Origin of the sequence: Mycobacterium kiyosense (assembly GCA_021654635.1) — a bacterium.
Taxonomy (GTDB): Bacteria; Actinomycetota; Actinomycetes; order Mycobacteriales; family Mycobacteriaceae; genus Mycobacterium; species Mycobacterium kiyosense.
In genome coordinates, this window is sequence record AP025179.1 from 115,344 (window position 1) to 173,014 (window position 57,671).

Consider the following 57,671-nt stretch of genomic DNA (forward strand, 5'->3'; position numbering starts at 1 on the left):
AATCGCCCCCGCCGGCACGAGTCGGAGGTCGGTGATGCGCAACCGGTGCAGGCGGGACACCGCAGCGCGGACGTCGTCGGCGACAGCGTCGGTCTGTCGCGCCCGTATTGCCCGCTCTGCGACGACGATCAATTGCTCACCGGATTCGGGTGCGGGCACGGTGAAGGCGGCGACATATCCGGACCGGATCGCCGACGAAGCTTGGGCCGCAGTGGTTTCGATGTCGTGCGGGTAGTGGTTGACTCCGTCGACGATGACGAGATCCTTGATCCGGCCAGTGATGTAGAGCCGGCCGTCGACGTAGACGCCGAGATCGCCGGTCGCCAGCCATTGCCCGTTGTCGGGGACGCCTTCGGCGTGGCTGCCTGTCTCGAGCCGGATCTGCAGCTTGTTGCCGAAGGTGCGGTCGGACTCTTCTTCCCGGCCCCAGTAGCCACGGCCGATGTTGTTGCCGTGCAACCAGATTTCACCGACCATCCGGTCGGGTTGTTCGGCACCTCGTTCGGAGTCGACAATCGTTACCCACTGGTCGGGTACTGGGGTTCCGCAGGACACGTAGGCGACGGCATTCGGATGGTCCGCCGGTACGGTCACCGCGTGTCCGGCAGCGAGTTGGGTGCGGTCGAAATGCAGCGCGATGGCACGTTCGCCGGGAGCGATGCTGGCCACCGACAAGGTCGCCTCCGCCATCCCGTACGACGGCTTGATGGTGGTCTCCTGCAGCCCGTAGGGCGCGAAGGCCGCATTGAATTGCTCGATTGCCGCCAGCGACACCGGTTCGGAGCCGTTGAGCAGACCGACGACATTGCTCAGGTCGATCTGCTCGCCGGCGGGCGGCAGCCCGCGCTCGGCGGCCAGGCTGAACGCGAAATTCGGTGCGGCCGCGAATGTCCGGCCGTGCCGGGCCTCGCTCGCGAGCTGTTTGATCCACCGGTAGGGGCGGCGCACGAACGCCATCGGGTCCATCAGGGTGATGTGACCACCGCACAGCATGGGAAACATGATCATCACCAGTCCCATGTCGTGGTACAGCGGCAGCCAACTGACGCTGCGAATGCCGGGGTCCAGCCCGCCGGCCAGGATCATCTGCACGACGTTGGTGCATACCGCGCGATGGGTGATCTCGACACCCGCGGGGATACGGGTGGAGCCGGAGGTGTACTGCAGGTAGGCGATGTCGGCAGCGTTACGCCGTGGTTCCCTGAAATACGTTGCAAGCGAGGCCGGTACCGCATCGACAGCGATCAGGCGGGGTCGGTGCGCACGGGGCAGGGTTTGTGTAAAGCGCCGCACTGACTCAGCGGCAGCCGAGGTCGTGAGGATCACGGCGGGTCGGGCATCGGCCAAGACCGCCCCGAGGCGTTCGGCGTGCCCGGCGAGGGTCGGCGCGAACAGTGGCACGGATATGGTTCCCGCGTGGACCGCGGCGAAGAAAGCGGTGACGTAGTCCAGTCCCTGCGGAGCAAGGATGGCGACCCGGTCACCGGGTTCGGCAATTTGTTGCAGCCGGGCTGCGATCGCGCGCACCGCGGTCGCGAACCCCATCCAGCTCAGCTCTACCGCGACACCGTCCGTATCGCGGCGGTAGTCGATGAACCGATAAGCCGGCCGACCCTGGCAGGCGGCGGCGTTGCGGTCGAGGAACGAGGTCAGCGTGACATCGTCGGGAACGGTGATCCCGTCCGGACCAAGATACGGCGCCAGCGGTGACAAGTCATCGGAGATGTTGCTGCACAATAGGTCCCGACCCATCTGGGCAACATTAGTAGTTGTACTAAGTAGATGTCGTGTCGTGAGGCTATGGCAATGCTCACGACTGAAAGTCAGATGTTGTCCCCGTCACACCCGGCACTCGCCCTGTCGGGTCTAGTCGCCGTTTCCGCGCGGTCTAGGTTGCGGCGACGTCTTTTGCCGCGGAGGTCGCCCTATCGTTGGTCTGCACGGGCCGGCGGCCGCGCAGTTCTCCGGCAGCGAGCATTCTACGGAGCACCTTCTTATCGAACTTGCCAACGCTGGTTTTGGGGATCTCAGCGATGTAGGCGTATTCGTCGGGCAGCTGCCAATTGGCGAACGACATCTGGATGTGGGCGTTGAGTGCTTCGGGGCTGGGTAAATCGCCGGCGGCCACGACCACACAGGGCAGGGGCCGTTCGGTCCAGCGTTCGTCGGGTTTGGCGATCACCGCGGCTTCGAGCACCGCGGGATGGGACATCAGCGAATTCTCCATCTCGATCGAGGAGATCCATTCCCCACCGGATTTGATGATGTCTTTGACACGGTCGGTGATCTGAATGTAGCCCAGCGAATCGATCGTCGCCACGTCGCCGGTGCGCAGCCAACCGTCGCGGAACTTGTCCTCGGTGGCCGAATCGTCACGGTAATAACCAGACGCTATCCAAGGCCCTGCAAGTTCCAGCTCGCCGGATTGTTCTCCATCCCAGGGCAATTCAGACCCTTCGGCGTCCACGATGCGCGCCTCCACCAGCGGGCTGATGCGACCGGTCTTGGCCCGATAGCGCCACTTCTCCTCGCCGGTGACGCCGGCGGGGGCTTCGGCCATCGCGACCAGCGGGCTGGTTTCGGTCATCCCGAACCCCTGGACCAGTGGTGTGCCGAACGTCTCCTCGAAGCGCTGCATCAACGACAGTGGCACGGCCGCACCGCCGCACACGACGCGGCGGAGACTGGCCAGGACCGCGGGTTGCGATGTCGCTTTGCGCAGCAGGTCATTCCAGATAGTGGGAACTGCGGCGGCGAACGTGACCTGCTCATCGGCGATGAGCCGCATCAACGGTTCCGCCTGCAGAAACCGTCCCGGCAGGATGAGCGAGGCGCCAAGCATTGCGCACGTATAGGGTAAGCCCCACGCGTTGGCGTGAAACATCGGCACGACTGGCAATACCCGATCGGTGGACCGCACGTCGAGGGTGTCGGTCAGACCTTCGGCCAACGCGTGCAGCACGGTCGAACGGTGACCGTAGAGAACACCTTTCGGGTTGCCGGTGGTCCCGCTCGTGTAGCACAGACTCGCCGCCGCGTTACCATCGATAGCCGGGTAGTCGAAGCCCTCGGACTCCTGCGCAAGCAGATCTTCGTAAAGCACCGCATTGGGCAGCCTTTCGGTGCCTGTGCTACCGATGATGACGAAACGCTTCACCCCGCCGATGGCGGGAAGGATCCTTTCGAGTTGTGCGATGAGCGACTCGTCAACGAGAACTACCCGGTCCTCGGCGTGGTTGATGATGTAGACCAGCTGGTCATCGGAGAGCCGAATGTTCAACGTATGCAGAATCGATCCCATGCACGGGACCGCAAGGTAGGCCTCCAGGTGCTGTTGGTTGTTCCAGGCGAAGGTGGCGACGCGATCTCCGGCACGCACGCCGAGTCGGTGCAGCGCGGCGGCCAGTTTGTCGGCGCGGCGTGCCACCTCGCCGTAGCTGACGTGCTCAGTGCTGCCTTCGACGTCGAGGAGGGTCACCACCTCGACCCGTGAGTGCATCGTACGCATCCGCCGCAGGGCGTGTTGCAGTGTCAGCTTGAATTCGTTTTGGACTAGCGATTGCACCACGGGGTTCCTCGTTCCACGCGAAAGCCGATGTTGTGCCTGGGATCACCGCAGGACAGTCTGGCTGCCGGCATGACAAGGCAAGCGTCCATGTCCGTCCACGCTAGAAACTGCCGCGCGCCGCGGCGATCTCCCATTCGCCGTAATCACCTACGCCGACTGGGTTGTCGGTATCGAAGCGGCGCCGTCCCGCCGGTAGCGTCCGCGTTGATCGGCCCCAAGGTTTGAGGGGGAATCGCCGCAACCCGTCTGGAGGAAGACGATTGAATACTGCCGACCAGATCGATATCCCACCCGAGACACGGTTCATCGACGTAGACGGCCACCACGTGCGGGTGTCGGTGCGCCCGGGATCGTCGCAGCGTCCACCGCTGCTGTTGCTCAACGGTCTGGGAGTCAGCATGGAAGGGTTGCAGCCCTTCGTCGATGCGCTGAGAGCGGAGACAACGGTGATCCGCATCGACGTTCCCGGCATTGGGGAATCACCCGCCCCGACACTGCCCTACCGTTTGTGCCAGGTAGCCCGATTGACCAGTCACGCGCTGGACGCGCTCGACGTCGATGACGTCGACGTACTCGGGGTGTCCTGGGGCGGGGCGCTGGCCCAGCAGTTCGCCTTCCAGCACCCGCGCCGCTGCCGGCGACTGATCCTGGTCAGTACCGCGGCGGGCGCACTGATCCCGGGCCGCCTCCAGGTGGTCCGCGAGATGCTGACCCGGCGCCGCTTCGACGACCCCGAGCACGCCCGCAGTGTCGCTCCAATCATCTACGGCGGCAAAGCCCGTGAGGGAACACAAACACCCTCGCTGTTCAACCACATGCGAAGCGGCCGCCGCGGGTTGTTCTACCAACAGCTCGCCGTGCTGGGCTGGACCAGCATCCCGTTCTCGCGGCTGATCCGCCAGCCTTCGCTGATTCTGACCGGCGACGACGACCCGGTCATCCCTCCGCTGAACGGCAAGCTGTTGAAGGCGCTCATCCCGCACGCCCGACTGCACATCTTCCACGACGGCCACCTCGGATTGCTCACCAGCGCCGAGGAATTGGCGCCGATAGTGGAGGACTTCCTGGATCAGCCGTAGCTACAGGAAACCCCCGTTCGGGGTATGGAACTCCTTCCTGCGATGTCTTGTCAGGTCAGCCGGCCCAGCGCAGGCTCAGAGCGTGCCGTGAAACAACCAGTGGGGAGGAGTTGACTTGAGCCAAGTTCCGCAAATGCAGGAACATACCGTCGAGCTGGTCGTCACCGCGCGCCAGGAGCTTGCCGACGACGTGATCGGCCTAATTCTCGAGAACCCCTCCGGCGATGAACTCCCGGACTGGAACCCCGGCGCCCACATCGACCTGTTACTGACCGACGAGTTGGTGCGGCAGTACTCGCTGTGCTCGAGCCCCACCGAGCGGTACCGGTGGAAAGTCGGTGTGCTACTGGACCCGAACGGCCGCGGTGGTTCCAAACACGTGCACCACGAACTGTTGGTGGGCAGTAAGATTCGGGTTCGCGGGCCGCGCAACAACTTTGCGCTGGTGCGTGCAACCCGGTATCAGTTCATCGCGGGTGGAATCGGGATCACACCGATCATTCCGATGATCGAAGCAGCAGAAGCCGAGGGTGCTGACTGGCACCTGTTATACGGCGGGCGGAGCCGATCATCGATTGCGTTTTCTGCCGAGCTGTCCGAATACGCTGACCGGGTGACGATCTGGCCGCAAGATGAGCGCGGCCTGCTCGACCTCGACAGTGTATTGGGCAGCCCACGCGACGACACCCAGGTGTACTGCTGCGGGCCTGAAGGGTTGCTCAATGCTGTCGAACAGGTCTGTGCGGCTTGGCCGAAAGGGGCACTGCATGTCGAGCGCTTCGCGGCCAAGTCGCCCGTTGTAGGTTCCTCGGCGACCGCGCTGGACGACTTCGAGGTTGTCTGCCAGCGCTCGGGTGTCACCATCGAGGTCGGGCCCGACGATTCCATCCTGGATTCGTTGCGGGACAACGGGATCAGCATGCTCGCCTCATGCATGGAGGGTATCTGCGGGACATGCGAGACCGCGGTCTTGGAGGGCGAGCCCGATCACCGCGACTCGGTACTCAGCGATGACGAGAAGGCGGAAAACGATTGCATGATGGTATGTGTTTCACGGTCGCGGTCCCCACGTCTGGTGCTCGACCTGTGATCCCCAACTACCCGCGCGACTGCTGGTACGTAGCCGCCACCGGTGACGAGATCACCCGCGAGCCATTCGGACGGCGCCTGCTGAACATTCCAATTGTGTTGTATCGCTTGAAATCAGGTCAGGTCGTAGCCCTAGACGATGCGTGTGGACACAGGTCGTAGCCCTAGACGATGCGTGTGGACACCGCGGCTACCCGCTGTCGCGGGGACGGGTCGACGGCGATCACATCGCCTGCGGCTATCACGGCATCCGCTACGACGCAGCGGGTGTGTGTGTCCAGGTTCCCTCGCAGCCCCGAGCCCCCTACGGGGCCGTGCGTGCGGCACTACCCGGTGCGTGAAATCGGCCCGTTCGTCTGGATCTGGCTGGGAGAACCCAGACGCGCGCAGAACCGCGCCGTGCCGGCGCTACCGTGGCTGACCGAACCCGGCTGGGATACCTCGGGGACGTCGTTGCGAGTCAACGCCAACTACATGCTGGTCCACGAGCACTACCTCGACCTCACACACATCCTGTGGGTGCATCCCCGGGAAACCCCGCCTGACCTCGCTGCGGTACCCGCGCTCGATGAGATCCGGGTGTCGGAAACCTCGGTCACCTTCGCCCGCGCGATGCCGGTGGCCCCGTTGGCCGACTGGGAAGCCACCGCCACGTCGCTGCCACGTGACACCGTCTACCGGCGCCGCCATCACGGCACCTTTGTCTCTCCGGCCGTGCTGGCCGAGGGATGGGACATCTACGGCCCCGGCGACCAAATGTTCCGGCACAGCCGCATTCAGGCTGTCACGCCAGAGACGCCGACCAGCACCCATCTGTTCTGGCGCTTCGCCCGTGATTACCGCCTCGGCGACGCCGGGGTACGCCAGTATCTGCACACGGTGTTCGAACGCGTCCTGCGGGTCGACGTCGGCGTCCTGGAGACAATCGAAGCCAACGTCGGATATCTTGGCTCCACCAATGGATTCCGGGTGTCGGCCGATGCCGGAGTTCTCAAGGTGCGGCGCATTGTCGCATCGCTGATCGACCAGGAGAACCCGGCTCTGTCGGCGGCCAACGCGGTGACGGGGCAACCGTGCGCGCCCTGACCGAGCTACTGTCACCGCGGCTGCTGGCCGGTACCGCCGCGTTCGTCACCGGCGGCGGTAGTGGCATCAACCTATCGATCGCACGATCCTTTGCCCAGGTCGGCGCCGACGTTGCGATCTGCGGTCGCACCGAGCAACGACTGCATGACGCCGCCGAGGAACTGCGGTCATGGGGCGGGCGGGTCTGCACAGCGGTCGCGGATGTGCGCGACCCCGACGCTGTGGCCGCAGCGGTCACCCATGCCGCCAACGAGATCGGGCCGCTCACCACGGTGGTGGCCGGCGCCGCCGGCAACTTCCTGGCGCCCGCAGAGAGTGTGTCAAGCAATGGATTTCGAGCTGTTGTCGATATCGATCTGCTCGGCTCCTTTCACACCGCGCATGCCGCGTTCGACCAACTCAAACAGACCCGCGGCAGCGTGCTGTTCATCTCGGCCGGCCAATCCGACTGCGCGTACCTCTATCAGGCGCATGTGGGGGCTGCCAAGGCCGGCATCGACAGCCTGATGCGCCACCTGGCCGTCGAATGGGGTCCGCACGGTATCCGCAGCAACTCGATCGTGCCCGGCCCGATCGAGGGAACCGAGGGGATGAAGCGGCTGGCCGCGCAGGTGGGTCGCCAGGCCTGGACCGACGGAATCGCGTTAGGCCGCTTCGGAAGCCCCGAAGAAGTGGCCGCGATGGCCGTCGTGCTGGCATCACCGCTGGCGTCGTTCGTGACCGGGGCGCGCATCGTCGTCGACGGCGGACTTGCGCTGGCGGGCTCAGGAATCGTCAACCGCGCCACAGCCGCTGCCCTGAGCAAGAACGCCGAGCAGGACCAGCTGTGATCGCGCCCGTCGACTCCGACCGATCTGTCCCGGGACACCCCCAACGAGAGATGTGCTTGCCCCAACCGCTGGATCGTCAAGCCTTTTGCCCGGTGGAAACCTAGCAGCCATGAGCAGCATCGCCGAGCACCCGTCGATCGTCAGCGACCCCGACCTCGACCTGTCTTCTCGATCATTCTGGGCACAGGACTTCGAAGAACGCGACAAGGCGTTTTCACGGTTGCGCAGCCAGCCGTCGTTGTCCTATCACCGGCCGTACGAGTCCACCCTGCTACCCCCCGATGAAGACACACCTGGGTTCTGGTCGGTAACCCGGCACGCCGATTGCCGCTATGTCTCACGCAATCCCAAACTCTTCTGCTCGGGCAAGGGCGTGCTGATGGAAGACATGCCCGAAATCGTCATCACCGCCACCGCCTCCTTCCTGGTGATGGACGGTGAACAACACCGCAAGATGCGCGGCATCGTCGAGCAGGCCTTCACCCCCCGCAACGTCCGCAAACTCAGCGAGTGGGTGACCCAACACGCCCGCGACCGCCTCGACGAAATCATCGACCGCGGCGAAGGCGACTTCTCCGAGGATTACGCCAAATACGTGCCCGGCCGCATCTTTGCGCATTTCTTCGGGCTCGACCGCGACAGCGAAGAGCAACACGTCGTCATGGAAGCGGCCGAGCGGATGCTGGCCTGGGACGACCCCCGCATGGCATTGGGCCGCGACGCCTTGACGACCCACGCCGAGGAATCGGAACGCATTCAAGAGATCGCGCTCAAGCAGGCCGAAAAGCGACTCAAGGATCCCCAGGATGACCTGATCAGCTGGGTGGTGAACGCGGAGTTCGAAGGTCAACGACTCGACGAGTGGGAGATCGGGGCATTCTTTTCGCTGCTGGGTTCGGCCGCGAATGACACCACCCGGCACTCGATTGCCCATGCGGTGCGGCTGTTTTCGCAGTTCCCGGAGCAACGCGCCCTGCTGTTGGAAGACGTGGCCGGCCGGGCAGGCACCGCCACCGAGGAGATCATCCGCTACGCCAGCCCGGTAATGCACTTCCGGCGCACCGCCACCGAGGACACCCGCATCGGTGACACCGAGGTCAAAGCCGGCGAGCACCTGGTGATGTGGTACTGCTCGGCCAACCGTGACGCCGCCCACTTCGACGAGCCCGCCAGGTTCGACATCCTGCGCAGTCCGAACGACCACATGGGGTTCGGTGCCGGTGGGCCGCACTTCTGCCTGGGCAACGCCCTGGGCCGGCAGATGCTGCGCTCGGTGCTCACCGAAATCTACACGCGCATACCGGATATCGAGCTGACCGGCGAGCCGGACTACCAGGTCAACAACTTCATCCACGGTGTGCACTCGTTGCCGGTGCGCTGGACTCCGCCCACCCGCTGACGCTCGTCCCCAGAATTCGAAAACCATTGCAGCACTGATCCTTCGAGGAGGAAATTATGTCCTACTACGCCAGCGCCGAGGAGATCTACAAGTATCTAGGGGGCGTCTTTCGTGCCGCCAATGACACCGAAGTCGGCCCGAAGCTCAAAGCCGCCGATATCGACCTGCAGGTCTACTACACTGATCCCGACGCTGCGATGACGGTGCGCCTGCGTGAACCGACGATCGAAGTCACCGACGGTGGAGACAATCCCGAAGCCGACGTGAAGCTGTACATGCCCGCTGACATCGGCAACAAGTTCTGGCGCGGCGAATACAACCTCGGAGTGGGTCTGGCCAAGGGCCAAGTGAAGGCCAAGGGGCCGGTCAACAAGATTCTGAAGTTGGTCCCGTTGACCAAGCCGCTGTTCCCGGTGTACCGCGAGCTAGTAGCCGAGAAGGACGCCGTCTAGCGACGCGGCCGTGACGCGAAGGGAAACCCGTTGACTCACACCGCATCGCAGATCCCGACAGTCGACCGGCCCATTGCACCCCACGCCGCGCGCGCAGCTGTGCTACGGGCCGAAGGTGAACCACTCTCGGTCGAAGACGTGCAGCTGGCCGAATTGGCCGAAGACGAAATCCTGGTCCGCGTCGCCGGCGTCGGGGTGTGCCACACCGACATTTCCGCCGCCGAAGGGATGGTGCCGCTGCCGCTGCCGGCGGTCCTGGGTCACGAGGGAGCCGGCGTCGTCGTCGACGTCGGGTCCGCGGTCACCACCGTGACTGTCGGCGACCACGTCGTGCTGAGCTTCGCCTACTGCGACGAGTGCGATACGTGTCGGAACAAGACACCGGCCTACTGCGACCTGTTCGCACCGCTGAACTATTTCGGCGAGCGTCTCGACGGCACCGTCACCCTGCATGCCGTCGACGAGGACATCCACGGCAATTGGTTCGGTCAGTCATCGTTCGCCAGCCTGGCCATCGCCAGTGCCCGCAACGCGGTCAAGGTTCCCGCCGATTTACCGCTGCAGCTACTCGGCCCGCTGGGTTGCGGTCTGCAGACCGGCGCAGGAGCCGTGCTGAACGTGTTGCGGCCGGCAGCCGGGGAGAGCCTGGCGGTGTTCGGGCTCGGCGCGGTCGGCCTGTCGGCGATCATGGCCGGCAAGGCGGTGGGCTGCGATCCGCTGATTGCCATCGACATCAACGACTCTCGGCTACAGACCGCGCGCGAGCTGGGCGCCACACACACCTTCAACCCGACCGCCAGCCAGGATTTGGTCTGGGACGTGATGAACATCGTCTCCACCGGGGTGGACTGCTCGCTTGATGCGGTCGGCTCCAACACCGTCATCCGCCAAGCACTGGAAATCCTGCGCTCCCCGGGTCACTGCGCAACTGTCGGATTCCACGGCCTGCAGCACGACATCACCATCGACCAGGGCCACCTGCTGCTCGGAAGACGGCTCTCGGGCGTCATCGAAGGCGACGCGGACCCGCAGAAATTCCTCCCCGAGCTGATCGAACTCTATCGAGACGGGAAGTTCCCGTTCGACCGGCTGATCACCACGTTCTCTCTCGACCGGATCAACGAAGCCATCGAGGCGTCCAAGCGTGGCGAGGCGATCAAACCGGTCGTGATCTTCGACTGAGCAAGTGGCACCGGAATACTCGATCGCGGTGTGCGGTCGATCGCTCCCCAATCTGCGCCCCGACGGCCCGGCCGGCGCCAGCCTGAGCGCTCCGCATGGGCTGTGACCATCTTCCAGTACCGGCCCCAGAATTTAGAATCCGCTTACATGTTCAAGTGATGGCCGTCTCTTTAACGTCGATGGTGTGACTACCGCGACTGTTCAAACCGACCGGCGGTCCACGGGACCAGCCACGGTCCGCCACCGTCCGACCCGCCTTCCCGATGCCGGCGAGTGGTCGGTGGTCGGCGATCCGCTCCGCGACTCCGTACTGCGGGAAAGGGTGATGGCGGTGTTGAGCCGGGTGGCCGAGCTGCCGGGCGCCGGCGCCCTTTCTTCTGTCGGCGACGGCCGCGACTTCGTGCGGGTCCGTTGCGCACTGGACACCGCTTACGACCTGCTGACAAAGCGCAGCACCGTGGGCACCGCGCCGGCGCCCCGCCCGCAGGACACCCGCTTCGTCGGTCTGCTGGGCGAGATCGGCCAGTTGCGCGTCGACGTGGCCCTGGCCCACGCGGCCCAGCGCAACGCTCGCTACGCCGCGGTGCGCAACGCGCTGTCGCGGCTTCGCGGCGTGGACTCCGTCGAGCAGATGCTCGACCGGGCACCGGCCGAGTTGTGTCGGTGTGGATTCGACCGCGCCATCGTCTCCCGGGTCGAGGAGTCGACGTGGTGGGTAGAGGCCGTACACGTCAAGGCCGACCCAGAATGGGCCAGCGATATCGTCCGGGCGGCGCGCGAGCACCCGATGCAGATCGATCACCCGCTCATCGAGAGCGAGATCATGCGCCGGCGCGCGCCGGTGCTGGTGTCCGACGCTCAGCAGGACCGGCGGACCAATCCGGCGATCGGGCAAGCCTCGCTGTCGCGGTCCTACGTCGCGGCGCCGATCATGCCGGATGGGCGGATCATCGGCCTACTGCACGCGGACTGCTATAACAGCCGCCGCCACGTCGACGAAGAAGACATGGCAGTGCTGTGGCTGTTCGCCGAGGGTTTCGGTTACGCCTTCCAGCGCACGGCACTCAGTGAGCGGCTACGCGCGGCGCGTAATGAGATTCAACGCATGGCGCGTGACATTGCGAACTCTGCCGACGAATTGTGCACCTCGCAAACAGTGCTCGGGCGACGGCAAGTGCACGATGAGAAGGCGGCGGCTGCGCCGGTGGCGGCGTCTTTGGCCGCCGATTCCGGCATCGAGACACTGCTGTCGCGGCGCGAGATCGAAGTGGTGTCCTTGATGGCCCAAGGCAAGAGCAACGGTTCGATCGCCACCCATCTGGTGATCTCGGAGGGCACGGTCAAGACGCACGTGAAGCACATCCTGCGCAAGCTCAAAGCGTCCAATCGCGCCGAGGCGGTGTTTCGCTACATGCGGATGGCCGCGGTGCACGGGGCGCCTCCGGCGATGCATCGCCGGCCGACAAGCATTGTGCCCTAGCGGATCCCGATAACCGCGTTCGACAACACCGCGGTGCCTCGCTGTTGGCACACCGCGTCGATCAACACCGCGTCGTCGAGTCGCCACATCCGCACCACAATCGTCTCGCCGGGATACACCACCCCGGCGAAGCGGGCGCGGTAACTGGCGACGCGGCTGACATCGCCGCCCAGGACCTCGTCGACGACCGCCTTGCACACGATCCCGTAGCTGCACAAGCCGTGCAGAATAGGTCGATCGAAACCGCCCCGGCCGGCAAATTCGGGATCGGCGTGAATCGGGTTCAGATCCCCGGAAAGCCGGTACAGCAGAGCCTGCTGAGGTAATGTCGCACAAGCTATTTCGGCATCCGGAGCGCCGGCTGGGGTGGCAGCCGGCGGCGGCGCCGGACGCGACGATGCCCGCCCGAACCCGCCTTCGCCGCGCATGAACGCACTGAACCGGTTGGTGACCAAGGGCTGACCGCTGGCCGCATCGGCGGTGACGGCCTCGAGCACCACCAGTGCGCCGCTGCCCTTATCAGAGATGTCGCAGATGGTGGCCGAGGTGCACACGTCCGCTTCGGCCGGCAGCGTTTGGTGGATCTCCAAATCCTGTTCACCGTGCAGCAATTCAGCCAAGTCGACCTGTATGCCGGGCACAGCGAGCAGGTCGGGCAGCATCGGCACCGCCGGGATCACCCCGTAGGAGGGCAGGCACGCGGAGCCGTCCCTCGTAGGTGTAGGCCAACTCGGCGGGATCGGTGGGTACCGACCCGGCTCCCAGCCCCAGGTGATAGAGGATGACATCGGTGGCACTCCACGAGCTGCGCCGCTGCGGCAGCACGGCCCCGAGCGCTTTGTCGACGTCGATCGGCATCGGGGTCAGCCTGGTGACTGCGTGAGCACGTACTTGCCCGGGGCCGGTATTAAGGATCGAAAGTCTCTGTTGCCCAGTTGTTTTGGAGCCTTTACTGTCCGGCCGGCACGCTCCGCAAGCCATGGTGCCCAGTCTTGCCACCAGGTGCCCTGGTGCATCTCAGCGGAGCGCAGCCATTCCTCCGGCGTGGCACAGGATTCGTCGCCGATGCGGTAGGAGGATTTGGGATTGCCCGGTGGGTGGATGACCGCGGCGATATGGCCGCTGGTCGACAACGCGAACCGGGTGTCACCGCCCAACATCGCCACGCTGCGATAGCAACTCGGCCACGGCGTCAGGTGGTCGGTTTCGCCGCCGGCGACGTAGCTGTCGCAGGTTATCTGGGCGAGGTCGATGGGTGTGCCCAACACGTTCAGAGCGCCCGGGGTGACCAGGGGGTTGGACATGCCGATGTCCATCAGATCGGCGTGCAGCGCCGCAGGCATGTTCATCGAATCCTGGTTCCAGAAAAGAAGATCGAACGCCGGTGGCTTATTGCCCAGGTAGTAATTGTTGACGAAGTTGTTCCAGATCATCTCGTTGGGCCGCAACCAGGCGAACGTGCGCGCCAACTCGGTGCCCGCGAGATAACCCTTGCGCCGCACCTTGGCCTTGGCGGCCTCGGCCACGTCGGGGGATGCCACCGACAGGACCGGCCCGCCGCGGCGCACGTCGAGTACGGTCACCATCAGGCTCAGCGTTGCGACGTGATCGATCTTGCCGAGCGCGGCCAGATGCGCCACAGCGGTGGTGGTGGCGACCCCGCCGGCGCAGAAGCCCACTACGTGCACGGCGTCGGCGCCAGTGATCGCGCGAGTGGTCTCTATGGCTTCGACGATGGATTCCAGATAGTCCTCCAAGCTCCAATTCGCGTCCTCGCGAGTCGGATTCGCCCAAGACAGCGCGAACGGCTGCAGTCGGTGATCGCCGAGAAATTCGACCATGCTCTTGCCCGGTGACAGGTCGACGACGTAGAACTTGCTGATCATCGGTGGGATCAGCAACACCGGGGTGGCATACACTTCGTCGACGCGGGACCGGTATTGAATCAGCTCGAAGCGTTCTTCGCGGCGCACCACCGCTCCCGGTGAGCAGGCCAGCGTGTCACCCACCCGAAATGGGGACTTGTCGACGTTGGCCGGCAACTTGAGCGGAGATCGCGCGTCGCGCACCGCCGCGCGCGCACCTTGCACAAAATTCTCGCCACCGCGGTCGATGGTCGTCTTCCAGACCGTCGGGTTGGTCAGCGGAAAGTTGGTCGGCGCCAGCGCGTCGAGCACATTGTCGACGACCAGCCGCAGGCGTTCCCGGTCCGCCCAGTCCAGCTCGGGCTCGTCGGCGAGGGTCCGGGCAAAGTCGCTGATGCTGAGATAACTCTGACAGAGTCGGCGGAACAACCAACTCTGCGTCCAGGCGGGGTCCCGGAACCGCGAGTCGCCTTTGGCGGGCGTCCGCCCGGATTGGCCGGTGAGGATTCTGGCCAGATCGCCGACCATCGTCGCGGTGTGCCCAGCGAGGCGACCCGGTCGTGTCGCGAGGCCACCCAGCGCCTTGACGAACTCCGATCCGGGGATGAAGCGGTTGTCCGCGCTGGCCGCTTCGGCCATCAACTGGTCGAGGCCGACGTTTTGGACCTGACCGGCCTTGTCCGTGATCTGCGGCCGCTGCGCGCGCGATTGCTTGACGCGGTCTGCCGGTGGCGATGGGGCCGCCGGCTGTGTCGGGGCCGGCTTGCGCTTCACGGCACCGTTGCCGTTGCGTGACGTGGTCTTCGACGCGGCGGACGTGACGGTAGAGGTGTCGGCGTTCATGACATCACGCTATGAGGGCCGCGTGACACCGGGAACCTCCCATTCGCGGTAACTGTGTCTCCCGACCGGGTATCGGCGTCGCCGCGTGGTCCGCTCCAGTGAAACGGTGGCGAGGTGACGCGCCAGTGACATCGAAATACGTTGCTGTTCTGGCTATTCCGACATACGCAGCTCAGCCGGCGGTTATCGTAGCCGCGAACTGCTGCTCGCCGCGGGCTCCCTTGCGGACATGCCCGCGACAGACATCGAAAGGATCCCAGCCGGGGCCGTGCTCCGGCAGCGACGCCCGATCGCTGATAACTTCGCCGGCCCAAAACGCCTTCAGCAGGTCGCGCCCGAGTACGTGTGATGCGGTGCCGACACCGCCGCGCATGGTGAACGCAATGCCGTAGAGATACACCGTGGACGCCCCCGCCAGGAAGAGACCGTCGATTTCGGTGCGGACCGACAGCCGCCGCCCCGGTCCGATCTGATCCTTCGCATTCTCAGGGCCGTAGGGCATCCGGGAGAGCGTAAAACGCTCGTGCGACAAGGGAGTTGCCGATTCCTGCCAGACGATGTGACCCGTCAACTCCGGCAATGTGTCGAGTACCCGGTCCATGACCGAGGCCTCGATTTCGGCCTTGCGCTGAATGTACGTGGGTGAACCTTTGTAGGACGGCCCCGCCATCGGGTCGCCACCGCCCCAGAACTCGTATTCCGCGGGCACGGCGGTAAAGGCTTCGATACTGCTGTGGCCCGGAATGCCGAAATGCTTGCGCCCCTGTGTTTTCAGCGTCGGTGAACTGATCGCCAGCCAGCCCCGCGGATCCCACTGTCCGTGGTCGAGCATGTCGTAGGTGGTCTGGACGTCGTAGCGGCCGTGCAGGATGTAGTTGGTCGCCGGGCGCGTCGCGGCGATATCGATGTCGGCGGCGATGTAGGTCGAGAAGATCGAGTGGGGGCGACGGAACGCGCGGATTCGGTCCACGGTGCGGCGGCGTAGGTGTTCGGGCCCAACCAGATCCAGGAAGGTCCGGTGGGCGTCGGCGTTGCTGATCACGATGTCGGTGCCGATGGCCTCGCCGTCGGTCAAGGTGACCCCGGTGACGCGACCGGCTTGGATGTCGATCGAACGCACCCGCGCTTTGGTCCGGATCGTGCCGCCATGGCTCAGTATCACCTCGGCCAGATTGGCTGCCAGAACCTGGCCGCCCTGGGTCGGGAAGTAGGCGCCGGCCTTGAAGTAGTGCCGCAGCAGGGCCGCGACCAACAACGCCGGAGTCCGAGACGGTGGCGTGTTATGCAGATGAATCAGCGACAGCAGGGCGGTACGGGCCTTCGGGCTCAGTCGATGGCGGTCGAACATGCGCCCGATCGGCTGCTCCAGGGCCCGCACGATGACGGCCAGCTCCCGGGGGCGCCGAGCCAACGGCAGCACGACACGCACTGAGTGGGGCACATCGTTGATCCGGTCCGCCCCTTCGCCGATGAGGCGTAGTTCCGCCACGCAGTTACGTAGTCCGGTGGCGTCGGCCGGAAATGTCTGCGCCAGGTTGTCGGCGAACCCGTCCCAGTTGGTCGGCACTCGGAAGGTGTGTTCAGGCAGTACGACGGTGTCCATGCCGTCGTCGTCGAGCCGGGACCACTCGATGCGGTCCTCGACTCCCAAACCGCGGAGCACGGTGGGGATCAAGCTGTCCGAACCGGGCACGCATCCCCCGACGTAGTGGACGCCACAGTCGAACTCCCACTTGCCCTTTCGCCGGAACACCTGCGAGCATCCGCCGAGGATCTCGTGCTGTTCGAGCACGAGCACGGATTTGCCCGAAGCCGCCAGGCACGCGGCGCTGACCAGCCCGCCCAGCCCCGACCCGATCACGATGATCTCGTACCGCTGCGGGCCGACTGGGTGACCGGCCCGGGCGGCGCTGACGAGGTCGGGTATCCGCGTGTGCTTACGGCGTGGACGGTTCTCGAGGTGTCCGGCCCGTCGCTCATCGAGGTCGATTGCACGCCACCCGTGCAGGTCTACCACCGCGCTCGCGCGCTCCCGTACCCGTGCGTCGAGTGTGGCACGGTCGAGTGAGCGCTGCGTGGGCAGCAGGCCGGCGGCGGCATCGTCCAGGAGCGCGCGCACGGTGTCACGGGCGCACTTCTTGTTGGTCCCGATCACCCCGGTCGGACCGCGCTTGATCCAGCCGGTTGCGTAGCTGCCTGGGCATCCCCGGATACGGCCGTCAAGGTGCGCTAAGACCCCGCGAACCTCGTCGAAAGGTAACCCCGGAACCGGACTTCCCCGGTAACCGATGGACCTGATCACCAGGCCGGCCGGAATCACGTCGGACACGCCGGCCAGATCGAGATTCCGTGTGCCTGAGGCGGTATCGACCAGGCCGGTGCGCGCCCACCGCAGACCTTGCACCTTCTCGCTGCCCTCGATGGCGATCGGCGTGGTCAGGAAGCGCAGCGCGATCCTTCGGCCCCCGCCGGCACTGGGATTGGACGCGTAGCTGACCAGAGCGTCGTGTTTGCGGCGCGCGAGCCCGGGCGGCGATCCAGCCAGGGCCAACTCGGCGGCGTCGACGGCGATCCCGATTCCTTCCAACTGGCCCAGTTCCTCCAATTCGGCGCAGCCGAACGCTGCATGGAGGTGACTGCGCCGACCCACGACCACGACCTCGCGAATACGGCTGCGTTCCAGGGCCTTCAGCGCGTGATCGGCAATATCGGTGCGCCGCAGAATTTCTGGGTCGTGAGCGAGGATGCGCGCCACATCGAGTGCGACGTTGCCGTTACCGATGACGATCGCGCGCTCGGCGCTGAGATCGACTGCCAGATCGGCATGGTCGGGATGTCCGTTGTACCAGCCGACGAACTGCCGGGCGGACACGCAGCCGGTCAGATCCGCGCCCGGAATGTCCAGAACAGGGTCGTCACTGGCGCCGACCGCATAAATGACCGCGTCGTACCAGTCCGACAGCTCGCCGGCACTGACGTCACGGCCGACCTCGACATTGCCGAAATACCTGAATTCCGGACGGCGAGTGAGTGATTCGAACAACTGTCCCATCAACTTCTTTTCCGGATGGTCAGGAGCGACGCCCCCGCGAATCAGTCCGTAAGGAGTCGGCAGCCGTTCGAACATGTCGACCTCGATGGCACGGTCGGTCAGCAGTGCCACCCGACCGTCGGCGTACGTGCCGTCGCCGGCTCCGAGCAAATGTCTGGCAGCGTAGGTTCCGGCCGGGCCGGCTCCCACCACCGCGACACGCAGTGTAGAAGTCTCAACCATTTTCGCCCCGACCGAAGTAGTCCCGATTGACGCCGACGTAATGCCGCCACCGGTCGGGGATCCGCTCGGCGTCGAACACGGCGTCGACCGGGCATGCTTCAACGCACGCAGCACAGTCGATGCACGAACGGGAATCGATGTACAGCTGCTCGGCGCGATCGAACTCTGGTTCGTCGGGAGTGGGGCGAATGCATCCCACCGGGCAGGCTTCCAGGCACGAATAGTCCGCGACGCAGGGTGCCGCTATGACGAACGCCACGACCACCTCACTCCGAGTCGGCAAGTCGATACTCAGTTCATCGCGGAGGTTGCCGTGAAGCTATCTCCCGAAAGGGATGACTAGCTCCCCAGTTCGGCGCTCGTATCAATCAGCCCAGAATTCTTCGAGCAGCTCCGCGACCTGCCGGGGTTTTCCGCGATTGTCGGCCGCGATGTGACCGATCCCCTTGAGCTCGACGCGCCTGGCCTCGGGCAGCCGCCGCATCAACGCGTCGAGTCCGCGATGGAGCGCGATGGCGCTCTTCTCCCCGCCCAGCAGCAGCACCTGCGCGCGCAATTCCTCGATTCGGGGGTTCACCAATTCCACCGACTGCAACGTCGCGATTCCATCCAAGCGCATCGTGGGTATCAGGTCGCGAAGGGAAATATCTGCCGGCCCTGAGGTTCTCGCATCGACGGCGAGCGCAATCCGCAACACGCCGGTGAGCAACCAGGTCGGCAGCCGCTGCACCGGTGAACGGTCGCCGGTCCCTTTCAGCACGGCGACTACCGCCGCCGCCGGGCCCGAATCAGTCAAAGCCGCTTCGAATTTCGGCAGCCAGGCCGCAGGCTCGGCACCATCGATGGTCAATGGCGGCTCGTACAGCGCGAGCTTGTCCACCTCGCCGTACTGAATGGCCGTGTAGAGCGCGATGATTGCACCCGAACTCAAGCCGAATACCCGGCGGGCTCCGACCGCCCGCAACAACGCTTCCAGATCCTCACCTTCGCGTGCCAGCCCGTAGTCTGCGCCCGCCGGCACGTCCGGCCTTCGACCGCGCCGGTCCGGCACGTACACGGTGAAGCGGGAGCTCAGCATCTCGGCGAGCCGCTGAAAACTCTGCGCGGCCTGAATTCCGCCGTGCACCAGAACCACCGGTGGACCGCCGTCACCGACTATGCGGTGTTCGACCATCGTTCCGTCGGCTGATTGCACGGTGCCGTTCCGAAAGCTCATAAGAAACTCCTTCCGTCAGAGCCGCAACAACGCTTCGACGTTGCGGTGCGCGATGTCGTGCTGTTGCTGCTCGGAAAGCCGGGACTCCACCAGGAATTCGGTGACATTGTCACGCTTGACGTAGGGGAAGTCCTCGGAGTAGACGATCCGCTCGGCGCCCAGTGCGGCGACCACATGGTCAAGCTGATGCTGACTGAACATTCCCGACGGGGTGACCCAGATCTGCTCTCGGTAGTAATCGCTGACGTTGCGGTCATGGCCCGGGCGCACCAGTGCGAAGGTCTCGTCGAGCCGCTCGAGCCAAAATGCCATCACCTCCCCCCAGTGGCCACTGAGCAGCTTCAAGCCCGGATGACGGTCTAATGCGCCGGACAGAATGAGTCGCACGACGTGGATGCCGGCTTCGGCGTGCCACCCGAACGCGGGCCCGGAGAACATCACCCCGGTGGCGGCGGTCCAGTCGCCGAAGTAGTAGGGCCGCGATACCTGCGGGTGCGGCAGCCCGGGGTGGACGTAGATCGGCAGGTCCAGTGCCTCGGCCGCCGCGAGGATCGGATCGAAGCGCGCGTCGTCGAGGAAGAGTCCCTCGAATGTTCCGGCGATCAACGTTCCGACGAACCCGAGGTCGCCGACGCAGCGGCGTAGTTCCTCGGCTGCTGCGGCGGGGTCGTAGAGTGGCAGGGTGGCGAAGCCACGGAACCGGTCGGGGTGTTCGGAAATTTGTTGTGCCAGGTCATCGTTCACCTCGCGGCACAGATCAACCGACTCGGGCGCGGCCAAAGTGCTGGGACTGCCGTTGCCGTGCGAGACGACCTGTACATCGATGCCCACGGCATCCATATGCGCCAACCGATGCCCACCCAGACGGGTAGCGGCGTCGCGGTCGTCGTTGAATAGAGAACCGAACGCGGCGAGCTCCTCCAGGGGGAAGACCGCTGGGCGGGCCACCCAGCTCCAGCACCCGGCGGCTCACCTCGGGATGCTCGAAGTGTTCCTCGACGGTGATGATTCGCATTCGTTGAGCTCCTTCGCCGTTCCCGCTGCGATAGGAACCAACGTAGCGCGGGCGTCATGGACGGCAGGGGGCGATCCCGCGGCGCGACGCCGCGAGGCCACCACCCCCCGATGGGTCTACCCGAACATCTCTATCGGGTGATAGTCAGCACCTGCACCGACACGCTTGACTCGACCTGACCGAGTCGAAGGAGTGACCGTGGCAGCCGACGTCAGGCACTACGCAATGTTCATCAACGGAAAACACGTCGACTCCGACGATGTCGACGACATCTGCGACCCTGCGACCGAGGAAGTCGCCGCGACAATCGCCCGTGGGACTCCCGAGCATGTGGATGCGGCCGTACAAGCGGCACGCGAGGCCTTCGAGTCGGGCTCCTGGTCGCGTATGTCGCCGACCGACCGCTCGGCCGTGCTGGCGAAGATCGCAGATCGGCTCGGCGAGGAACTCGACGACCTCGTCGCATTGGAAATCCACGCCAACGGCGCAACCGTACGGCAGGCGACCGGCTTCCACATCGGCTACGCCGCGTCCCACCTGCTGTACTTCGCCGAGCTGGCCGCTAACTATCAGTGGGAACGCCAGGTGCCGACCCAGGCCTACCCGACTTTGTCGACGAACGTGATACGCCGCGAACCACTCGGCGTCTGCGCCGCAATCGTGCCGTGGAACTTCCCTCTGCTGCTCGGTATCTGGAAGATCGGACCCGCGCTTGCCGCCGGCAACTCGGTGGTAGTCAAACCGGATGAGAAGACGCCGCTGACATTGCTGCGCCTTTGCGAGATCGCACAGGAATGCGGTGTTCCCGACGGCGTACTCAATCTGGTCACAGGTCCCGGGCCGACGGTCGGTGCCCGGCTGGCCGAGCACCCCGATGTCGACAAGGTGGCGTTCACCGGGTCCACCGCTGTCGGCCGCGAGATCATGCGACTCGCCGCGGGAACGGTCAAGAAAGTCTCCCTCGAACTGGGTGGCAAGGGCGCCCAAATCTTGTTGGAAGACGCCGATCTGGATGTCGCGATCGACGGTGCATTGTTCGGCTGCATGCTTTATTCCGGCCAGATCTGTGAGTCTGGGACGCGGCTGCTGGTACCGGACGACATGTACGACCTCGTGGTGGACCGGCTGGTCGACCGGGCCTCGTCGTTGAAGCTGGGCGACACGACCGACTTCGACACCGATGTGGGACCGGTCATTTCGGCCAGGCAGCGCGACCGGGTGCTCGGATTCCTCGACAGCGCGCGACGTGACGGTGCGAAAGTTGTTCTAGGAGGCGGTGTCCCCGACGGGGACCGCTTCCGCAAAGGCTACTGGATCGAACCCACCATCGTCAGCGAAGTGCGCAACGACATGGAGATAGCTCGCGAAGAGATCTTCGGTCCGGTGCTGTGCGTGTTGCGCTACACCGACGAAGACGACGCGATCCGCCAGGCCAACGACTCCCAGTACGGGTTGAGCGCCGGAGTGTGGAGCACCGACTACGAGCGTGCCGTCGAGATCGCCGGACGCCTTCGCGCAGGAACGATCTGGATCAACAACTGGCATCAGATAGATCCCGCACTACCGTTCGGGGGTTACAAGCAGAGCGGACTGGGTCGCGAACTCGGTGAGCAGTCGCTGGATGAATACACCGAAACCAAGCACGTGCACCTAGATCTCACGCAGAAAGTCGAACGCCACATTTTCGACGCATTGCTGTCCGAGCCGCTTCGGAAGTAAGCAGACCGCAATGACACGTCGCCGTCGGCTATCACTGCCGCGCCACCGTTCACCCGACCGAGTGACCTGAGACTGAGGGAGCAAACGTGGCATCCGCGCTTTGTCGTTCTGCCATCGGCGAGCTTCACGCCAACGGCGACAACGGGTTCCAGACGGAAGCCGGGTCATGCTGTTGAGCGTCGCTCCGGTCGCCAAGCCGGTCCGCGCACTGGGCGGATTCTTCGGCATGACGCTGGATGTCTTCGTGGAACTGTTCACCTCGCCACTGGCGTGGCGAGAATACCTTTTTCAGTCGTGGTTCGTGGCGCGAGTATCGGTGTTGCCGGCCGTCCTGATGATCATTCCCTACGCACTGATCAACACCTTCATCTTCAACATCTTGCTGAGCGAGTTCGGTGCCGCCGACTTCTCCGGAGCCGGTGCGGCATTCTTCAACGTGAATCAGATCGGACCGCTGGTAACGGTATTGGTGACTGCCGGCGCCAGCGCCACCGCGATGTGTGCCGACCTCGGCGCCCGCACCATCCGGGAAGAACTCGATGCGCAGCGGGTCATGGGTATCGACCCCATTCAGTCCCTGGTGATTCCGCGGGTGCTGGCCGCGACGACGGTGTCCGTGGCGCTGATGGGACTTGTGGTGCTCGTCGGAATGGTGGCCTCGTTCCTGTTCTGCGTGTTCGCGCTACACGTGTCAGCCGGCGTCTTCGTCGCGGGCATGACGGTGGTGACCGGACTCGGCGACGTAGTGGTCTCCGTCGTCAAGGCATTTCTGTTCGGCCTCGGCTCGGGCCTGATCGCTTGCTACAAGGGAATTTCAGTCGGTGGCGGCCCGGCCGGCGTCGGTAATGCGGTCAACGAAACCGTGGTGTTCTCCTTCATGGTGCTGTTCACCATCAACATCATCGTCACTGCGGTCGGCGTCCAATTCACGTTGCGATGAGGCAGGACGAGACATGACACATTCGTCGACCGGACCAAGCCCAGCGGCACGATTTCCGCGCGTGGCGCGGGCGGCGGACAAACTCGTCGGTGAGTGGGACCGCGTCGGTGACCAAACTCGCTTCTACGTCCTCACACTCGCCCGCATCCCGGACGCGGTTCTGCACTATCGGCCGGAGTTGTTGCGTTTGATTGCCCAAATGGGTTTGGGGTCAGGGGCTCTCGCGGCAGTCGGTGGGACGGTCGTCATCGTCGGATTCATGACGATGACCACCGGTGCGGTGGTGGCCGCGCAGGGCTACACGCAGTTCCAATCGGTGGGAGTCGAGGCCTTCACCGGTTTCGCCTCGGCCTTCTTCATCCCCCGGCTGATCGTGCCCGGTACGGCCCAGGTGACGCTGACCGCCACCGTCGGCGCCGGTGCCACCGCCCAGATGGGTGCCATGAAGATCAACGAGGAAATCGACGCGCTGGAGGTCATCGGAATCCGCAGTGTCACATATCTGGCCGCAACTCGGGTGGTCGCCGGAACCGTCGTGGTGATCCCGCTGTATGCCGTGGCGCTGATGACGGGCTTCCTGGCCGCGCGGTTCGGCACCACGGCCATCTACGGACAGGCGGTGGGCGTGTACGACCATTACTTCAACACGTTCCTCAACACCACCGACCTGGTGTGGTCCTTCCTGCAGACCATCCTGATGATCGTCGTCGTGATGCTGGTGTGCACCTACTACGGCTACACCGCCGGGGGCGGTCCCGCCGGGGTGGGGGAGGCCGTCGGTCGCGCGGTACGTGCCTCGATGGTCGTCGGCGCCATTGTGTTGGTGGCCGTCACCCTTGCCGTGTACGGGCAGTCTGGCAACTTCCATCTGGCGGGATGACGGCATGAACCCCCTGCACAGAGAGCAACGCATCCCCACCCGTTGGTGGCCGTTGTTCCTGCTGCTCCTGGTCGCGGTCCTGGCCTTGTCGACTGCGGCAGCATTTCGCGGCACGTTCCGCTCGGTGGTGCCGGTGACCCTCGCTTCTGACCGCTCGGGATTGGTGCTGGAGACGGGCGCGAAGGTGAAACTGCGTGGCGTCGAGGTTGGCCGGGTCAGCCAGATCAGCGGGGGTGGGCAGGGTGGTGCTCGGATAAAGCTGGATATCGACTCGGATCAGATCCGTTACATCCCAGCGAATGTCGAGGCCAAGATCGCGGTCACCACCGTATTCGGCGCCAAATTCGTCGAGCTCGTCTATCCGGAACACCCCAGCGCACAACGGTTGCGGGGCGGCGCTGTGCTGCGGTCCACCAACGTCACGACGGAAGTCAACACCGTTTTCGAGAACGTCGTCGAACTGCTCAAAATGGTGGACCCGGTCAAGCTCAACGCAGTTCTGACCGCCGTGGCCGACGCGGTGCGCGGCAGAGGTGAACGGATCGGCCGGGCCACCACGGACCTCACCGAGGTGCTCACCGCGCTCAATGCCCGAAAGGACCTGTTCCGGGCCGACCTCAGGGCCTTGCAGGCCGGCAGCGACACCTACACCGCTGCGGCGAAGAACATCGTCTCCATCCTCGATGCGGCTGCCACCACCAGCACCACCGTGGTGGACCACAAAGCGGACCTGGACCGGTTGCTGCTCAACACCATTGGCTTCACGAAGGACGGCACCACCCTGTTGGCCACCAGTAAGGACAACCTGATCGGCGTGATCGACAGCCTCGAGCCGACCACGCGACTGCTCGAGATGTACAGCCCCAGCTACGCGTGCACACTGCAGGGCGCGCAATGGGTCATCGACAACGGCAAGGGCATTTTCGGTGGGAACGGGCGAAGCTTCGTCGTCGACGTCGCTCTGCTGCTGGGCAACGACCCGTACATGTATCCCGACAACTTGCCGACCGTCGCCGCCAAGGGCGGACCCGGCGGAAGGCCAGGATGCGGATCCCTGCCCGACGCAACCAAGAACTTCCCGGTGCGCCAATTGATCACCAATACCGGGTGGGGCACCGGGCTCGACATCCGCCCGAATCCGGGCATCGGACGACCCTGCTGGGCCAATTACTTTCCCGTCACCCGGGGCATACCGGAGCCGCCGAGCATCCGTCAGTGTCTCCCAGGACCGGCGCCGGGGCCCGAACCCTATCCGGGAGCCCCGCCCTACGGGGCTGCGCTGTACGGGCCCGGAGGCGTTCCGTTGTGGCCCGGAGTTCCGCCCGCGGATGCCGCCGCGGCCCCCGGATCGGGCGGTGCGTCGTGATGCCACACGTCTCGCGCGACACAGGAGGACGCCCGTGACCAAGAATCTCACCGGAACCGTCTGGCGCCTGGGGATTTTCATGATGGTCTGTGCACTGGCCCTGGCCGCGACGGTGGTGGTGTTCGCGCAGCTCCGGTTCGGCGCACGCGCGCAAACGTACACAGCCCAGTTCACCAATGTGTCCGGGCTGCGGGCCGGCGACATGGTCCGGGTGGCCGGCGTCGAGGTCGGCAAGGTCAAGGCGATCGCCGTCAATCGCGACGCCACAGTTCGCGTCGAGTTCAGTGCCGACCGGGCCGCGACGCTGACGGAGGGCACTCGCGCCGAAGTCCGTTATGACGACCTCATCGGCGGACGCTACCTGGCGCTGGTGCCAGGCTCAGGCAACCCGAAAGTGCTCCGGCCCGGCCAAACGATCCCCCTGGACCGCACTCAGCCGGCGCTGGACCTCGATTCGGTGACCGGTGGTTTCCGGCCACTCTTCCGCGCGCTGAGTCCGCAGCAGATCAACGACCTCAGCGGCCAACTGCTGCAGGCCTTTCAAGGCCAGGGCCCCGCTATCGGCTCCTTCCTCAGTGAAGCCGCCGCGGTCACCAACACCCTGGCCGATCGAGACGTGTTGATCGGCCAGGTGGTCAACAACCTCAACGCGGTCCTTGGTTCGCTGGGCCGGCAAAGTGGACAACTGGACCGGGCCGTGACCAACCTGGCGGACCTCGTCCATGCCCTCGCGGAACGCAAGTCGGACATCGTCAACGCCGTCGCCTACACCAACGCAGCCACCGGATCGGTTGCCGAACTGCTGCACCAGATCCGGCCGCCGACCCGACAGGTGCTACGCGAAACCGACCGCGTCGCAGCTAATGTGCTGCGCGACCACGAGTATTTCGATCAAATACTCAACACGCTGCCGGACAGCTACCGGATGCTCAACCGCCAAGGTATCTACGGCGACTATTTCAGCTTCTACTTCTGCGACGTCGTGCTCAAGCTGAACGGCAAAGGCGGCCAACCGGTCTACGTCAAGGTCGCGGGACAGAGCAGCGGGCGGTGCACACCAAGATGAGGATGAAAAAGCCTTTCTCGCAACGAAACCCGTTGGTGCTCGGCGCCCTCGGCATGCTAGTGGTCGTTGCGATCACCGCCGCCGCGTTGGGCAACCAGATGCTGCCGGTAGTCAAGCAGAGCAACGACTACGCGGCGTATTTCGTTGACGCAGGAGGATTGTTCGAAGGCGCGATCGTGCAGATCTCAGGCTTTCCGGTAGGGAAGGTCTCCTCGATCACGCTGCGGGACAACGGTGTTCTCGTCGGCTTCGATGTACCCAAAGACATCCACATGGGTGACCGAAGCGAGGCTGCGATTCGGACCAAGGGACTGCTGGGCACCAAGGAACTCGATGTCACACCACGCGGCGACGGCGAGCTCACCGAGCCGATTCCCATGCAAAGGACGACCTCGCCGTACCAGTTGCCCGAGGCGCTCGGCGACCTCGCCACCACGATCAGCGGCCTGAATACCAACCAGTTGTCCGACTCGCTGGCCACCCTGGCCCAGACGTTCTCCGACACACCACCGCAGCTGCGGGAGGCCGTACAGGGTGTCGCGCGGTTCGCCGGAACCCTGAACAACCGCGACAAGCAACTACGCAACCTGCTGGAGAACGCCGCCAAAGCCACCGGTGTGCTGGCCAGACGAACGGACCGGATTGTCAGCCTTGTCCGCGACACCAATGCGCTGCTCGCCCAGTTGCGTACGCAAAGCGCCGCGCTGGATCAGCTGGCCGGCCACATCTCCACGCTGGCAACGCAATTGAAGGCGTTCATCGCCGAGAACCGCCAGCAGTTAAAACCAGCGCTGGACAAGCTCAACGGTGTCCTGACCATCGTCGACAATCGCAAGGATCGAATCAAGGAAGCGATCAAGGGGCTGAGTACCTACTCCATGTCGCTGGGTGAAACGATCTCCTCGGGGCCGTTCTTCAAGGCCTACGTCGTGAACTTGCTGCCCGGCCAATTCGTCCAGCCCTTCGTCGACGCCGCATTCTCCGATCTGGGACTGGACCCAGCGACGTTGGCGCCATCTCGGCAGAGCGATCCACAGACCGGTCAGCCTGCCACACCGCCCCTGCCGGTGCCCTACCCGCGCACCGGCCAGGGAGGTGAGCCGCGCCGCACCCTGCCCGACGCCATCACCGGCAACCCCGGCGATCAGGGCTGCGGGCCGCCCGGATTGGCATTGCCCGGCCCCACCGGGTGTTACCCCTACGTCGAGCCGCTGCCGGCGCCGCCGCCGGGCGGGCCGCCTCCGGGGCCGCCCGGCCCGGCCCCGACCCAAGCCGCTGCACCTACCGGAGCCCAACCGTGACAGAACGAATCCGCGGCGCGCGGCCCATGTTGGTGACGGTACTGGTCGGTCTGTTGATCGCCGGGGTGGTGCTGGTGATCGACATCGGCGACCACACCGCGAAGACGATCGTGGTCGGATACTTCGACAACAGCACCGGCCTGTTCGTCGGTGACGACGTCCGCATTCGAGGGGTCCCGGTCGGGAAGGTGGACAAGATCGAACCAGAACCACTGCGCACCAAGATCACCTTCTGGTTCGACCGTAAGTACAAGGTCCCGGCCGACGCCCACGCGGTGATCTTGTCTCCGCAGCTGGTGACCGGCCGCGCCATCCAGCTCACCCCGCCCTACGCAGGCGGGCCGGTGATGCGCAGTACGACGGTCATCCCCCAGGACCGCACCGCGGTACCGGTGGAGTGGGACGCCATTCGCTCGCAGTTGGAGCGCTTGACCGACATGCTGCAACCCACCGAGCCCGGGGGAGTCAGCACGCTCGGTGCGTTGATCAACACCGCGGCCGACAACCTGCGCGGTCAGGGACCCGCCATCCGGGAGACGGTCATCAAGTTGTCGCAGACGGTGTCCGCGCTGGGCGATCACAGCAAGGACATCTTCGGCAGCATCAAGAATCTCTCGACGCTGGTCACCGCACTTCAGGACAGCGGGCATCTGCTGCGCCAGCTCAATGTCAACCTGGCACAGGTATTGGGCGCGTTGGCCGATGACCCGACCGCAGTAGGACAGGCTGTGCATGATCTGGCCGCGGTGGTAGACGATGTACAGAGCTTCGTCGCAGAAAACCGGGAACCGATCGGCGTTGCCACAGAAAGGCTTACGTCGATCTCCAACGCCGTAACGGCCAGCCTCGAAGATCTCAAGCAGACGCTGCACAGCATCCCCACCGTGATGGCCGATTTCAACAACATCTACGAACCTGCCAACGGATCGCTCACCGGTGAACTGATGATCAACAACTTCGCGAATCCGATCCAGTTCCTCTGCGGCGCAATCCAGGCGGCCTCCCGGCTGGGGGCCGAACAGGCCTCGAAGCTGTGTGTGCAATATCTGGCGCCCATCGTGAAGAACCGGCAGTACAACTTCCCGCCCCTGGGTGAGGACCTACTGGTCGGAGCGCAGGCGCGGCCTAACGAGGTGACCTACAGCGAGGACTGGATGCGACCGGATTTCGTTTCACCAGAACCGATTTCGCCTCCGTCGAATTCGCACGCGCCCGCAACCGCCGGCTTGCCGGCCGAGGCGCCCCCCGCCCCGCCGACCTTCACCGATCCTGCCGCCGGCCTGGCCGGTTTGATGGCTCCCCCACGAGGAGGCTCATGAAAATGCCTCCGTGGCAACGTATCGCGGCCGGGATCCTGAGCGTCGCGGCGATCGCCATGACATCGGGCTGTGGCTGGCGCGGCGTGAACTCGTTGCCGCTGCCCGGCACCGAGGGCAACGGCCCCGGGGCCTACGACGTGCAAGCGCAAATGCCCGATGTGAGTAACGTCCAACCGAATTCGCGAGTCCGGGTGGGCGACGTGACGGTGGGTCACGTTTCGAGGATCGAACTACAGGGCGAACACGCGCTGGTCACCATGCGGCTCAACGGTGACGTAGTGCTACCGGCCAACGCGACGGTGAAGATCGGCATGACCACCATCTTCGGTTCCCTGCACCTCGAACTGGCCCCACCCACCGACCAGCCGTCCCAAGGACGGCTGCACGCGGGCTCGGTGATCCCGTTGTCGCGTGCCGGCGCCTACCCGACTCCCGAACAGACGCTCGCCGCGCTGTCACTGGTGTTGAATGGCGGCGGGGTGGGCCAGGTGGGCGACATCACCGAAGCGCTCAGCACGGCCTTTCGCGGGCGTCAGGGTGATCTACGCAACCTTGTGCAGCAATCGAACACCTTCGCCACGAACCTCAACCAGCAGAGCGCCGACATCATTGCGGCCACCGACAGTCTCAACAATCTGGTCGGAACCTTCGCCGAACAGCAACCGGTGCTCGACCGAGCGGTCGCCACCATTCCCGACGCGTTGGCCGTACTCAACGACCAACGCGGCAACTTGGTCGAAGCCGCCGGCCAACTCGGCAAGTTCAGCGCCCTGACCACCCTGACCGTCAATGAGAGCAAGCAGAATCTCGTCGCAGAACTGCAGCAACTCGGTCCGGTACTGGAGGCATTGGCCAATGCGGGACCGAGTTTGACCAAATCGCTTGGCCTGATTCCCACTTACCCGTTTCCCAACGCCGACATCGCAAAGTGGCAGCGCGGCGACTACGCGAACCTGACCGCGGTGATCGACCTGACCCTCAGCCGCCTCGACGCCGGCCTGTTCACCGGTACGCGGTGGGAGTGCCACCTGACCTGGCTGGAGTTGCAGTGGGGCCGCACCATCGGGCAGTTCCCCAGTCCGTGCATGGCAGGCGGTCCGGGCAACGTCAGCAATCCGCTCACCGCGCCCTATCACGTGGACCAGGGGCGATGACGTGCACTTGAATCGACAAGCACGGATTCAGCTGGCCATCTTCACAGTGGTAGCGCTCGTCGCGCTGGCGCTGATGACCGTGCATTACATGAAGCTACCGGCCAAACTGTTCGGCATCGGGCACTACAAGATCACCATGCAACTACCGGTCACCGGGGGGCTGTACGCCAGTAGCAACGTCACCTACCGGGGAATGGAAGTGGGGCGGGTGGAGTCAGTGCACCTCACCGATTCCGGGGTGGTCGCGTCGCTGTCGTTGCGGTCCGGAATCGACATACCCAGTGACTTGCGGGCCGAAGTGCACAGCCAGTCGGCGATTGGCGAACAGTACGTGGAGTTGTTGCCGCGCAGCAGTTCTGCGCGACCACTGCGGGACGGCGACGTGATCGCACTGCAGGACACCTCGGTGCCGCGCGATATCAACACTCTGCTCGACAGCCTCAAGACCGGACTGCAAGCAGTGCCTCGGGCCAACTTGCGCACCGTCGTCGACGAGTCCTACGCCGCCGTCGGAGGACTCGGGCCCGAGCTGACCAAGATCGTCCAAGGTGGCACCGACCTGTCCATCGAGGCCCGCGAGAATCTGGATCCTCTTCTCGCGCTGCTCGACAACGCCAAACCCGTGCTGGACTCGCAGACCCAAAGCTCGGGAGCAATCCAGGACTGGGCCGCGCACCTGGCCACCGTGACGCGCGAGCTGCAGACCCATGACAGCGATGTAGCCGTCGTAATCGACCGGACCGCACCGGCATTGGCCGAGGCGCGCCAGCTAGTCGACCGGCTCCAGCCCACCATCCCGATCCTGATGGCCAACCTGCTCAGCGTCGGCAAAGTTGGACTGGCCTACCACAACGATCTCGAGCAGATCCTGGTGCTGCTGCCGCAACTGGTGTCCATCGAGCAGGGCTCGCTGGCCGCGAATGTCAACACCAAACAGGCGTACCAGGGTGCTTACCTGAGTTTCAACCTCAACCTCAATTTGCCGCCTCCGTGCACCACCGGATACCTGCCGGCGCAGCAGCGCCGGAGCGCGGCCCTCACCGACTACCCGGATCGCGTCCCCGGAGATCTGTATTGCCGTGTGCCGCAGGACTCCCCGTTGGGCGTGCGCGGTGCCCGCAACACCCCGTGCGAGACGGTGCCGGGCAAGCGCGCGGCGACGGTCAGAGAATGCGAAAGTGACCGGCAATACGTGCCGCTCAACGACGGATTCAACTGGAAGGGCGATCCGAACGCCACCTACAGCGGGCAGGGCGTGCCCGAGCTGCGGCCGGGCCAGCCGACACCGCCGCCCATCGCCGTCGCCTACTACGACCCCGCAACCGGCGCCTATGTCGGTCCCGACGGAAATCTGTATCAACAATCCGACCTCGCCCAAACCGCGCCGAAGGACAAGACATGGCAAACGATGCTGCTTCCGCCGGGATCATGACGCTGACCGCGGACGCCGAGGACAGTGCACTCGACGACTACGTCGCCGAGGAAGACACGAATGACGTTGAGCCACCGGCGTTCAGCGGTAGACCGTTTCGACGACGACGGCACCCGGTGGCTTTCGGAGTGGTCGCCGTTGTGGCCTTGTCCTTGCTGGTCGGCTGGCTGGGATGGCAGAACTGGCAGGCTCGGCACGCGCAGCAGGCACGCGCCCGGTATCTACAGACCGCCCGGCAGGCGGCACTGAATCTCACCACCATCGACTGGCAACACGTCGACGCCGACGTGCGCCGCATCATGGACAACTCGACCGGGGAGTTCCAGGACGAGTTCGCACAACGGTCGGCGCCGTTCATCGAAGTGGTGAAGCAGGCCAAGTCGTCGTCGGTGGGCACGGTGACCGAAGCCGCGATGGAGTCCCAGACGGCGGAGGCGGCCAAAGTGATCGTCGCCGCGTCGGTCAAGACGTCCGATGCCAACGGGACTGAACCGGTTCCCCGTGCGTGGCGGATGCGCATCTCGATCCAGCGGATCGGCGACCAGTTCAAAATCTCGAGGGTGGAGTTTGTGCCATGACACTGGTGAAATCTGTTGAGCCCGAGGCCGACGACGAAACCGTCGATGTCGAAACGGCCCAGCCTGAAGATCGGGCGCGGCGGCGAAGGCGGCGCCGGCCTGGGTGGAAGACGACGGTGACCTACGCGGTACTACCCGCGCTGACGATGCTGCTGGCTGTCGGCGCGGGATACCTGAAATGGCAGACCGGCGTTACGGTGCAAGACCAAGCCGCCCAATCCGAAGCGGTCCGTGCGGCCACCGACGGGACGGTCGCGATCCTGTCGTATCGCCCAGAGACGGTGCAAAAAGGACCTCGACGCCGCCCGCAGCCGGTTGACGGGCCAGTTCCTCGATGCGTACACCTCGCTGACCCGTGCGGTGGTCATCCCCGGCGCTCAGCAGAAGCAGATCGCTGCCACGGCGACTGTTCCCGCCGCCGCTCCGGTGTCGGCCACGGCAACGCACGCCGTCGTGCTGGTATTCGTCAACCAGACCGTCACCGTGGGTGACAACACGCCCGCCACCTCGGCCTCCCGTGTCCGGGTAATCCTCGACAAGGACGACAACCATTGGCTCATATCGCATTTCGACCCGCTGTGACGCTGACAGCCCCTCGAAGGATACGAAGGATCAGGATGTCGAGCCGGACACTGGCGACCGTGGCAACCGTCTGCATCCTCGCCTCTGTAGCGCCATGCGCGCGCGCCGACGACGACAACAACACATTGGTACCGAACAACAAGCGCCTCAACGACGGTGTCGTCGCCAACGTCTTCACCGTGCAGCACCAAGCCGGCTGCACCAACGACGTAAAGATCGATAAACGGCTGCAACTTGCTGCGCAGTGGCACACTGACGACGTACTGCACAACCGCGATCTGGACGGCGACATCGGTTCGGACGGGTCCACCGCGCAGTCGCGGGCCAATGCCGCCGGGTACCGCGGTGCGGTGGCGCAAACGGTCGCGATCGTTCCCGCCTTGGCCATCAACGGAGTTCAGGTCATCGACCAGTGGTACTACGACCCGATCGACTACGCAGTGATGTCCGACTGCGCCTACACGCAGATAGGCGTCTGGTCGGCGAACAGTCTGGACCGCAGCGTGCTGGTGGCCGTCTATGGAGCGCCCCGGTGAGCTGACGCCTTTGCCCGGCACGGGGGAAGGCCGCGGAATGGGGACGGGCGCGAACGACTGCGTGTTACGGTCGCCTGGTTGGGGCGCCCGACTGGGAGGCGTAATTGGTCCAAGACCTCGCGCGTATGGCAGCGCAGGAGGCGGCCGCGGTAGCGGCGGCCGTCGATGTTGCGGATCTGGCCGAGCGCATCGGTTTGCGCGCGGTCGAGGTGATCGCCGAATTGCATGTCCCCGGGGATAAGCCCCTGGTGCAGCTGACCATCGAAGCCGCGCTGAGCAACGTGCATGCGGTACTGCGCGGCTTCTCCGCCGCGGAGTTGGCGGCGGCCGCCCAGCCCCCCGAACCCACCCTGCGTTGGGTGTCGACACTGGCCCAGCGCGGCATCTCGGTAGCCGCGATCCCACGCTGCTACGTGATCGGACTCGGGCTGTGCGATGCGGCGCTCCGCGAAGCAGTACGCCGCTCGGATGCTCCCGAGAAGGTCAAGTGGCAGCTGGCAACCTCAGCCTCGCAGTACCTGTTCGGTTTTTGCGAGAAAGTGTCGGGTGACCTCGTCGACTACTACGAGCGCGAACGGGAGTTGTGGGTGCGTGGCGCGGACTCGGTGCGCGCCGAACTGGTGATGGCGATCGTGTCCGGCCGTCCCGTCGACCTGCACGCGACCAGCGCGGCGCTCGGGTACAACCTCGACCGGGCCCACGTCGCCGTGGTGGTGTGGAGCGACCCACTCAGCCAGGACAAGCCGCCACTGCAGGCGCTCAAACGCGCCGCGGCCGAGATTGCGCACCACCTCAACGGCATGGAGTTGCTTGCTGTCCCCGGCGGCGCATCCGTTGTGTGGGCGTGGATCAGCGGCCCGAATGTCACTGATCGCTCGCCCGTGGAGTTGTCGGTGGATGCCCCGTTGATGGCCGCGGTCGGCGGAGTCGCCCACGGGCTGGACGGCTTCGTCCGGTCCCACCGGCAGGCGTGCGACGGTCTACGCATGGGTGCGGTGTTGTCTCGCCCCGCAGGCTCGGTCACTGTATACCGAGACGTCGCGCTCGACGCGCTGCTGACACAGGATCTGGCTGCGGCGGGGTTGTTCGTCCGGGACGAGCTCGGAGAACTCGGCTCGGACTCCGAGCGCAGTCGCCGGCTCCGCACGACGCTGACCGCGTTCTTCGAGGAAGGCCAGAGCTGGGGGCGAACCGCTGAGCGTCTGGGTGTGCATCAGAACACGGTGATGTACCGGGTGGCGCAGGCCAAAGACCTGCTCGGACGTCAGCTGACCGAACGCCGATTGGAGTTGGAGGTGGCGCTGCGCCTGGCCGAGGCCGAGGCCAATCTGAGCCCGGGCGCGCTGGCCAGTGCGGGGTTACCCGAGCCGCAGCGGTCGGTGAACGGCCTGTGATCTGACTCCGGGGGGGCTGGATCTCATTCCGCCGTAATGGAATTCGCGGTCCAGATCGACGGCGTACAGGGCGCGGCTGCCCGACCGCTCAGCGAAAGCGGACGTTCATCGTCGCCAGGCCGAAGATCTTTCTGCCGCCGGACTTCGCGCCGAGGATGATGACCCCTTCGCGCGTGGCCGGATCCAATGCCTTGACGCGCCCGCTGAATTCGATGTCGCAGCCCTCGGCGGCCGACACTATCGCGGGCTGCGACAACCGCACCGCGTAGCGGGTGACCGCGCCCGGGTCGCCCGACCACGCGGAGTGAAAGCCGGCGCCCAAACCCATCGTGAGCATCCCGTGGGCGATGACGTCGGGCAGCCCAGCCAGTTTGGCGAGTTGTTCGTCCCAGTGAATCGGGTTGGCGTCGCCGGCGACGCCGGCGTAATTCACCAGGTCGCCACGCGACAGCCGGGTGTGGTGCGCCGGCAGCTCGTCGCCGACTGCGAGATCGTCGAAATTGCGGCTGCCGGGTCTGCGGGCGCTGTCCTCGGCGATGCGTACCTCGCCCTGCGGGCGCACCGTCTTCACGTAGGCGGCGTTGGTTTCACCGATGTCGAGAATGTTGAAGTCGTGCATCATCGCGTTCTGCACGGCCTCCTTGGTGGTCGCACCGATGTCCTCGGCGGTGACCCCGACCACGGTGGTGTGCAGGGTGTGCACGCGCTCGCCGGCGGCGTCGGTGAAGGTGTTGGTCACGGTGATCAGGTCCCTGCCGGCGACCCTGCGTACCGAGGTCAGTTCGACGTCGACCACCAGTTCGTCGCCCTCGACGATCGGACGGTGTTGCTCGAAGACCTCTTCGGTCTGCACATAGGTGTCGTAACCGATGACCACCGATTCGAACATGCGGCGATTGCAGGCCATGCCCGGCGCCGAGGTGAACGTTATCGGCGCCACCAACCCCGAATAGCCCAGCTCCGCGGCGGCGCCGGCGTCCCAGTGCGCGGGGTGGTAGTCCTGTACCGCACGGGCGTACTCACGTACCTTTTCCCGGCCTACCAAGTACGTGCCGTCCATCTGGTAGTGGTGGCCGACCCGTTCTTCGAGGACGGACGCTTCTGCTGCTGCGGTCATGGATTGTCCAACTTTTCTATCGGCCTGTTCACTGTGCACGGCTGGGGCCGACCACAGCACAGTAACGCGCGGGACCGTTGGTGCTGCTTTCCGCCGCGGATGACGCAGCCGTGAGATGGAAATCGGGCGCCGTCGCGAACAGTTCGATGTGGACCAGGGCCAGGCCGTTCGCCCGGCTTCGGTTGCGTTCGTGTGGGGAGTCGGACCGCTTCGCGCCGGCAAACTCATCGCCGACGGCATAGCCCGGCAGATGAACGGGTAGAACGGTAAACGCCGTCACATCAACGCAGATGCCACGAGGGAGCGCCACCATGCAGTCAGTCAGCGGACTCAATGTCCTGGTCACCGGCGCCGCCATGGGCCTTGGCAAGTTGTTCGCCACCTACGCCGTCAAGGAAGGCGCAGCGTCGGTAGTGCTGTGGGACGCCAACGAGGCCGCGCTGAAGGACACCGCGGCAGAGCTGGAAGCGGCCGGCGGCACGATCCATTACGAGATCGTGGACGTGACGTCGCAGGAACGGGTCGCCGAGGCCGCAGAGCAGGCGCGTAGGACCGTCGGCACGGTGCAGGTGCTGTTCAACAATGCCGGCATCGTGCGCGGCAACGGGTACTTCTGGGAGAACGAGCCGCGCGACTTCATGCCCACGATGGAGGTCAACTCCATCGGCCCGATGCTGGTCGCCCGGGAGTTCCTGCCGGCGATGATCGAGTCCGGTACCGACTGTCGCCTGGTCAACATCGCGTCCTCGGCCGGCCTCAACGCCATCCCCCGCATGGCGGCCTACGCCGCGTCCAAGTGGGCGGCGATCGGCTTCTCCGACTCTGTGCGCCTCGAGCTCGAACAAGCGGGCCACGACCGGGTCAAGGTCACCACCGTCTGCCCCACCTACATCAACACTGGCATGTTCGACGGCGCCAAGGGAATCCTGTTCACGCCGATGCTCGAGCAGGAGGACGTCGTCGACCAGACGTGGGCGGCGATGCTGAAGGGCGATCCGTTCGTCGTCATCCCGTGGACCTCGAAGTTGAACAAGGTGCTCAGCGCGGTGCTGCCGATCCGGGCGCGGGACGCCTACCTGCGGCGGGTTGGCGTCTACAACTCCATGGACGAGTTCACCGGGCACTGAAGTTTGCCGGGCGAATCGCCGGGCTAATCAGCGATTCCACGTACACCCCGGTGCCCAGGAGGTCCGATGCTTCACCAACTCGTATTGGCTGCCCAGGACAATCCCCAGGCGGCGGGTTTCATCCTCAAAGGCATCAAGGGCATCTTCGTGGCCATCGGCAGCGTGATCGCCGCGATTGTCGTCGCCCTGATCGCCGGCATGAAGGGGCGCAATCCGCTCGGCTGGGGGCTCCTGGGGCTGTTCTTCAGCATCCTGACGTTGATCGTGATCATCGTCATTCCCAGCAAGAAGAGTTAGCGCCGGCCCCGCCGGTAACCGCTGAGCAGCGATTACGCCGTTCCGTTACCAATTCTTGACGTTCGGCACTATTTTGCTTTCGTGATGTTCTCAGCTGCCGGGGCTCTCGCCCGTACCTTCGTTCCGTTGCTGGCCGTTGCGGCCCTTGTCGTAGGCATCGAGTCGGTGCACAGCGCGCCGGCGATGCGGTTGGTCGATTCCGGGAACCCGTTGGCCGGTCAGCCCTTCTATGTCGACCCCGCCTCGGCGGCCATGTCGGCGCACAACGCCAATCCGGGTAGCGCACAGCTGGCCGCGATAGCCGGGACGCCCCAGGCTTACTGGCTTGACCAGGCGTTCCCGGCCGGTTCGGTCGGTGGCAGGGTCGCCAGCTACGCCGGGGCGGCGCAGGCCGCCGGCAGCATGCCGATCTTCGCCCTCTACGCCCTGCCGCACCGCGACTGCGGAAGTTACGCGGCTGGCGGGTTCTCGTCGGGCGCGGACTACCGCGCCTGGATCGACAGCATCTCCTCGGGCCTGGGTGGCTCACCCGCGGCGGTCATCATCGAACCCGACGCCCTGGACATGGCCGACTGCCTCTCGGCCGACCAGCGCCAGGAGCGCTTCGATCTGATCCGCTACGCGGTCGACACGCTGACCCGCGACCCGGCCGCCGCCGTGTACGTCGACGGTGGCCACTCGCGCTGGCTGAGCGCCGAGGAGATCGCCAACCGGCTCAACCAGGTCGACGTGGGCCGCGCGCGCGGCTTCAGCCTCAACGTCTCGAACTTCTTCACCACCGATGAGGAAATCGGCTACGGCGAGGCGATCTCGGGCATGACGAACGGCGCGCACTACGTCATCGACACCGGGCGCAACGGAGCCGGCGCCGCCGGTGATTCCGCCGCCAACTGGTGCAACCCCAGCGGCCGGGCGCTGGGCACCCCGCCCACCACGGCGACCGCGGGCGCCCACGCCGACGCCTACCTGTGGATCAAGCGTCCCGGTGAGTCCGACGGATCCTGCAACGGCGGCCCCTCGGCGGGCCACTTCGTCAGCCAGTACGCCATCGAGCTGGGCCAGAACGCCGGGCAGTAGGTACCCGCTGACGTCCCCGCAGCCGGACATCGATCTCACCGACGGACGTTTCTACGCCGACGGCGGGGCGCGTCGCGCGTATCGCTGGATGCGCCAGAACCGACCGGTATTCCGGGACCGCAACGGGCTGGCCGCGGCGGCAACCTACCGGGCGGTGATCGAGGCCGAACGGGACCCGGGGCTGTTCTCCAATGCCGGCGGTATCCGGCCGCACACTCCACCGCTGCTGCACATGATCGATATGGACGATCCCGCTCATCTACTGCGCCGCAAGCTCGTCAATCACGGATTCACCCGGAAACGTGTTGCCGCACAAGTTGATTCGATTCAAGCAATGTGTGATGCGCTGGTCGACGCGGTCTGCGAGCGCGGCACGTGCGACTTCGTGGCAGACATCGCCGCACCGCTGCCGATGGCGGTGATCGGCGACATGCTCGGCGTGGCGCCCGCGGAGCGCGACATGTTCCTGGCCTGGTCCGACGACATGGTGGTGGCGTTGAGTTCGACGGCGTCACCGGAACTGCTGGCCCGTTCGGTGGCCTCGCTGACCGCCTACAACGAGCACATGCACGCACTGATCGGTCAGCGCCGCAGCAATCCCGGCGACGACCTGGTCAGCGTTCTGGTGGCGGCCGAGGTCGACGGGCGCCGGCTGTCCGACGACGAGATCGCCGCCGAAACCCTGCTGATCCTCATCGGCGGGGACGAGACCACCCGGCACACATTGTCCGGCGGGGTTGCCGCGCTGCTGCAGCGGCCCGAGCAGTGGGAAGCGCTGCGCGCCGACCCCAAGCTGCTCGGCGGCGCGATCGAAGAGATGCTGCGCTGGACGTCGCCGGTGAAGAACATGTGCCGAATCCTGACCGCGGACACCGACTTTCACGGCACCCGGTTGCACGCCGGGGAGAAGATCATGCTGCTGTTCGAGTCGGCAAACTTCGACGAAGCGGTTTTCGTGGCGCCCGACGATTTCGATATCCACCGAAACCCGAACAACCACTTGGCATTCGGCTTCGGCACCCATTTCTGCCTGGGCAATCAGCTTGCTCGAATGGAGCTGACCACCATGGTCGGCACCATCCTGCGCCGCCTGCCGGATTTGTCCCTGCCGGACGGTGCGCAGCTCCCGCTGCGCCCGGCGAACTTCGTGAGCGGGCTCGAGTCGATGCCGGTCACCTTCTCACCTGTGTTCGCCTGAGCAACCTCGCCGCGGGCATGTGGTAAGGCTTAACCCACCATGGCCGGCAGAAGCGCACGTCGTACCAACGCACAGCGGCTCGGTGGTGTGCTCGAGAAGGTCACCAGGCAAAGTGGGCACCTCGCGCCCACACCGGACTACGGATCCTGGGTGCTGGGTCGCGTCTCCGACAGCCCGCGCCGTCGCCGGATCCGCATCCAGGTGGTGCTCACCACGTTCGTGTTGATCGCCAACCTGATCGGGATCGGGGTCGCGCTGCTCGTCGTGACGGTGATCTTCCCGTCGCCCAGCGTTTTCGACCACCGGGTCTGGTGGATCACGTTCGTGGTCGCGCCGGCCTACATCGCCACCGCGCTGCTGGTCGGCGTGATCTGGGCTACTAATCGAGTGATGAACAACGTCCGTTGGTCGATCGAGCAGCGCGAGCCCACCGTGGAAGACCAGCGCAACACGTTTTTCGCGCCCTGGCATTTGACGCGGGTGCTGCTGATCTTGTGGAGCGTGGGGGCGGCGCTGCTCACCTTGCTGCACGGTCTGGTGGATGCCGAGTACGTTCCGAAGGTCCTGATCGGGGTCAGCTTCAGCGGGATCGTGGTGTCCGGCAGCTGCTATCTGTTCACCGAGTTCGCCCTCCGTCCGGTGGCCGCCCAGGCGCTCGAGGTCGGGCCGCCGCCGCGCCGGCTTGCCCCCGGAATCATGGGACGCACGCTGCTGGTGTGGGCGGTCGGTTCGGGCGTCCCGGTACTCGGCATTCTGCTCGCCGGGGTGCTGACGCTGACGCTGCGCAACCTCACGCCCACGCAGTTCGCCGTTGCAGTGGTGGTGTTGGCGATCTTCGCGCTGGTATTCGGGTTCATCCTGATATGGCTGCTGTCCTGGTTCACCGCGACCCCGGTGCGGGTGGTCCGGGAGGCGTTGCAGCGGGTGGAGCGCGGCGATCTCGACACCGACCTGGTGGTCTTCGATGGCACCGAATTGGGCCAGCTGCAGCGCGGCTTCAACCGGATGGTGCACGGCTTGCGCGAGCGCGAACGGGTGCGGGACCTGTTCGGGCGGCACGTGGGTCGCGAGGTCGCAGCGCTGGCCGAACAGGAACAGCCCGAGCTCGGCGGCGAGGAGCGGCATGCGGCGGTCGTCTTCGTCGACATCATCGGTTCCACGAAGATGGCCAATTCTCGGCCGCCGAAAGAGATCGTCGCGATCCTCAACCGCTTCTTCGACGTCGTGGTCGACGAGGTCGAGAAACACCACGGAATGGTCAACAAGTTCGAGGGCGACGCGGCGCTGGCCATCTTCGGTGCCCCCCTCTCACTGGAAAACCCTGACGCGGAAGCGCTTTCGGCGGCCCGCGCGATGTCCGCGCGGCTTCGCGACGAAGTGACCGAGTGCGAAGCGGGCATCGGAGTGTCCTCCGGTGTGGTGGTGGCCGGCAACGTCGGCGCCAAGGAGCGCTTCGAGTACACGGTCATCGGCGGGCCGGTGAACGCCGCGGCCCGGCTGTGCGAGCTGGCCAAGGAGGTGCCCGGCCGGCTAGTGGCCACGGCGAGCACGGTCGAACGGGCCGGCGAACCGGAAAGCGGCCGTTGGGAATTGGGGGACTCCACCACTCTTCGCGGCTTCGACGGGCCCACCCAGCTCGCCGTACCGGCTGATTAGACCCAGTCAGACCGGACGTCGCCGTCGACGTAGAGCCAACGACCCTTTTCCCGGGTGAACCTGCTGCGCTCGCGCATGATGTGCCGTTTGCCGCGGTGAACGTACTGAGCACGAAACTCGACAACGCCGTTGGTGTCGTCGCGGGTACCGGCCTCGGTGTCGACGATCTGCAGCCGCCGCCAGGCGACGTCGCTGTCCAGCTCGACCCGTCGCGGCCGCGTGCTCGGATGCCAGGTCGCCAGCAGGTAGCTTTCGTCGCCGACCGCGAACGCGGTGAAGCGCGAACGCATCAGAGCCAGGGCGGTTTCGGCGGCACGTTCGCCGCGGTGCAGTGGCCGGCAGCATTCGAAGTAGCCGGCACCCGAGCCACAGGGACAAGGTCCGTCGTCGGGCGCCCCCTGGTCCATCGGGCAATTCTCTCAGCCCCGACGATCCCGTTCCGCCGCGAGTGCCACGGCGCCGCCTATCGGCCGAGGCCGCAGCTGCGCTAAGCGCTGCAGTCGGTGAGTACCGGCGGGGAGAACGTCACCGAACCCACACCGCCGAGCGTCATACCGTTGTCCGCCAGAGTCATCGTGGTGGTGTACGGGCACGTCTGAATTCCCGTCAGCCCGGTCAGGAATTGGACTTCGTAGGCGTAGAGGAATGAACGCACCAGCTGATTCGGGTCCCACGGCACGTCCAGCGCGAACCCGAGGGATGACGCCGATCTCGCCCCGAGTATCCGCGGGCCTACCTCGCCGATGCCCGGTGTCAGTAAGAAGGGGCTGCCGTCGAGCTTGGTTCCCGACACGCTGGTGCTACGAATCCGGTATCCGGTCGCACCCGAGGGAACCAGCGGGCCACGCGAGATCCTGGTGCTGAACAGGATCGAGTAGTTGGTACCGCCCGCGATCGCGGTCGTGCTGAAGCTGGTCGACGTGAATTGCTGGGGCAGTTGCGCCGCGCAATTACCGACCATGCCGGACGGATCGCTGCACTCGGCGGGCTCCGCTGTTGCGACCGGCGCGACGATCGCGGCGCCCAGAACGGGTACCGACAGCACGGCCCCGCGCACGAATGCGCGACGGGAAACGGCGCGCCCGGAAATCCTTATCAAGGCAGCCTCCCATGGGTTCGGGCGGATCGGCGCCCACCGACGCGACGTGCCGCCATACCGAGAACCTACGCGCACCGGGCGCATCGCTCGACCGCACTGCGGGCAGGGACAAGAAGGGCACCGGCCGAGGCCCGAAAGACCGTGGGCTACGCTTCGCCGATAATCCGCCGCTACGACGCCTAGGCCGGTAACCCATGGATCTGCAGTGGTCAACGGACGAGCTGGACTTCCAGGCCGAGGTCCGGGCCTTCCTCGCCGAAAAGCTGACCCCCGAACTCCGCCGCGCGGGGCGACTGATGACCAGCGTCTACGCCGACCACGAGGCGAGCATGGCGTGGCAGGCGATCCTGCACGAGCGCGGCTGGGCGGCCCCGGCGTGGCCCGTCGAGTTCGGGGGCTGCGACTGGACCCTGACGCAGCACTACATCTTCAGCAGGGAGTCGACGCTGGCGGGTGCGCCGTCGCTGTCCCCGATGGGCATCCGGATGGTCGCGCACGCGATCATCCGGTTCGGCACCGATGCGCAGAAAGAGTATTTCCTGCCGCGGATCCTGACCGGCGAGGTCTTCTTCTGCCAGGGCTACTCCGAACCGGAGGCCGGCTCGGACCTGGCCGCCCTGTCGATGGCCGCCGTCTCCGACGGCGACGACCTGGTGTGCACCGGCGGCAAGATCTGGACAACCCATGCCAGGGAAGCGAATTGGATGTTCGCGCTGGTGCGTACCTCCCGGACGGGCAAGAAACAGCAGGGCATCACCTTCGTGCTCATCGACATGACCTCGCCCGGGATCGAGATTCGCCCGCTGGTGATGACCTCGGGCGAAGAGGTGCAGAACCAGGTGTTCTTCGACGAGGTCCGGGTGCCCAAGGCCAACGTCCTCGGGGAGATCGACGACGGCTGGACGGTCGCCAAGTACCTGTTGGAATTCGAGCGCGGCGGTGGCGCGGTGTCGCCCGCTCTGCAAGTGCTGGCCGAGGAGATCGGCACGGTGGCGGCGAGCCAGCCCGGACCCGGCGGCGGGCGGCTGGCCGACGATCCGGCGTTCGCGCACAAGTTGGCCGATGCGCGGATCCGCGCGGAAGTATTGGAGATCCTCGAATACCGGGTGCTGGCCGCGGTGGCGCAGGGGGGCAACCCGGGAGCGTCGTCGTCGATGCTCAAGGTGCTCGGTACCGAACTGAGCCAGGCGCTCACCGAACTGGCACTGGAGGCGGCCGGCCCGTGGGGTCGCGCCTATCAGCCGCACGTCACCGTGCCCGGCGGCCCCGTCACCGAATTCGAGCCGCCCGCCGACGGTTACGCCTGCGGCGAGCCGTGGCAGGCGGTGGCGCCGCTGCGGTACTTCAACGACCGTGCCGGGTCAATCTATGCCGGCAGCAACGAAATTCAGCGAAATATTCTCGCCAAAGCGGCACTGGGGCTGTAAATGGACTTCAATCTGAGCGAAGAGCAGGACCTGCTGCGCGATGGGCTGGGAAAGTTTCTCGCCGTGCGTTACGACCTGGAGAAGAGTCGCGCCGCGGCGAAGACCGGCGTCGGGTGGCAGCCCGAGATCTGGCGCGGTCTGGCCACCGAACTGGGCATCCTGGGGGCCACCCTTCCCGAGGATGTCGGCGGAATCGGTGGCGGCCCAATCGAACTCATGATCATCGCCGAGTCGCTGGGACACGCGTTGGTGATCGAACCGTACGTCGACACCGTCGTGGTCTGCGGTGGGTTGCTGCACCGCGCCGGCGGGGCGGCGGCGACTGAACTGCTGGGCAGGATCATCGACGGTACCGCGATCGTCGCACTGGCGGCCGCGGAGCCGGAGTCGGGCGACCGCTGGCAGGACGTGTCGACCCAGGCGGCACCCGACGGCGATGGTTGGCTGGTGAACGGCCGTAAGCTGATGGTCATGGCCGCTCCACTGGCCACCCACCTGCTGGTCACCGCGCGCAACCCGGACGACAATTCAATCTCGTTGTTCCGCACCGAAATCAATGCCCCGGGCATCGAAATCCATCCGTACCGCACCATCGACGACCGGCGTGCCGCCGACATCACGTTCAACGACGTGCGACTGTCGGGCGCGGCGCTGCTGGGCGATGCGGGCCAGGCGTGGCCCTCGCTGAGCCGGGCGCGTGACGAGGGCGCCGCGGCGGTCTGCGCCGAAGCGGTGGGATGTATGCGAAAAGTGCTGGCGGACACCGTCGAATATTGCAAGCAGCGCCAGCAGTTCGGGCAGCCGATCGGCAGCTTCCAGGTGCTGCAGCATCGCATGGTGGACATGTACATGGAACTCGAGCAGGCCGTCGCCGCGGTTTATCTCGCGGTACTCAAACTCGACGCCGACGAGGCGACCCGCGCCCGCGCGGTGTCGGCCGCCAAAGCGACCGTCGGCCGGGCCGCGCGGTTCATCGGCCAGCAGGCGGTGCAGCTGCACGGCGGCATGGGGATGACCGAGGAGTTGGCCATCGGCCACTACTTCAAGCGGCTCACCGCGATGCAGTACGAATTCGGCAGCACCGCCCAGCACATCGCGCGATACGCCGAGCTGACCCGAGCCTAGGACCTGGGCGTCCGAAATGCCGGAACCAGCTCGCCCGCAGCGGGTTTCGCTGCTGGGCAGGCAACTGACGGTGCTTGTCTCGACGTTCTACCGGCTGCTGCCGGGCCGGTTGTCGGACGCGGCGGCAGCCGTCACGGCTCGCTTTCTGTATTGGAAGGGGCACGCCCTGCATTCGCAGGTGCTGCAGGACTTCCGCGACAACGTCGACCCCACCGCGCAGCTCTCGTCGCGCAAATGGCACCCGGTCCGGGCCATGTATCGCGCCGTGGTCCGCAATGCCGCCGACGGCATCTGGTTCGTCACCGCATCGCACACGGCGGTGCTGCGCCGCTTCCGGCTCACCGACATCGGCCCCATCGCCAACGCCCTGGAGGTGGGGCGGCAGTCCGGCGTCGGCGTGATCGTCGCCTTCCCGCATCTGGGTTCCTACGCGGCGCTGCCGGTGGTGCTGGCTATCAACGGCGTGCCGACGACCGTGGTGGCGAACCGGCAGCCCGGGTTGATGCAGTGGGTGATCGACCGCGGGGCGCACAAGGCGGGTTTGGAGTTGGTTGCCGTCGACCGCGAGAAGGGCGCCAGTATCACCGCCGAACTGGAGGCCGCGATCCGGCGGGGTCGCGTCGTGGTGATCGCCGGTGACTACTTTCGCTCCCGCGACGAGGCCAGCAAAGGTGTCGAGGTGAACCTGGCCGGCACCCGCCGAACCGTCGGCGCCGGACCGGCGCTGCTGGCGCTGCGGACCGGTGCGCCGATCGTGCCCGGCACGGTGCTGCAGGACGGTTCGCGTCGCGAACCGGTACTGGGGCAGCCGATCTTCGCCGGCGGCCCGATCGGCCGCGACGACCCGCGGCTGGGCGACCTGGTGCAGGTGACGTCGCAGCGCATCGCCGACGCGATGGCGCAGTTCATCAAGCGCGCTCCGGATCAGTGGGTGATGCCCGGTGGGCTGGTGTCGAACTCGATGGGCCGCCGGCCGCACCGCCCCGCTGCGTGAGAAGGCCAACCCCTGCTGCGTCGAGCGGCCCCATATTGCCGGTCGAGGGGGGGTTCGAGCGCACATTTGAGGACGCTCGGCCGAACCCCACGGCTCAGCGCGTGCTTTCGTCCGCGATCTCGTCGTGCGATTGCTGGGAACCCGGCGCGGCCGGGTCGTCACCCTGGTGCTCCAGCAATTCCTCCTGCTCCCGCTGCTCGGGGGTTGCCTCCCGGGCGTCCTTGGGCACCGGCGCCGGGCTGCCGTCTGACTGCTTATCCATGCGAGACCTCCTCGGGGCACTGGAAACGCTCCGGAACCAAATGCCCGAATAACAGCATGCGAAACGGGCTCGCGATCGCGGCGGCATTACGGTCGGAGGATGGACTTCGACGAGTATCGCGGCTACGACGCCACCGGACTGGCCGAACTCGTCGCCGACAAGCAGGTGACCGCGGCCGAACTGCTCACCCTGGCCAAAGAGCGCGCCGAAGCGGTGAACCCCCGGATCAACGCGATCGTGCGCGACATCGAGGCCGATCCCGCCGATCCGCGCACCGGTCCGTTCGCCGGCGTGCCCTTCCTGATCAAGGACCTCGCCCAGGACTATGCCGGGTTGCCCACGTCGCAGGGATCGCGCGCGCTGCAGTCGACGCCGGTGGCGCAACACGCGACCGTCGTCCGCCGCTGGATCGACGCCGGGCTGGTCATCTTCGGCAAGACCAACCTGCCGGAATTCGGCGCGAAGGCGATCACCGAACCCGTGGCGTGGGGGCCGGCGCGCAACCCGTGGAACCTCAACCGCACCCCGGGCGGCTCGTCGGGCGGGTCGGCCGCCGCGGTCGCCGCCGGCATCGTGCCGTGCGCGGGCGCCAACGACGGCGGCGGGTCGATCCGCATTCCGGCGGCCTGCTGCGGGCTGGTGGGTCTCAAACCGGGCCGGGGCCTGACCCCGTTGGGTCCGGCGAGCGGCGAGATGATGCACGGCGCCGCCGTGCAGGGCGTGGTATCCCGGACCGTGCGCGACACCGCGTCGATGCTCGATGTCATCTGCGGCGGCGAGCCGTCTGGTCCGTACCAGCCGGCCGCGCCCGCCGCGCCGTTCGCGTCGTGTGTGGGCGAGGATCCGGGCAGGCTGCGCATCGGGGTTCGGGTACCGTCGGCGATCAATGCCAAACCGCATCCGGAAGCGTTCGCGGCTGTCGAGGCGGCGGTGGGTGCGCTGTCCGAACTCGGCCACCACGTCGACGAACTACCGCAGGCGCCCTTCGACGACGCCGCCCTGGCCCGCGACTTCCTGCTCACCTGGTTCGTCTACCTGGCTTGGGACGTCGATCAGGCCAAGCGGCTGACCGGCGCCGGCGACGAGGCGTTCGAGCGCGACACGCTGATCATGGCGGCGCTGGGCCGCGCCACCAGCAGCGTCGATTATGTGGACGCGGTCGAGCGCCGCCACGAGCACACCCGCCGGCTCACCGACTTCTTCGAGTCCTACGACCTGCTGTTGACACCCACGTTGGCGACGCCACCGCCCGCGATCGGTGAATTCGATCTGCCGATCGCCCTGCAGCGGGCCTCGGACGTACTGATCAAGACCAGAACCGCCAGGCTGCTGCGCTACACCAAGATCATCGACGACATGGTCGAGCAGAATCTCGGCTGGGTCCCGTACACGCAGCTGGCGAATCTCACTGGGCGTCCGGCGGTCTCGCTCCCGCTGCACTGGACCACCGACTCGCTGCCACTGGGTGTGCAGTTCGTGGCCCCGTTGGGTGGCGAGTCGCTGCTGATCCGGCTGGCGGCTCAACTCGAGCAGGCCGTCCCGTGGGCTGAGCGGTCTGCGCCGATCTGAGAACGGTTACGCCTCCGTGGCCGATGCGATATCGGCGTTAAGTTCAGGTTCGCCGTCGACGGGGTATGTCTCCGAAATGCGTTCGCTGGGGGCAGTCATGGGCGAAGTCCGCGAGATGAATTGTGTCGGCGCCGCCGACGCCACCACCGCGGGCAAGTTGCGCCGGGACCTGCAGCGGTGGCTATCGGACGTGATCGACGAATCGGCCGAAGTCACCGACATTGTGCTGAGCGTCAACGAAGCGTTGGCCAACTGTGTCGAGCATGCCTACCGCACCCACGACCGGGTGGGCCAGATCAGGATGCAAGCCAGCTACGACCCCTCGGTGCGGCAGCTGCGTATCTGCGTCAGCGACCGCGGGACTTGGCGCCCCCCGGTATCGCGGCCCCGCACTGACGCCATGGCGTCGCGCGGCATCACGCTGATGCACGCCCTCGCCGAGCGGTGCACCATCAACGTGTGCCCGGAGGGAACGACGGTGTGCATGGATTACGCCCCGCGCGCTGGAACGGACACCTCGGACGGCTAGCCGGCCCGGCGCGAGCGGTAGCCGGGAAGCTCGCGTGTCGGGTCGGTGATTCAGTGTTTGAACTAAACCTGGTTGTGACCGATTAGTCTGCTACCGATGGCGTCGGTAGCGGCGCCATGCGAAGCGACGCTTCGTCCTCGACCTCGGTGGTAGCGATTAAGAGTCAGCAGTGACTACGGTTTTCAGCCGGTGGCGGCGGGGTGATCAGTTCGACTGGCTGTCCGGCTACCTGGCCACGCGCGGGATCAGCGGCGCCACCCGGGCCGTGATGGCGTTCATCGCGGCCTCGATGGTGTTGTGCCTGGTCGCGCTGCTGGTCGGTTCGGACGGTCCGCGGGGGCAAGTGCCGGTCACGATGACATGGATCGCCGTCGCCGCCGGGGTAGGAGGGGCGCTGCTGTGGGTCTGGCGCTGGCCGAACCGCGCGCAGTCGATCATCTTCGCGGTCGCCTGTAACAGCGCGGTCGCGTTGGCCTGCCTGGCCCACCCGAATCCGCTGGCCGCGCTGATCGGGTGCATCGCCTTTGCGACCTTCGGCGCCTATATAGCGTTCTTCCACACCACGGCGTTCGTGCTGTACAACTTCGCGGTGGCCGCCGGCGTCGGGGTCTACGAGGCGAGTCGGCTGGCCCGGTCGGGGCACTTGGCGCTGGCCGGGGTCGACCTGTGGCTGGTGCTCGAGGTCAACATCGCCCTGCCCTTGGCGATCGGCATCCTGGTCCGCGCCTTGGCGGGCGACCTGCTGCGCGCGGACCGCGATCCACTGACCGGCCTGCTGAACCGGCGGGCGTTTCAGCACCACGCCCTGGGCATGATGCTGGCGCATCGCGGCCTCGACGGCCACCTGGTGGTGCTGGTGATCGACCTGGACAACTTCAAGGGGCTCAACGACCGGCGCGGCCACGCTGCCGGCGACAACGCCCTGGTCCAGGTAGCTCAGGCCCTGCTGGCCGCCGCCGACGGGCAGGCGGTGGTGGCGCGCAGCGGCGGCGAGGAGTTCCTGGTGGCCGGCACGTCGGTGGTATGCAACGCCGAGTACCTGGCGGAGCGCATGTGCAAAGCCATCGAAGCCTCGGCCGCAGGGGTGACGGCCAGCATCGGCACCGCCTGCACGCAGCTCGACCACACCCCGGCCGGTGACCAGCAGACACTGCTGGACGCATTGGTCAGTGCCTCCGACGCCGCCATGTACCAGGCGAAGCGTCGCGGCGGCAATCAGGTGCACCACCATCAAGTGTGTTGAACACCGGCGCCCCGTGCCCGCGGCCGGATGGTTGTGCGCTGCGGTGCCGCGGGCATGTGCGACGATCGCATGCGTGGCTGACACTGTCGTCGAGATGATGAACGCGGGTTTGGAATCGACCATTCCGATCGCCGCCCGAATGGGCTTGCGGGTGGTCGAGGCCCGGCGCGGTTTCGCCGCGGCCAGTGTTCCGGCGGAGGGCAACGGTAACCACTTCGGGGTGATATACGCCGGTGTCCAGTTCACCGTCGCCGAAATCCTCGGCGGCATCATCGCTTTGACGAGTTTCGACGCGAGCAAGTACTACCCGCTGGTGAAGAACGTCGACATCAAGTTCGTCGGCATGGCCACCAGCGAATTGCGCGCTGAAGCGACGATCGACGACGAGACGATCGCGCGGGTGGAGGCCGAGGCCGCCGATCGGGGCAAGGCCGATTACACCCTCGATGCGGTGGTCACCGACGCCGCGGGCAACGTCGTCGCCACCACCCACGGTCTGTATCAGCTTCGCGCACAACGTAATTGACGTCGGTTGGCTAGCGGGACGCGGTGCTGCCCAGGTGATCGTCCACGCACCGGATGAAGGCCTGGCAGGCGACCGAGCGGAGCTGAAGTTGCGGGGCCACCAGATGTACCTGGCGGTGCATGTCGGCGCCCGCCACCGGCCGCAGTGCCAATGCCGGATCGGCGCCCGCCCGACTGCGGGCCACCGATTCGGGTAGCAGGGCCACCCCCAGGCCGTTGCGGACGAATTGAATCACCTCGTCCACGCGGGTGACCTCGAAGGCCACTCGGCGGGGAACGCCGGCGAAGCCGCGATCCGTCTCGTGGCGAAGTCCGTACCCGGGCGGAAAATCGATGAACGGTAACCCGGCCAGATCGACCACAGCTACCGACGGATGGTTGGTCAGCGGGTGACGAGCGGGAAGCACCGCGACCAGAGATTCGCTGAACAGGTGAGTGAAGGTCAGCCGGTCGTGGGCCCGGGAAACGTTGGCGCCCACGATCGCCACGTCGAGTGTGCGCTCCCTGACCGCCTTCACCAGTACGTCGCTGCCCCCGCTGCGCAGCGTCACGCTCACGTCGGGGAAGCGGGCGTGAAAGTTCGCCATCAGCGCCGCCACATCGAGGCCCTCCGACGGAACCTCCATCATCCCGACGGTGAGTCGGCCGACAACTGTGCCGCGCAGCGCTTGCGCGTCGAACGTGATCTGGTCGATGCCGGCCACGACTCGATGCAGCAGCGGCAGCAGCGACTCGCCGGCGAGCGTGAGTGACACCGTCCGTGTCGTCCGCTCGAACAACTGCACGCCGAGTTCTTGCTCGAGGCGGCGCACCTGCTGACTGAGCGCGGACTGGACGACGAACATCTTCTCGGCCGCCTTGGTGAAGCTCTTGGCCTCCGCGAGAGCGACGGCGTACCGCAACTGTTGCAGATTCACAACTCATCACCACACATGATGAATCAGATCATATCTATTCGTTGGACTCCTAGGTGGCCGGTCGAGCAGGATGGGTCCATGTCAGGGCACGGCCGGGAAGTGGAGTTACGCGCGCAACACCCGTTGGCTGCCCACGATTGCTCCGTGGCAGCCGTGCGCGACGCAATCACGGCGGAGTTCGACACGTTGCCGTTTCTCGGCGAGCTGGAGTGTTCACATCAGCGGGTCGTCGCCGGTTCGGTCGCCGAGATCGTCTTCACCTACACCGTCGGACGTTCCGGAATCGCGGACAGCGGCTGGCTCAAGTTGTGTTTCCGCTACTACTCCGACTGGGATCTACAGACGTCCGAGCCCGACGGCCGCGATTACGCGTCGGCCCGGCTGGTGCACCGGTCACTGATCGGCGGGGCCTCGGCGGACGGAGCGGCCACCGTCCAGCAGTTGCAGACCCGCTACGACGTGAAGGGCGGGGAACGGCCGTTCCAGAAGTCGTTGCTGATTCATGCGGTCGACGGCTACCTGCGGCCGGGCGATGTAGTCGAAATCCGTTGGGGAGATCGCCGTTTCGGCGGCCCGGGCACCCGCGTGCAGACGTTCGTCGAAGACGCGTTCGAGGTGCAGCTCTTCGTCGATCCGCTGGGCACCTCACGCATGGCCCGCGCGGCGGTCAACCGGATCGCCGTCGTACCCGGCGAGCCCCATCACCTCGTCGTGCACGGTCCACGGTTGGTGCGCCGCGGCACGACGTCGGTCCAGCTGCACGCCCACCTGGAAGACCGGTGGGGCAATGCGTGCAACGGGATCGCCGCCACTGTGCGTGCCAGTCGGGACGGCACTCTGCTTGCCGACGGACCCACTGCGGCGACCGGCTGGGCCCGTGCTCGCCTTGAGATCCCCGCTGTCCCCGGCGTCGTCGAGGTCGTCGCCGAAACCGGGGACGCGGTGCTCAGCGAATCGACGAGGATCGACGTCGTCGACGACTTTCCCGGTTCGCGCGCGTACTTCTGCGACCTGCACGTGCATTCCAACGACACCGTCGGCACCCAGGACACCGACTGGAACCTCAGGTACGGACGCGATATCGGGGCGCTCGACGTGCTGGGCTATACCGCCAACGACTTCCAGATCACCGACGAGTCGTGGTTCGACGTGGTGGCCGCGTGCAGATCGGCTTCCCAGGACGGCACTTTCGTGTGCTTTCCCGGCGTCGAGTGGTGTGGAACCGCCGGCGCCGGTGGTGATCACAACGTTGTCTTCCTCGGCGAGGACACCACCTTGGCGCGCTCGCTGGAATGGCATCAAGGGATGACGGGCAACGCCCCCACTCCGCAAACCTGGCCGGTGACCGAGTTGTTCGCCGCCTACGAAAAGGACCCCGAGTCGTATCTGTTGATCCCGCACGTCGGCGGTCGTCGCGCCATCCTCGATTGGCATCACCCTGATTTGGAACGCCTCATCGAGGTCCATTCGACGTGGGGCAGCAGCCCCTGGTTCCTCCAGGACGCCCTGGCGCGAGGTCTTCGGCTCGGTGCCAGCGCGGCCAGTGACGAGCACCGCGGCAGGCCCGGTGGCGGTGCACCAGGAGCCAACATATTCGGCGGCTTCGGCGGCCTGACCGGCGTGCTGGCTCCCACGCTGACGGCGGGTGACGTCGGTCGTGGGCTGCGGGCGCGACGCACCTGGGCTACCACCGGTGTTCGGGCGGTCGGGCTGCTGCGCAGCGGGGGACACTGGATGGGCGACGAAATCCATTGTGACACTGATGAATTGACCGCCGGTTATGCGCTGTACGGCACCACGGGGTGGGACGAGCTGACACTGTACGACAGCACCGGAGCGGTGTGGCGCCGCGATTTCCACACCGAGGCAGGTTTGTCGGAAAACCTGGTCAGAATCCGCTGGGGGGGTGCTCGGCACCGCGACCGGTACCGGTGGGCGAGCTGGCACGGCGGCATCTCGATCGCGGGAACCGCCGTGCACGATATAACGCCTTGGGCCGCAACGCATCCCGAGCAGACCATCGAGGTTGCCGGGAATACCGCCGAATGGCGGACCATGACCTATGGTTCCGACATCGGCATCGTGGTCCGACTCGACGACCTGCGCCGCGCGCGTTTGCAACTGGAAACGACGGTAGTGGAGGACAACCTGACCGCAGGCGTCGAACTCAGTGGCGCCGACCTGATCGCCGAGGGATCTCGCGACCTGACGGTGGGCGGACTCAACCTGCGGATCCGTTTCGAACGTGTCGCCGAACCCACTTCGCTACCGGACACTGTCGTCGGCGAGCTGAAGCTGCAGCTTCCACTGGGCAACAGCGCCGTGTATGCGCACGCACGTCAATTCGACGGACATCAAGTGTGGACCAGTCCGTTGTTCGTGACCCGTGCCGGTGAGAAGGCGCGTTGATCCGGCGCACTCTGACCCGTCGGCTGCATATCGACCTGCAGCGTGTGACGTGCGCGGCCTGTACCGCGCCGACGCCGCGCAGCTGACCACTTTCCCCTCAGATCGCTTCGACCTGCCGAGCGGCGGCGCCACCGCCGATCTCCGCATCCCATTAGGAACCCCATGGCACACCATCGATTCATCATCAAGGCGCTGGCCGCCGCGGTCCTGCTGACCACGATCGGCCTCTCGGACGGATGCTCCCGCGCATCCAACTCCTCGTCCTCGGGCTTGCCGTTACGCCTGGGATATCTGACGCGGATCACGCACGCGTCCGCGCTGGTCGGCATCACCGACGGACTGTTCGCCACCGAACTCGGGCCCAAAGTCAAGCTCTCCACCCAGCCGTTCAGCCAGGGCACCGAGGAGGTGACTGCACTGCTGTCCGGACAGCTCGACGCGGCGTACATCGGGCCCAATCCCGTGTTCAACGCCTGGCAGCGATCCGGCGGCACGGCGATCAAGATCGTGTCCGGCGCGGCCAGCGGCGGCACGTCGATGGTCGTCAAGCCCGGCATCAACTCCGCTCAGGACCTGCGCGGCAGGACGGTCGCCGACCCCGCGCTCGGCGGAACCCAGGACGTCAGCCTGCGGGACTGGCTGGCAAGAAACGGTTTGAACGTCAATACCCAAGGCGGAGGGGATGTTTCGATCAAGCCGACCAGCCCCGAATCGGCCATAGTGCAGCAGTTCGTCTCCAACCAGATCGCCGGCGCCATCGACTCGGCACCGTTCGACGTGCAGCTGATCAAGGCCGGCGGGGTGCGACTGTGGTCGGATCCCAACACCATCACGGTGCTGGTGGTACGCCAAGACTTTCTGGCTGCGCACCCGGACGCCGTTGCCGCGCTACTGCGTGCGCAGGTGCAGGCCAACGACAGGATCGCGCGTGATCCGGCGGCGGCCGCGCGGTCGGCCAACACCGCGTTGACCCAATCGCTGGGCAAGGGGCTGGAGCCCGACGTGTTGACCGCGTCGTTCCAGGAGACGACGTTCACCAACGACCCGGGCATGGCCTCGCTGCGCGACCAGGTCAACAAAGCGGTGGCGATCGGCTTACTCAAGCCGCTGGACATCAACGGCTTGTTCGACCAGGGGCCACTCAACGCGGTGCTCGCCGCATCCGGCCGGCCCCAGGTCGCCACATGAACCGGCTCTCTCACCGCACCGGTCTGGCCGTGGTCGAGTCCGCATCCCCGCCCGCCGTGCAGTTGCTCGACGTCACCAAGGGATACCGAACGGGTTCATCGGCGACGCTGGCCCTCGATCGGATCTCACTGTTGGTGCGCAGCGGCGAATTCCTCTGTGTCGTCGGGGCATCCGGCTGCGGCAAGAGCACCCTGCTTTCGCTGATCGCTGGTCTGGACCAGCCGTCGGGCGGGCAGATCGCCACCCGGGGGCGCCGGGTGGCGCTGATGTTTCAGGAACCGGCGCTGTTTCCCTGGCTGACCGCGGCCGGCAATGTCGAGCTGGTGTTGCGCGCGCGCAATCAGCCACGCGCACAACGTAAACAACGAGTGGCGCAACTGCTGGCGACGGTGGGGCTCAGCGACTTCGCCAGGAGCCGACCGCATCAACTGTCCGGCGGGATGCGGCAGCGCGTTGCCCTGGCCCGCGCGCTGGCCCAGGACGCGGATGTGCTCTTGATGGACGAGCCGTTCGGAGCGTTGGATGCGCTGACCCGCGACCGGCTGCACGCGGAACTCGAACACATTGTCGCAGCAAGGGGTCTGACTGTTGTCTTCGTCACGCACAACGTTCGGGAGGCGGTGCGGCTGGCCGATCGGGTGGTGGTGCTCAGTGCAAGACCGGGGCGCATTGTGGCGGAGTTCGAGGTCCCGGTGACACGACCGCGCGAGATCAACACCGCAGCGGTCGCCGAACTCGCTGCACGAATCACCGCACGGCTTCGCGAGGAAGGAGAAAGCTCCGATGGTTGACGCGATGACGCGTGGACATGCCGCAGCGGTGTACGCGTTGCAGGGCAATTGGTTTCGCGGAATGATGTCGTCGCTGCGCGCTAAATTGCTTGCCGTCGCGCTGATTTTGGTGACGTGGCAGATCCTTTACCTCAGCGGCTGGAAATCGCCGGTCGTACTTCCCGGCCCGGCGGCGGTGGTGGCGAACCTGTGCCAGCAGGTGCAGGAACCCCTGCTGTGGCAGGCTGTCTGGACGACGCTGAACCGGGCGCTGCTCGGATTCGGCCTGGCCCTGCTGATCGGAGCAATTGCCGGAGCTCTGGTTGCACGAAATGGTCTGCTGCGGGCCGCGCTCGGCCCGATCATCACCGGCTTGCAGACCATGCCCGCGATCGCGTGGTTCCCCTTCGCCATCATCTTCTTCGGGCTGAACACGTCGGCGATCCTGTTCGTGATCGTCATCGGCGCGGCCCCCTCGGTCGCCATCGGCGTGATGGCCGGCGCCGATCACATCCCGCCGTTGCTGCTGCGTGCCGCCAAGACGATGGAACTGACCGGCGTCGCGCTGTACCGGCACGTGATCGTGCCCGCCTCACTGCCCATGTTCGTCAGCGGACTTCGACAAGGGTGGGCATTCGCGTGGCGCAGCCTGATGGCCGGTGAGCTGGTGGTGCTGGTGAGCAACACCGCCTCGATCGGCGTGCTGCTGGAGAATGCCCAGAACATGGCCGACATGCCGGCGGCGATCGCAATCATGATCGTCATCCTGCTGATCGGCATCGTGATGGATTCCGCCTTCGGCGCCGCCGACCGGCTGATCCGTCGCCGCTGGGGACTGCTGGTGACCGAGCATGGCTGACCCATTCCGGATCTGGGCGTTCGGCGATGCCCATGTGGGAACGGACAAGGCCCACGGCAGAGCGAGCTTGGCCGAGGCGATCTCGCAGTCCGAGTACGGCGGCAACGAAGGTGGGCCGCCGTTCGACTGGGACATCGCGATCGACGTCGGTGACATGTCGGGGGCGCATCATCAGCTACCCGACGATGCCGAAGGTCGGGAGTTGCGCAGGCAGTTCGCGGTCCTGCGGCGCCACCGCCGCGAGGACATCTACAGTGTGTGCGGCAACCACGACCGCAGCGGACTCGACGAACCCGAAGCCTGGTGGTGGCGCAAATGGGTGGATCCATTGGGCGAGCACACCGAATTTTCCGGGGTCGACCCGCGGGCGCGACGCTACCCCGTCCAGGGTGCCTGGCAGCACTACTCGTTTCGCGTCGGCAATCTGCTGTTTCTGATGCTCAGCGACCGCAACGAACCCACCCAGACCGTTGGACGCGGAACTCTGGGCGGCAATCCCGGCGGCGTGGTCAGCGGCGAGACGTTCCGTTGGTGGAAGCGCATGGTGCTGACCAATCCCGACGCGATCGTCGTCACCGTGCACCACTACGTCCTGAAGGACACCACGGTCGCGTCCGGCGAATGGGAAGGAGTGCGCAAGGGACCCGAGGGACGGTGGCGCGAGCACTACCACCGCCCTTTCGAGCAGGGCACCCCACAGGGGGCCTCGTATCTGTATTGGGTTGACAGCCGGCCGGATTCCGGGGTGTTCGAGCGTTTTCTCGCCGAACACCCAGGCCGGGTGGCGTTATGGATCGCCGGACACACCCATACCAATCCCGACGACGACTTCGGTGGCAAGACCCACATCGAACGGCGTTGGGGGACCTGGTTTGTCAACGCGGCTTCGCTGAGCCGCCACCACATGCCGATCACCACGCTGCCGTTGAGCAGACGGTTGACCTTTGTCCCCGGAAGTCGTGAGGTGCGCATCCAGTGCTATCTGCACACCAGCCAGTACGCTCCGCAGGGGTGGTATCCGAAGGCGGAGAAGACCGTCACGCTCAGCACCGAATTCGCCGGACCCGTCGCCGAACCCGTCGCAGGTGCACTGCGCTGAGTCATGATTGACCCGTGCCGGTACGGAAGCTGCGTGACGTCCTGGGTGTCGGTGACTTCGAGCGAACCTTCGAAACGGAGTTGGCCGCACGGTATGAAATCGTGAGGCTGCCCGGCGGAGAACACCGGGCCGCGTATCTGGCCGAGCATGGCCCCGGCGTTCGCGTCGCGCTGACTTCCGGTCCCCCGGGCCTGGATGCCGACACCATGGCCGCGCTGCCCGATCTCGAGGTGATCGTCAACAACGGCGCCGGGGTGGATGCCATCGATCTGGAGGCGGCTCGCCGCCTCGGCATCGGCGTGAGCAACACCCCAGACGTGCTGTCCGACACCGTCGCCGATACCGCGCTGGGCCTGATCCTGATGGCGCTGCGCCGGTTCGGTGCCGCCGACCGGTACGTGCGGGCGGGCCGTTGGGCCGCCGAGGGCCCCTTCCCGTACGCGCGGGACGTCAGCGGGGTCCGAATCGGAATCCTCGGCCTGGGCCGTATCGGCTCGGCCATCGCGACCAGGCTGGCCGGATTCGGTTGCGCCATCGGG

At 65.8% G+C, this 57,671-nt stretch carries 55 protein-coding genes and 1 pseudogene (2 of these 56 cut by a window edge); 42 read left to right on the forward strand and 14 right to left on the reverse strand.

The genetic code is table 11. From position 1 onward, the window contains the following. Together L6444_RS00585 and L6444_RS00590 are read right to left on the reverse strand one after the other, a co-directional pair. Positions 1-1,752 carry the 5' portion of a fatty acyl-AMP ligase gene (locus tag L6444_RS00585; RefSeq protein ID WP_236979499.1) on the reverse strand. It extends 93 nt beyond the left edge of the window, so the window shows 1,752 of its 1,845 coding nt (coding positions 1-1,752); its start codon is at positions 1,750-1,752; the stop codon falls past the left edge of the window. A gap of 136 nt (positions 1,753-1,888) precedes the next feature. Then, positions 1,889-3,565, reverse strand: a complete 1,677-nt coding sequence (locus L6444_RS00590; RefSeq protein ID WP_264889368.1) for a long-chain fatty acid--CoA ligase — start codon at positions 3,563-3,565, stop codon at positions 1,889-1,891. 263 nt (positions 3,566-3,828) lie between these two features. Between L6444_RS00590 and phaZ the strand changes: the two genes are divergently transcribed. The 10 genes from phaZ to L6444_RS00630 all read left to right on the forward strand — a co-directional run bounded on the left by phaZ (position 3,829) and on the right by L6444_RS00630 (position 12,165). Further along, positions 3,829-4,647: a poly(3-hydroxyalkanoate) depolymerase gene (gene phaZ / locus L6444_RS00595; RefSeq protein WP_236979503.1), complete on the forward strand. Its 819-nt coding sequence runs from the start codon at positions 3,829-3,831 to the stop codon at positions 4,645-4,647. Positions 4,648-4,780: 133 nt separating this feature from the next. Continuing rightward, entirely contained in the window at positions 4,781-5,737 is a 957-nt protein-coding gene (locus L6444_RS00600) for a PDR/VanB family oxidoreductase (RefSeq protein WP_236979505.1), read from the forward strand. Further along, entirely contained in the window at positions 5,692-5,898 is a 207-nt protein-coding gene (locus L6444_RS30355; RefSeq protein WP_459551895.1) for a Rieske 2Fe-2S domain-containing protein, read from the forward strand. The genes L6444_RS00600 and L6444_RS30355 overlap by 46 nt, the downstream gene beginning before the upstream one ends. After that, on the forward strand, positions 5,880-6,077 hold the full coding sequence (locus L6444_RS30360; RefSeq protein WP_459551896.1) for a Rieske 2Fe-2S domain-containing protein: 198 nt from the start codon (positions 5,880-5,882) through the stop codon (positions 6,075-6,077). Before L6444_RS30355 ends, L6444_RS30360 begins: the two co-directional genes overlap by 19 nt. Next, positions 6,055-6,822 (forward strand): aromatic ring-hydroxylating dioxygenase subunit alpha, encoded by a 768-nt coding sequence (locus L6444_RS00605; protein ID WP_236979507.1) that lies wholly within the window; start codon positions 6,055-6,057, stop codon positions 6,820-6,822. The genes L6444_RS30360 and L6444_RS00605 overlap by 23 nt, the downstream gene beginning before the upstream one ends. Further along, positions 6,810-7,652, forward strand: coding sequence for an SDR family oxidoreductase (locus L6444_RS00610; RefSeq protein ID WP_236979509.1), 843 nt, complete (start codon positions 6,810-6,812; stop codon positions 7,650-7,652). Before L6444_RS00605 ends, L6444_RS00610 begins: the two co-directional genes overlap by 13 nt. A 109-nt stretch (positions 7,653-7,761) precedes the next feature. Beyond that, on the forward strand, positions 7,762-9,051 hold the full coding sequence (locus L6444_RS00615) for a cytochrome P450 (protein ID WP_236979515.1): 1,290 nt from the start codon (positions 7,762-7,764) through the stop codon (positions 9,049-9,051). 56 nt (positions 9,052-9,107) lie between these two features. Next, positions 9,108-9,503, forward strand: a complete 396-nt coding sequence (locus tag L6444_RS00620; RefSeq protein ID WP_236979524.1) for an SCP2 sterol-binding domain-containing protein — start codon at positions 9,108-9,110, stop codon at positions 9,501-9,503. Between the two features lie 30 nt (positions 9,504-9,533). Further along, on the forward strand, positions 9,534-10,685 hold the full coding sequence (locus L6444_RS00625) for an NAD(P)-dependent alcohol dehydrogenase (protein WP_236979526.1): 1,152 nt from the start codon (positions 9,534-9,536) through the stop codon (positions 10,683-10,685). A gap of 184 nt (positions 10,686-10,869) precedes the next feature. Next, positions 10,870-12,165 carry a LuxR C-terminal-related transcriptional regulator gene (locus tag L6444_RS00630; protein WP_236979528.1) on the forward strand — a complete coding sequence of 432 codons (1,296 nt, stop codon included), beginning with the start codon at positions 10,870-10,872 and terminating at the stop codon, positions 12,163-12,165. On the opposite strand, the gene L6444_RS00635 is transcribed toward L6444_RS00630, so the two are convergent. The 6 genes from L6444_RS00635 to L6444_RS00660 all read right to left on the reverse strand — a co-directional run bounded on the left by L6444_RS00635 (position 12,162) and on the right by L6444_RS00660 (position 20,311). Beyond that, entirely contained in the window at positions 12,162-12,953 is a 792-nt protein-coding gene (locus L6444_RS00635) for a MaoC/PaaZ C-terminal domain-containing protein (RefSeq protein WP_236979530.1), read from the reverse strand. The two genes, L6444_RS00630 and L6444_RS00635, sit on opposite strands and share 4 nt — an antisense overlap. Before the next feature lie 75 nt (positions 12,954-13,028). Further along, positions 13,029-14,873 carry a PHA/PHB synthase family protein gene (locus tag L6444_RS00640; RefSeq protein WP_236979532.1) on the reverse strand — a complete coding sequence of 615 codons (1,845 nt, stop codon included), beginning with the start codon at positions 14,871-14,873 and terminating at the stop codon, positions 13,029-13,031. A 172-nt stretch (positions 14,874-15,045) separates the two neighbouring features. Then, positions 15,046-18,147, reverse strand: coding sequence for an FAD-dependent oxidoreductase (locus L6444_RS00645; protein WP_236979534.1), 3,102 nt, complete (start codon positions 18,145-18,147; stop codon positions 15,046-15,048). After that, a complete protein-coding gene (locus L6444_RS00650) occupies positions 18,140-18,406 on the reverse strand; it encodes a 4Fe-4S dicluster domain-containing protein (RefSeq protein WP_236979536.1) in 267 nt (88 codons plus the stop codon). The genes L6444_RS00645 and L6444_RS00650 overlap by 8 nt, the downstream gene beginning before the upstream one ends. A 105-nt stretch (positions 18,407-18,511) precedes the next feature. Beyond that, the gene (locus tag L6444_RS00655; protein WP_236979540.1) at positions 18,512-19,282 is read right to left on the reverse strand and encodes an alpha/beta fold hydrolase; all 771 of its coding nucleotides are present in this window, start codon (positions 19,280-19,282) and stop codon (positions 18,512-18,514) included. A 96-nt stretch (positions 19,283-19,378) separates the two neighbouring features. Then, positions 19,379-20,311 (reverse strand): amidohydrolase family protein, encoded by a 933-nt coding sequence (locus tag L6444_RS00660; RefSeq protein WP_236979542.1) that lies wholly within the window; start codon positions 20,309-20,311, stop codon positions 19,379-19,381. Between the two features lie 292 nt (positions 20,312-20,603). On the opposite strand from L6444_RS00660, the gene L6444_RS00665 reads away from it, so the two are divergent. The 13 genes and pseudogenes from L6444_RS00665 (at position 20,604) to L6444_RS00725 (ending at position 34,645) form a co-directional block, all read left to right on the forward strand. Continuing rightward, complete coding sequence (locus tag L6444_RS00665; RefSeq protein ID WP_236984540.1) at positions 20,604-22,097, forward strand: aldehyde dehydrogenase family protein; 1,494 nt, start codon at positions 20,604-20,606, stop codon at positions 22,095-22,097. 166 nt (positions 22,098-22,263) lie between these two features. Further along, complete coding sequence (locus L6444_RS00670; RefSeq protein WP_236979544.1) at positions 22,264-23,037, forward strand: MlaE family ABC transporter permease; 774 nt, start codon at positions 22,264-22,266, stop codon at positions 23,035-23,037. A gap of 13 nt (positions 23,038-23,050) precedes the next feature. Further along, positions 23,051-23,917 carry an ABC transporter permease gene (locus tag L6444_RS00675; protein ID WP_236979546.1) on the forward strand — a complete coding sequence of 289 codons (867 nt, stop codon included), beginning with the start codon at positions 23,051-23,053 and terminating at the stop codon, positions 23,915-23,917. 4 nt (positions 23,918-23,921) lie between these two features. Then, positions 23,922-25,283 carry an MCE family protein gene (locus L6444_RS00680; RefSeq protein ID WP_236979548.1) on the forward strand — a complete coding sequence of 454 codons (1,362 nt, stop codon included), beginning with the start codon at positions 23,922-23,924 and terminating at the stop codon, positions 25,281-25,283. A gap of 34 nt (positions 25,284-25,317) precedes the next feature. After that, the gene (locus L6444_RS00685; RefSeq protein WP_236979555.1) at positions 25,318-26,349 is read left to right on the forward strand and encodes a virulence factor Mce family protein; all 1,032 of its coding nucleotides are present in this window, start codon (positions 25,318-25,320) and stop codon (positions 26,347-26,349) included. 2 nt (positions 26,350-26,351) lie between these two features. Further along, the gene (locus L6444_RS00690) at positions 26,352-27,650 is read left to right on the forward strand and encodes an MCE family protein (protein ID WP_370653057.1); all 1,299 of its coding nucleotides are present in this window, start codon (positions 26,352-26,354) and stop codon (positions 27,648-27,650) included. Further along, positions 27,647-28,969: an MCE family protein gene (locus L6444_RS00695; protein ID WP_236979557.1), complete on the forward strand. Its 1,323-nt coding sequence runs from the start codon at positions 27,647-27,649 to the stop codon at positions 28,967-28,969. Before L6444_RS00690 ends, L6444_RS00695 begins: the two co-directional genes overlap by 4 nt. A 2-nt stretch (positions 28,970-28,971) precedes the next feature. After that, entirely contained in the window at positions 28,972-30,123 is a 1,152-nt protein-coding gene (locus L6444_RS00700; protein WP_236984542.1) for a virulence factor Mce family protein, read from the forward strand. Position 30,124: 1 nt separating this feature from the next. After that, the gene (locus L6444_RS00705; RefSeq protein WP_236979558.1) at positions 30,125-31,555 is read left to right on the forward strand and encodes an MCE family protein; all 1,431 of its coding nucleotides are present in this window, start codon (positions 30,125-30,127) and stop codon (positions 31,553-31,555) included. Positions 31,556-31,557: 2 nt separating this feature from the next. Next, on the forward strand, positions 31,558-32,133 hold the full coding sequence (locus tag L6444_RS00710; RefSeq protein ID WP_370653134.1) for a YfgM family protein: 576 nt from the start codon (positions 31,558-31,560) through the stop codon (positions 32,131-32,133). 146 nt (positions 32,134-32,279) lie between these two features. Continuing rightward, positions 32,280-32,715: pseudogene (locus L6444_RS00715) on the forward strand (hypothetical protein). A 35-nt stretch (positions 32,716-32,750) separates the two neighbouring features. Further along, a complete protein-coding gene (locus L6444_RS00720) occupies positions 32,751-33,251 on the forward strand; it encodes a CAP domain-containing protein (RefSeq protein ID WP_236979562.1) in 501 nt (166 codons plus the stop codon). 125 nt (positions 33,252-33,376) lie between these two features. After that, positions 33,377-34,645 (forward strand): PucR family transcriptional regulator, encoded by a 1,269-nt coding sequence (locus tag L6444_RS00725; protein ID WP_236979564.1) that lies wholly within the window; start codon positions 33,377-33,379, stop codon positions 34,643-34,645. Between the two features lie 88 nt (positions 34,646-34,733). Here L6444_RS00725 and L6444_RS00730 read toward each other — a convergent pair whose 3' ends face one another. Beyond that, positions 34,734-35,762, reverse strand: coding sequence for a fused (3R)-hydroxyacyl-ACP dehydratase subunits HadA/HadB (locus L6444_RS00730; protein WP_236979571.1), 1,029 nt, complete (start codon positions 35,760-35,762; stop codon positions 34,734-34,736). A gap of 28 nt (positions 35,763-35,790) precedes the next feature. Continuing rightward, complete coding sequence (locus L6444_RS00735) at positions 35,791-36,075, reverse strand: hypothetical protein (RefSeq protein ID WP_236979573.1); 285 nt, start codon at positions 36,073-36,075, stop codon at positions 35,791-35,793. Here L6444_RS00735 and L6444_RS00740 point away from each other — a divergent pair. From L6444_RS00740 to L6444_RS00760, 5 genes are all read left to right on the forward strand, one after another. Further along, entirely contained in the window at positions 36,074-36,889 is an 816-nt protein-coding gene (locus L6444_RS00740) for an SDR family NAD(P)-dependent oxidoreductase (protein WP_236979580.1), read from the forward strand. The two genes, L6444_RS00735 and L6444_RS00740, sit on opposite strands and share 2 nt — an antisense overlap. A gap of 66 nt (positions 36,890-36,955) precedes the next feature. Beyond that, positions 36,956-37,186 (forward strand): deoxyribodipyrimidine photolyase, encoded by a 231-nt coding sequence (locus L6444_RS00745; protein ID WP_236979582.1) that lies wholly within the window; start codon positions 36,956-36,958, stop codon positions 37,184-37,186. A gap of 84 nt (positions 37,187-37,270) precedes the next feature. Continuing rightward, the gene (locus L6444_RS00750; RefSeq protein WP_236984544.1) at positions 37,271-38,263 is read left to right on the forward strand and encodes a glycoside hydrolase family 6 protein; all 993 of its coding nucleotides are present in this window, start codon (positions 37,271-37,273) and stop codon (positions 38,261-38,263) included. 7 nt (positions 38,264-38,270) lie between these two features. Then, entirely contained in the window at positions 38,271-39,461 is a 1,191-nt protein-coding gene (locus L6444_RS00755; protein WP_236984546.1) for a cytochrome P450, read from the forward strand. A gap of 39 nt (positions 39,462-39,500) precedes the next feature. Continuing rightward, on the forward strand, positions 39,501-41,117 hold the full coding sequence (locus L6444_RS00760) for an adenylate/guanylate cyclase domain-containing protein (RefSeq protein WP_236979584.1): 1,617 nt from the start codon (positions 39,501-39,503) through the stop codon (positions 41,115-41,117). On the opposite strand, the gene L6444_RS00765 is transcribed toward L6444_RS00760, so the two are convergent. Next, positions 41,114-41,524 carry a YchJ family protein gene (locus tag L6444_RS00765; protein WP_236979586.1) on the reverse strand — a complete coding sequence of 137 codons (411 nt, stop codon included), beginning with the start codon at positions 41,522-41,524 and terminating at the stop codon, positions 41,114-41,116. The two genes, L6444_RS00760 and L6444_RS00765, sit on opposite strands and share 4 nt — an antisense overlap. 80 nt (positions 41,525-41,604) lie before the next feature. Further along, positions 41,605-42,174: a hypothetical protein gene (locus tag L6444_RS00770; RefSeq protein ID WP_236979588.1), complete on the reverse strand. Its 570-nt coding sequence runs from the start codon at positions 42,172-42,174 to the stop codon at positions 41,605-41,607. Positions 42,175-42,410: 236 nt separating this feature from the next. Between L6444_RS00770 and L6444_RS00775 the strand changes: the two genes are divergently transcribed. Genes L6444_RS00775 through L6444_RS00785 form a run of 3 tightly spaced genes read left to right on the forward strand, consistent with a single transcriptional unit; the run spans position 42,411 to position 45,762 of the window. Beyond that, positions 42,411-43,643, forward strand: coding sequence for an acyl-CoA dehydrogenase family protein (locus L6444_RS00775; protein WP_236979590.1), 1,233 nt, complete (start codon positions 42,411-42,413; stop codon positions 43,641-43,643). Next, on the forward strand, positions 43,644-44,768 hold the full coding sequence (locus tag L6444_RS00780) for an acyl-CoA dehydrogenase family protein (protein WP_236979592.1): 1,125 nt from the start codon (positions 43,644-43,646) through the stop codon (positions 44,766-44,768). A 16-nt stretch (positions 44,769-44,784) separates the two neighbouring features. Next, positions 44,785-45,762 (forward strand): lysophospholipid acyltransferase family protein, encoded by a 978-nt coding sequence (locus L6444_RS00785; RefSeq protein WP_236979594.1) that lies wholly within the window; start codon positions 44,785-44,787, stop codon positions 45,760-45,762. Between the two features lie 94 nt (positions 45,763-45,856). Here L6444_RS00785 and L6444_RS00790 read toward each other — a convergent pair whose 3' ends face one another. After that, the gene (locus tag L6444_RS00790) at positions 45,857-46,024 is read right to left on the reverse strand and encodes a hypothetical protein (protein ID WP_236979596.1); all 168 of its coding nucleotides are present in this window, start codon (positions 46,022-46,024) and stop codon (positions 45,857-45,859) included. Positions 46,025-46,123: 99 nt separating this feature from the next. Here L6444_RS00790 and L6444_RS00795 point away from each other — a divergent pair, with 99 nt between their 5' ends. From L6444_RS00795 to L6444_RS00810, 4 genes are all read left to right on the forward strand, one after another. Further along, complete coding sequence (locus tag L6444_RS00795) at positions 46,124-47,593, forward strand: amidase (protein ID WP_236979598.1); 1,470 nt, start codon at positions 46,124-46,126, stop codon at positions 47,591-47,593. A 97-nt stretch (positions 47,594-47,690) separates the two neighbouring features. Continuing rightward, on the forward strand, positions 47,691-48,122 hold the full coding sequence (locus L6444_RS00800) for an ATP-binding protein (RefSeq protein WP_236979600.1): 432 nt from the start codon (positions 47,691-47,693) through the stop codon (positions 48,120-48,122). A 169-nt stretch (positions 48,123-48,291) separates the two neighbouring features. Then, positions 48,292-49,365: a GGDEF domain-containing protein gene (locus L6444_RS00805; RefSeq protein ID WP_236979610.1), complete on the forward strand. Its 1,074-nt coding sequence runs from the start codon at positions 48,292-48,294 to the stop codon at positions 49,363-49,365. 73 nt (positions 49,366-49,438) lie between these two features. Beyond that, positions 49,439-49,891, forward strand: a complete 453-nt coding sequence (locus L6444_RS00810) for a YiiD C-terminal domain-containing protein (protein WP_309297863.1) — start codon at positions 49,439-49,441, stop codon at positions 49,889-49,891. Positions 49,892-49,901: 10 nt separating this feature from the next. On the opposite strand, the gene L6444_RS00815 is transcribed toward L6444_RS00810, so the two are convergent. Continuing rightward, entirely contained in the window at positions 49,902-50,807 is a 906-nt protein-coding gene (locus tag L6444_RS00815) for a LysR family transcriptional regulator (RefSeq protein ID WP_236979612.1), read from the reverse strand. Positions 50,808-50,885: 78 nt separating this feature from the next. On the opposite strand from L6444_RS00815, the gene L6444_RS00820 reads away from it, so the two are divergent. The 7 genes from L6444_RS00820 to L6444_RS00845 all read left to right on the forward strand — a co-directional run. Next, positions 50,886-53,216: a CehA/McbA family metallohydrolase domain-containing protein gene (locus L6444_RS00820; RefSeq protein WP_236979614.1), complete on the forward strand. Its 2,331-nt coding sequence runs from the start codon at positions 50,886-50,888 to the stop codon at positions 53,214-53,216. Next, the gene (locus L6444_RS30365) at positions 53,213-53,302 is read left to right on the forward strand and encodes a putative leader peptide (RefSeq protein WP_370653059.1); all 90 of its coding nucleotides are present in this window, start codon (positions 53,213-53,215) and stop codon (positions 53,300-53,302) included. Before L6444_RS00820 ends, L6444_RS30365 begins: the two co-directional genes overlap by 4 nt. Before the next feature lie 76 nt (positions 53,303-53,378). After that, entirely contained in the window at positions 53,379-54,404 is a 1,026-nt protein-coding gene (locus L6444_RS00825; RefSeq protein ID WP_236979621.1) for an ABC transporter substrate-binding protein, read from the forward strand. Positions 54,405-54,460: 56 nt separating this feature from the next. Then, complete coding sequence (locus L6444_RS00830; RefSeq protein WP_309297864.1) at positions 54,461-55,195, forward strand: ABC transporter ATP-binding protein; 735 nt, start codon at positions 54,461-54,463, stop codon at positions 55,193-55,195. After that, a complete protein-coding gene (locus L6444_RS00835; RefSeq protein ID WP_236979625.1) occupies positions 55,188-56,033 on the forward strand; it encodes an ABC transporter permease in 846 nt (281 codons plus the stop codon). The genes L6444_RS00830 and L6444_RS00835 overlap by 8 nt, the downstream gene beginning before the upstream one ends. Continuing rightward, a complete protein-coding gene (locus tag L6444_RS00840) occupies positions 56,026-57,132 on the forward strand; it encodes a metallophosphoesterase (RefSeq protein WP_236979627.1) in 1,107 nt (368 codons plus the stop codon). The genes L6444_RS00835 and L6444_RS00840 overlap by 8 nt, the downstream gene beginning before the upstream one ends. A gap of 14 nt (positions 57,133-57,146) precedes the next feature. Continuing rightward, positions 57,147-57,671: the 5' portion of a 2-hydroxyacid dehydrogenase gene (locus tag L6444_RS00845; protein ID WP_236979629.1), read on the forward strand. Its footprint extends 441 nt past the window's final position; only the first 525 of its 966 coding nucleotides appear in the window; it begins with the start codon at positions 57,147-57,149; the stop codon falls past the right edge of the window.

What these genes read in the sequence shown, in the direction of transcription:
- L6444_RS00600 (WP_236979505.1), top strand. Translation starts at nt 4,781, where the DNA reads ATGCAGGAACATACCGTCGAGCTGGTCGTCACCGCGCGCCAGGAGCTT.
- L6444_RS30355 (WP_459551895.1), top strand. Translation starts at nt 5,692, where the DNA reads ATGTGTTTCACGGTCGCGGTCCCCACGTCTGGTGCTCGACCTGTGATC.
- L6444_RS00615 (WP_236979515.1), top strand. Translation starts at nt 7,762, where the DNA reads ATGAGCAGCATCGCCGAGCACCCGTCGATCGTCAGCGACCCCGACCTC.
- L6444_RS00620 (WP_236979524.1), top strand. Translation starts at nt 9,108, where the DNA reads ATGTCCTACTACGCCAGCGCCGAGGAGATCTACAAGTATCTAGGGGGC.
- L6444_RS00635 (WP_236979530.1), bottom strand. Translation starts at nt 12,953, where the DNA reads ATGTCATCCTCTATCACCTGGGGCTGGGAGCCGGGTCGGTACCCACCG.
- L6444_RS00640 (WP_236979532.1), bottom strand. Translation starts at nt 14,873, where the DNA reads ATGAACGCCGACACCTCTACCGTCACGTCCGCCGCGTCGAAGACCACG.
- L6444_RS00645 (WP_236979534.1), bottom strand. Translation starts at nt 18,147, where the DNA reads ATGGTTGAGACTTCTACACTGCGTGTCGCGGTGGTGGGAGCCGGCCCG.
- L6444_RS00665 (WP_236984540.1), top strand. Translation starts at nt 20,604, where the DNA reads ATGTTCATCAACGGAAAACACGTCGACTCCGACGATGTCGACGACATC.
- L6444_RS00670 (WP_236979544.1), top strand. Translation starts at nt 22,264, where the DNA reads ATGCTGTTGAGCGTCGCTCCGGTCGCCAAGCCGGTCCGCGCACTGGGC.
- L6444_RS00675 (WP_236979546.1), top strand. Translation starts at nt 23,051, where the DNA reads ATGACACATTCGTCGACCGGACCAAGCCCAGCGGCACGATTTCCGCGC.
- L6444_RS00680 (WP_236979548.1), top strand. Translation starts at nt 23,922, where the DNA reads ATGAACCCCCTGCACAGAGAGCAACGCATCCCCACCCGTTGGTGGCCG.
- L6444_RS00690 (WP_370653057.1), top strand. Translation starts at nt 26,352, where the DNA reads ATGAAAAAGCCTTTCTCGCAACGAAACCCGTTGGTGCTCGGCGCCCTC.
- L6444_RS00700 (WP_236984542.1), top strand. Translation starts at nt 28,972, where the DNA reads ATGCCTCCGTGGCAACGTATCGCGGCCGGGATCCTGAGCGTCGCGGCG.
- L6444_RS00720 (WP_236979562.1), top strand. Translation starts at nt 32,751, where the DNA reads ATGTCGAGCCGGACACTGGCGACCGTGGCAACCGTCTGCATCCTCGCC.
- L6444_RS00725 (WP_236979564.1), top strand. Translation starts at nt 33,377, where the DNA reads ATGGCAGCGCAGGAGGCGGCCGCGGTAGCGGCGGCCGTCGATGTTGCG.
- L6444_RS00730 (WP_236979571.1), bottom strand. Translation starts at nt 35,762, where the DNA reads ATGACCGCAGCAGCAGAAGCGTCCGTCCTCGAAGAACGGGTCGGCCAC.
- L6444_RS00740 (WP_236979580.1), top strand. Translation starts at nt 36,074, where the DNA reads ATGCAGTCAGTCAGCGGACTCAATGTCCTGGTCACCGGCGCCGCCATG.
- L6444_RS00735 (WP_236979573.1), bottom strand. Translation starts at nt 36,075, where the DNA reads ATGGTGGCGCTCCCTCGTGGCATCTGCGTTGATGTGACGGCGTTTACC.
- L6444_RS00745 (WP_236979582.1), top strand. Translation starts at nt 36,956, where the DNA reads ATGCTTCACCAACTCGTATTGGCTGCCCAGGACAATCCCCAGGCGGCG.
- L6444_RS00750 (WP_236984544.1), top strand. Translation starts at nt 37,271, where the DNA reads ATGTTCTCAGCTGCCGGGGCTCTCGCCCGTACCTTCGTTCCGTTGCTG.
- L6444_RS00760 (WP_236979584.1), top strand. Translation starts at nt 39,501, where the DNA reads ATGGCCGGCAGAAGCGCACGTCGTACCAACGCACAGCGGCTCGGTGGT.
- L6444_RS00765 (WP_236979586.1), bottom strand. Translation starts at nt 41,524, where the DNA reads ATGGACCAGGGGGCGCCCGACGACGGACCTTGTCCCTGTGGCTCGGGT.
- L6444_RS00775 (WP_236979590.1), top strand. Translation starts at nt 42,411, where the DNA reads ATGGATCTGCAGTGGTCAACGGACGAGCTGGACTTCCAGGCCGAGGTC.
- L6444_RS00780 (WP_236979592.1), top strand. Translation starts at nt 43,644, where the DNA reads ATGGACTTCAATCTGAGCGAAGAGCAGGACCTGCTGCGCGATGGGCTG.
- L6444_RS00785 (WP_236979594.1), top strand. Translation starts at nt 44,785, where the DNA reads ATGCCGGAACCAGCTCGCCCGCAGCGGGTTTCGCTGCTGGGCAGGCAA.
- L6444_RS00790 (WP_236979596.1), bottom strand. Translation starts at nt 46,024, where the DNA reads ATGGATAAGCAGTCAGACGGCAGCCCGGCGCCGGTGCCCAAGGACGCC.
- L6444_RS00795 (WP_236979598.1), top strand. Translation starts at nt 46,124, where the DNA reads ATGGACTTCGACGAGTATCGCGGCTACGACGCCACCGGACTGGCCGAA.
- L6444_RS00800 (WP_236979600.1), top strand. Translation starts at nt 47,691, where the DNA reads ATGGGCGAAGTCCGCGAGATGAATTGTGTCGGCGCCGCCGACGCCACC.
- L6444_RS00820 (WP_236979614.1), top strand. Translation starts at nt 50,886, where the DNA reads ATGTCAGGGCACGGCCGGGAAGTGGAGTTACGCGCGCAACACCCGTTG.
- L6444_RS00825 (WP_236979621.1), top strand. Translation starts at nt 53,379, where the DNA reads ATGGCACACCATCGATTCATCATCAAGGCGCTGGCCGCCGCGGTCCTG.
- L6444_RS00835 (WP_236979625.1), top strand. Translation starts at nt 55,188, where the DNA reads ATGGTTGACGCGATGACGCGTGGACATGCCGCAGCGGTGTACGCGTTG.
- L6444_RS00840 (WP_236979627.1), top strand. Translation starts at nt 56,026, where the DNA reads ATGGCTGACCCATTCCGGATCTGGGCGTTCGGCGATGCCCATGTGGGA.